We start from the raw sequence: 56,122 nt of genomic DNA on the forward strand, positions 1-56,122 counted from the left end.
GGCTTGCCGGCGACAAATGCGCCCTCATAGACCGACCCATTGGGGAAGGTCGCGACGCCCTGTCCGCGAATCTCGCCCTCGACCCAATCGCCGGTATATTCGTATCCGTTTGGTAGCCTGTAGGTGCCGGTGCCGTGCTGTTTGCCTTCGAGGAACTCACCCTCGTAGACGCCACCGTCATCGTATTGTTTTGTTTGGACTGTTTGGGCATGCACGCCCGTGGCGAAAGCCACCGACAATGCGGCCACCGCAAGGCCCGATGTTAATCCAAACGTCTTCATGTGTTTCTCCATCTATTCCCCAGCCGAGCGCAGCTTAGGTGACGTCCTATATAGAGACAACTGTTAACGCTCACATCACTTCTGCGATCTGGCGCTATTGCCTTTTCCCCACGCATCAATCTGCTACATCCATCGCAGTGCATTGGGACAAAACTATGACAAAAATATTTCGAATTACGATGGCGCAGCTGAACCCCACAGTGGGCGACATCGCAGGAAATGCGGAGCAGGCGCGGGCGGCCTGGGCAGTGGGCAAAGAGGCCGGTGCGGACCTAGTTGCGTTGCCTGAGATGTTCCTTGTCGGCTACCAGACGCAGGACCTAGTCATGAAGCCCGCATTCGTCGCTGATGCGCAGAAGCACCTGATGCAACTGGCGGCTGATTGTGCTGACGGTCCCGCCCTGACGATCGGCTGTCCAGTGATTGAGGAAGAGCGGCTTTACAACGCTTACTACACCTTGCGCGGCGGCGAGGTGATTGCCCGGATGCGCAAACATTTCTTGCCGAATTTCAACGTCTTTGACGAGGTGCGCGTGTTCAAAAGTGCCGATATTGCCGGGCCCTTTTCGACCAATAACGGCCCCCGCATTGGCGCACCCATTTGCGAAGATGCCTGGTATCCTGATGTGTGTGAGGCGATGGTGGAAAGCGGGGCAGAGATCTTGTTGGTGCCCAATGGATCACCCTATTTCCGGAACAAATTCCCGATCCGGATGAACACGATGGTCGCGCGCGTGATCGAAAATAAGGTGCCGATGGTCTATATAAATATGGTCGGTGGGCAGGACGATCAGATGTTTGACGGGGGGTCGTTTGTCTTGAACCCCGGCGCGAAACTCGCCCTGCAGATGCCGGTGTTTGAGACCGGATATGCCCATGTGGACTTTGAACTGACCGATGATGGATGGGTCGCCCTTGACGGGGAGAAAGCGCTGCTGCCCGATGCGACCGCACAGGATTATCGGGTGATGGTCGAGGCCCTACGCGACTACATGCGCAAGACCGGTTTCAAGAAGGTGCTCTTGGGCCTCTCGGGCGGGATCGACAGCGCGATGGTTGCCGCCATCGCCGTGGATGCGCTGGGCGCCGAAAATGTGCGCTGCGTGATGCTGCCGTCGGAGTACACGAGCCAGGCCTCTTTGGACGACGCGGCGGCGGCGGCAAAGGCGCTAGGCGTGAAGTACGACACGATCAGTATTGCGGGGCCGCGAGCGGCGGTGACAGAAGCGCTTGCGCCGCTTTTTGAAGGACTTGCTGAGGACCTGACCGAGGAAAACATTCAGTCGCGTTTGCGCGGATTGCTTCTGATGGCGCAGTCGAACAAGTTCGGCGAAATGTTGCTCACGACCGGGAACAAGTCCGAGGTCGCGGTGGGTTATGCCACAATTTATGGCGACATGTCGGGTGGCTATAACCCGATCAAGGACATGTACAAGACCCGCGTGTTCGAAACGGCGCGCTGGCGCAACGCCAACCATTGCGATTGGATGAAAGGTCCGGCGGGTGAAGTTGTCCCGGTGTCGATCATCGACAAGCCCCCCTCGGCTGAACTGCGCCCGGACCAGAAGGATGAGGATAGCCTGCCACCCTATGACGTATTGGACGGCATTCTGGATATGCTCGTGGATCAGGAGGCGTCGGTGGCTGATTGCGTCGCGGCGGGCTACGACCGTGAGACGGTCAAGCGGGTCGAGCACTTGATTTACATCAGCGAGTACAAGCGGTTTCAGTCGGCGCCGGGGCCGCGGCTTTCCAACCGGGCCTTCTGGCTCGACCGGCGTTATCCCATTGTGAACAGGTGGCGTGACAATGCATGAACCAAGCTTTCCGCTTTTAGGGCAATTGGCAGATGATGCTGAAGGGGCTAGCGGAACCGCAACGGTGCCCGAAGGCAAAGGCGGCCATGTCTTTGTTGATGGCACCTTACATCGCATCAAAGATTTGGATGCGCCGATCAAGGGTGACGGCGCGTTTGCGTTTTCGGTCAATGAGGCTGAACTCGCGCAGCTTTGCGAGTTTGTTGATGTGGCGTTTCTGGGTTTCAAGGGCTTGCGCACAACCACCCTGGCCCCACTGACACAGATGAAACGCCTGTGCAGGTTGCAGCTCTGGTGGGTGCAGAAGCTCGCAGACCTCTCGCCGCTGGCAGAACTGCCGCTTGAGGGACTGATACTGGACGATCTGCGTTACGCGAATGACATCTCGCCTCTGGCAAGAATTGCGGGTCTGAAGGCGCTGATATTGTCGGGCGGGATGAACAGCACCCAAGTAATCGACACGCTGGAGCCGCTGACCGATCTGCCGGAACTTAGAGAATTGCGGTTGGTGGCGCTGAAGCTGGGCGATGATACTTTGCGCCCGCTCGAACGGTGCAAGGCGCTAACGGACTTGTGGCTGCCCAACACGTTTGACGTCTCCGAATACGCCTATCTCGCTGCCAAGCGCCCGGATCTGCGCAGCAACGCGTTGCGACCCTACGAGATTCTGGCGCATCGGATGAGCGGAAAGGACGTGATGGTGACCGGCAAACGCCGTCCGTTTCTGAACAGCAAGACCGACGGCGACAAGATGGCCAAGTATCAGGCGCAGTTCGAGGCGCTGGTTGCCGAATTTCGTGGTGACGCCACAGGTGGCTGACACCGTCATCCGCGAGGATTTCCGGTTTCGGCGCGTCGGTGGCGGGTTGCTTGTCTTCATTGCCTTGCCGCTGACCTTGTTCTGGGCGCGGTTCGGACTGCCGCTGCGCTATGATTTTGCCGATTTTGTCTTCATTCTTGGTGGGCCCGGGATGCTTCTTTTGGGGCTCTGGGCGGCGTTTCCAAGGCGCACACCGCGGGTGCGGTTGATCATCAGCGATAAGGACGTGCGGGTCGTGACGCGCCGTGGTGACCAGGTGATCGCGCTGGATGATCTGGTGAGCGTGCAATGGTCGTATCTCAAGGGCGTGCGCCAACAGCGGTTGAAGTTCCGGACGGCCAAGACGTCGGTCTTCTTTGATGTCGTCCACCTGACACATGAGGCACAGGATATCATCAATCTGATCGCGATACGGCTCGAAAACCGGGGCAAACGGATGCGTGAGGGCCGTGCACGGATCACCGGCGCGCCAGACGGTATCTGGACCGTGTCAGACGGTGATCCTTTCGAAAAGGATGTCTAGCATGCTACACCTCAAGCATGGCACAGAACAAAACCCAACCAACCGAAATTGACCCCGTTGACTTTATCGACGCCGTTGAACATCCGACCCGCCGAGCTGATGCCCAAACACTGGATGCGCTTTTTCGTCGAGTGACCGGCTGGCAGCCCAAGATGTGGGGACCGACAATTATTGGCTATGGCTCTTACGCCTACACCTACGAAAGCGGCAGGTCAGGTGAATTTCTGGCCACTGGTTTCAGCCCACGCAAGGCGAACCTGTCGCTTTACATCATGCCCGGTTATGCCGATTTCCAATCCGTTCTGGACCGGCTTGGCAAATGCAAGACCGGCAAAAGTTGTCTTTACATCAACAAGCTGGCCGATGTGGATCTGGACGTTGTTGAAGAGATCGTCAAAGCCGGGCTCGACGATCTGGGCCAAAGATGGCCGGTCAGCCCGTCCTGAAAAGACGGGCTTCCCAAAGGCGCTGCTTCAAAGCAACTGATAGCTATGCGGGATGTAGCGGAAGCCGTCATCGCGCGTTTCAATATACCCCATGCCGGGGAACGGCATGTGGTAGCCGATGATTGGAATCCGGTCCGTTGCTGCCATGTCCATGACGCGACGGCGTGTGGCGGCCGCGGCGGCCTTGTCCATGTCAAAGCGGACCTCCCAATCAGGATATCCCACTGACCAGACGTAGTGGTTTGCGATATCGCCCATCAGGAAAAGCTGCTCGCCACCGCTTTCCAACATGATGCCCATATGCCCGGGCGTGTGGCCGAATGTCGCCATGGCGGTCACACCGGATCGGATCGTATCGCCGTCGCCAAGGAAACTGAACTTTTCGGCAAGTGGGCGCACCTTGGCTTCGAAGTTGTCGTTCTCAGCTCCCGCCCAGTGGTCAAACTCGACCTGACCGGTCAGGTATGCGGCGTTTGTGAATGTCTCCGCGCCGCTGTCATCGGCAAGTCCGCCAATATGATCGCCATGCATATGGGTAATGACCACATGGGTGATGTCGGCGGCAGCGTAACCTGCAGCGCTGAGCGCCGCACCCGTTCCGGCCGGGTTCAGGCCGGTGTCGAACAGAATGACGTCAGACCCGGTATTCACGACAGTTGGTGTAAAGAAAAACTGAGCCACATCGTCCGGAATGAAATTGGCGGCGCTGACCTCGGAAAAGGTGGCGGCATCGACATTCATGCCGAAAATGGTTTGCGGGTCCTCTACCGCGCGACTTCCGGCGAGCAGGGTCGTGACCTTGAAATCGCCCAAGGTGAAGTCGCGATGGGTGGGCAGTGCGGCGGCGTGTCCTTCGGCCTGCGCGGTGCCCGGCACGGTGGCGGCAAGGGGCAGCGCGGCCCCGGTCATCAATGTTTGGCGACGGGTCAGCTTCATCGGAATGAACCTCTCATTTCTGTTGGATGGTGTGAGGGTAGGGCAGGATGCCGCAGGGGCAATGCACAGCGACGTGATCAATGGCGCACAATGGACAAACCTCGCGCGTCATGACAAAGCGTGCCGCCAATAGGAGACAGGTCCATGACGACAACCAGATTCGCCCCTTCGCCCACCGGCTGGCTGCATATCGGCAACCTGCGCGCTGCCTTGTTCAACTACGCCATCGCCCGGCAACAGGGTGGGACATTTATCCTGCGGATCGATGACACGGATGCGGAGCGGTCAAAGGATGAATACATCCAAGGGATCAAGGACGATCTGACTTGGCTCGGTCTGACATGGGACCGGGTGGAGCATCAGTCGGCGCGGATGGACCGGTATCTGGAGGCCAAGCAGCGGCTGATCGAGATGGGGCGGTTATACGAATGCTTTGAGACGCCGACGGAATTGGAACTGAAGCGCAAGAAGCAACTGAATATGGGCAAGCCGCCGGTTTATGACCGGGCGGCGCTAGATTTGTCTGAGGATGAAAAGGACCGCCTGCGCGCAGAGCGCGGCTCGCATTGGCGGTTCAAGCTGGACCACGAACGGATCAATTGGGTCGATGGGATCATCGGTGAGATTTCGATTGATGCAGCCTCGGTCAGCGATCCGGTTCTTTTCAAGAATGACGGGCAGATCCTCTATACGCTGGCCTCAGTCGTAGATGATACCGAGATGGGGATCACGGATGTGGTGCGTGGTTCTGACCATGTGACCAACACGGCGACGCAAATCCAGATGATCGAGGCGCTGGGCGGGGATGTGCCGCGTTTTGCGCATCATTCGCTGCTGACCGGCCCACAGGGCGAGGCGCTGTCAAAGCGGCTGGGCACGCTGGCGTTACGTGATCTGCGCAAGCGGGGGATTGCGCCGCAAGCGATACTGTCCCTGATGGCGCGGCTTGGGTCCTCGGACCCCGTGGAGCTGCGCGCGACTGTCCAAGAGGTTGTGGCAGGCTTTGATCTGTCCAAATTCGGCTCTGCCCCGACCAAGTTTGATGCCGATGATCTGGGGCCGCTGACCGCACGCCATCTTGCCACGCTGGATGCCGGTGATGTGGCTGATGTGATCACTGCAGCCGGTGTGCCGGACGCCTTGGCGACACCTTTCTGGAATGTGGTGCGCGACAACATCAACACGCTGGACGACGTCGCCGGTTGGTGGGCGCTGTTCCGGGACGGACCGACGCCGCTGATCGCCGATGAGGACCGCGAGTTTGTCGCGCAAGCCTTTGATCTCTTGCCGCCGCTGCCCTACGGGCCAGAGACCTGGGGCGAGTGGACAAACGCGGTGAAGGCCGCGACAGGGCGCAAGGGCAGGGGCCTTTTCATGCCGCTGCGCAAGGCGATCACTGGCCGCGAGCGGGGGCCGGAAATGGCGGATGTCATGCCGCTCTTGCAGACCAAGCCTGTTGTCTGAGCCGCAAAAGCACGTAACCATCCGCCGTCTGCGCGGTTTCTTCGGATTTCTGCGCCCGCTCCGGGTGAGCGTCGATGGGCAGGAGATCGTGCAGATCAAACATGGGCAGGAGATGCAGGCGGCCCTGCCTGCTGGCGCGCAAATGCTGACATTACGCATGGGCTGGACCGAGGCCGATCCTTTCCCCTTGCAAGACGTCCGCAATGGCGACACGCTTGTGATCAGTGTGGAAAGGCGGACGGCGTTAGAGATGCGAAAGCTAAAGACCCTTCCCTTTGCCATCCGGATCGTGCGGCCCTGATGGCGGACGCGCAGGCAAAATTCACCCAAGGCAACCTCTTTGGCCATATCTCGGTGATGTCGTTCACAGCCTCCATCGGGCTGATGGCGGTCTTCCTTGTCGACTTTATCGACATGATCTTCATCTCGATGCTCGGCAAGGCAGAGCTTGCAGCCGCCGTAGGATATGCGGGTGCGATACTGTTTTTCACCACCTCGTTCGGGATCGGCATGGCCATCGCCGCTGGTGCCCTTGTCGCCCGTGCCTTGGGGGCGGGCGAGGCCGAAGAGGCGCGGCGGCGGGCCACTAACTCCCTGATCTATGGCGTGATCTTTGGGGCGATCTTTGCTGCGGTGGTGTGGTTTAACCTCGCCTTCCTTGCAGGATTGATGGGGGCAACGGGTGAGACCCTGGACCTTGCCGTGATGTATCTGCAGATCATCGTCCCTTCGCTGCCCTTCCTGATGGTCGGCATGATCGGCGGTGCGATCCTGCGCGCGCATGGCGATGCGCGCCGTGCGATGATGGCGACGATCTGGGGCGGCCTGGTGAATGCGGTGCTGGACCCGATCCTGATCTTCGGTCTTGATCTTGAGCTTATGGGGGCCGCACTTGCCAGTGTCGCAGCACGGGTCGTGATCGCGGTGGTCGCCTTGCAGCCCTTGATCAAGTATTACGGTGGCTTCGACAAACCGACACCTGCCAGCCTGTCCATCGATCTGCGCCCGATCCTGGCCATCGCCATCCCTGCGATCCTGACACAATTGGCCACGCCCGTGGGGCAGGCCTATGTCACCCGCGCGATGGCGGAATATGGCGAGGACGCGGTGGCCGGTATGGCGATTGTCGCGCGGATCACGCCCGTGGGCTTTGGGATCATCTTTGCGCTGTCGGGCGCTATCGGTCCCATCATTGGTCAGAATGCGGGCGCGGGGCTGAATGACCGCGTGCGGCAGGCCTTTCGCGAGGGTGTGATGTTTGCCGGATTGGTCGTGATTGTCGTTTCACTCATCCTGTTTCTCGCCCGGCCCGGCCTCGCGTGGTTGTTCCAGTTGGACGGTATGGCGCTGACGCTGGTATTCCTCTTTGCCGGGCCGCTCTCGCTCATGTTTTTCTTTAATGGCGTGATCTTTGTCGCCAATGCGTCGTTCAACAATCTGGGCCATCCGTTTTATTCGACCACCGTGAATTGGGGTCGCAACACGCTGGGCACGATCCCTTTTGTCATGGTGGGTGCCGCACTGTTTGGCGCGCCGGGCGTGCTGATCGGACAGTATCTGGGCGGCGCGGTTTTTGCGGTGCTCGCCTATATCCTCGCGCGCCGGATCATGGCCGACGCCAAACCTGAGGAATGCGGGCAAGAGCCGTTTCAGCGCCAGGCGCGCCTATTCAGCATTCTGCATCACCGCCGTTAAGTGGTGATCAACCAGCGCCTGCTCGGCCTCGCTGACCGGCACATGACGCGTGTAGCGCGGGGCGGCCCGGTCGTTGAGGATCGGCTGCCAGTCATGCGTGCTCTCAAAGAAATGGGCGACGCCCTCTTCACCGAAAACCTGCAGATAGCCTTGCACGACAACATCGATATAGCTCAACAGGATGGGCTGTGGCCCGGTTTGCGCTAGGTGAGCCGTTTCCACCTGATAAACCGCAGTCGGTCGGTTGTGACCGGTTTGGTCGGTGACATCGTGGCGCTGATAGGCCGCCTCGCGCGCATCAAGGGCGGCCCAATCAGCGCCGGGAACATGGGCGATGATGCCTTTGATTTCGCTCGCGGCACAGCGTTCAACCGATAGAAACGCCGTTTCGCGCAAGCTCGTGGTGCGCCAGACCCGTCGCCAGCCTGTCAGCGTCGCAGGCGTTGGGTCGGTGTAGTCATGCGTCCGCAGATTAACGAGGCTACCATAGCCGAAAAAGGCAGGCGCAGTCATTCACGGGCCCGCAAGACACGCGCCGGCTTCGCGGCAAGCGGGCGCCACGCAAAGGCGAGCCCAGCAAGTGTTGAGGCCACTACACCACCCCCGATGATCAACAGCGCATTGGTCCATATGAAGCTATAGCCGGTCTCCATGATAAAGGTCGACACCGCCCAGCCGCCAAGGATACCGGCACCAAGCGCTACGATCCCGGCTGCTAGGCCGAGAAGGGCGGCGCGCAAGGCGAAACTGACCAGAATGCTCTGCCGCGATGCGCCCAGTGTTTTTAGAACCGCGCTTTCGTAGGTCCGCATCCGTTCGCCGGCTGCGGCGGCGCCGATCAGCACCAGAAACCCGGTAATGAGCGTGATCAGCGCGCCATACCGCGTGGCGGCGGAAATCCCGCTGACCAGTTCGATGACCTGATCAATGGCATCCCTGATCCGCACGGCTGTGATGTTGGGATAGGCCGTCGCCAGATCGCGGAGTATCTGCGCCTCCGCCTCTTCTTCCGCATATACGGTGGAAATCCAGCTATGGGGCGCGCCCGCCAGTGCGCTTTGGTTCATCGCAAGCACAAAGCCGATGCCCGCATCCTCCCATGTCACGTTCCGGAAGCTGGTCACCTCGCCCGTGATATCGCGGCCCAGGATGTTGACCGTCATCATGTCCCCGATGGAAAGGCCGATTTCCAGCGCCTCTTCCTCGGCAAAGCTGATCTGGGGCGGGCCATCATAACCTTCGGGCCACCATGTCCCGGCGGTCACTTCGGTGCCATCGGGCTGGGCGTCCGAATAGGTGACACCCCGGTCGCCTTGAACCACCCAGTGACCTTCGGCGAAATCCTCTGCCGGGATGCCGTTGATCTGGGTGATGATCCCGCGCAGCATCGGCGCGCTGTCGACGCGGCTGACGGCCGCGTCATCGTCGAGCCGTTCGCGGAAGCCGTCGATCTGGTCGGGCTGGATGTCCACAAAGAAATAGCTGGGGGCGACGGCGGGCAGGTCGTCGCTGAATGATGAACGCAGATTGCCATCGATCTGGCCAACGGCGGCGAGGACCGTCAGGCCAAGGCCGAGTGACAGCACGACCGAGGTCGCCTCTCCCCCGCGCGCACCGATGGAACCAAAGGCGAGGCGCAAGGCCGTGCGCCCGCGCGTCGGCTTGCGCAGGCGGCGCGCAATCCAGCGGATCAGCACGGCGGCAAGGATCAGGATCATGAGTGACCCGGCAATGCCGCCTGCCGTCCAAAGTGTCAGGAAAGCGGTACCCGAAAACCAGATCGCCGCCCCGATGAGCGTAGCGAGGAGGGCACCGATGGAGACCAGATACCGTTTCGCAGGCAGAAACTGCGATGCCGCGAATGCGTCGCGAAACAGGGTGGCTGCGCGGATTTCGTCGGTCTTGGCCAGCGGCCAGAGCGTGAAGATGAGAGCTGCGAGCAGCCCATAAATTGCCGCCTCAACCAATGGTCCCGGATAGATCGCAAAGGCGGCTGGGATCGGGAGGCGGGCCTCAATGATCGGCGCGAACAGGACGGGCAGGGCACCGCCCAGAATGACACCGATTGTGATCCCAAGCAGGGTCAGCGTCCCGGTTTGCAGGAAATAGGTCAGGAAAATCGTCTCGCGCGTCGCGCCTAGCGTTTTCAGCGTCGCAATGACGCTCGTTTTGCCCGCGAGATAAGCCCGCACGGCGGCAGATACGCCAACACCGCCAACCGCAAGGCCGGACAGACCGACAAGGATCAGAAAGGCGCCGATCCGGTCGACGAATTCCTCGACTCCGCCCGCGCCCCGGCGGCTGTCTCGCCAGCGCAGGCCGCTATCGCGGAATTGCGCCTCGGCCTCATCTTCCAGCGCCTGCAGGTTCGCGCCGTCCGGCAGGTCCAGCCGATATTGCGTTGAAAAGAGCGTCCCTTCCGCGATCAGACCGGATTCCGCAAGTGCCTCGGTCAGCACAATCGTGCGCGGGCCAAGGCCAAAGCCACCTGCGGCGTTGTCGGGATAGCGGTCGAGGATGGCGCGCAAGGTGAAGTCCTGTTCGCCCAAACGGAACGTGTCTCCCGGCGTCAGGGCCAGCCTGTCGGCCAGCACCCGTTCCATGACACCGCCATAATCAGCGAGCGCCTGTTCCAACGGTATGGCCGGGTCCAGCTGAACCTGCCCCACAAGCGGATAGGCGTCATCAACCGCGCGGATTTGGGTCAGACCACGCTCGGTTTCGCCATCGCGTTCGACGACCGCCATAGAGCGGAAATCGACGGTTTCCGAGATGTTATCAGCAATCGATTGCAGCCACGCCAGTTCCTCATCGCGGGCGAAACGATAGGTGAACTCCACCTCCGCATCACCGCCCAATAGTGCGGCCCCGTCGCGTTTCAGCCCCGCCTCAATCCCGGCACGGACGGTGCCAACGGCCGCAATCGCCGCCACACCCAGGGCCAGGCACGCGAGAAACACCCGAAATCCGCGCAGGCCGCCCCGCAATTCGCGGGCGGCGAAGCGGGACGCAACCGCCAGGCTCATTCTGCGGCCTCGGCCAGCGGTGCATCAATGCGGCCATCGCGCAGCCGCACCACACGGTCGCAACGCCGCGCCAGTTCATTGGAGTGGGTGACCATGATCAACGTCGCCCCGTGCCGGTCACGCAACCCGAACAAAAGATCAATGATCGCCTGCCCATTCGTTTCGTCCAGATTGCCGGTCGGTTCATCCGCGAGGAGGAGCCGAGGCCGTGGGGCCGAGGCCCGGGCCAGCGCCACGCGCTGTTGCTCGCCACCCGACATCTGGTTGGGGTAGTGATCCATTCGGTCGGCCAGCCCCACGGCCTCCAACTCCGCCTCGGCCCGCGCAAAAGCATCGCGTGCGCCTGCCAGTTCGAGCGGGGTAGCCACATTCTCAAGCGCCGTCATCGTCGGGATCAGGTGGAAAGATTGAAAAACCACCCCCATATTGTCCCTGCGAAAGCGGGCAAGCTGGTCTTCGTTCATCGCGGTCAAGTCCTGACCCAGGGCCGTGATCGTGCCGGACGTGGCCTGTTCCAACCCGCCCATCAGCATAAGGAGTGACGATTTGCCAGACCCGCTTGGCCCCACAAGCCCCAATGTTTCCCCCGCTGTGACTGTCAGTGAGATGTCATGGAGGATGTCCACCCGGCCCGCATTCCCGTCAAGCGACAGGTTTGCATCGGTGATTGTCAGAACGGGGTCGGTCATGCGGCGTGCCTCTAAACAGATCGTTTCAGTTGGATATGGGGCGGTTTCGACACTCCGCAACCTGAGTGCAGCGGTTTTGCTGATGACGGGTGCGGCGCAGGCCGAAACGGTCACGATTGCCGCTTTGGGCGACAGCCTGACGGCCGGTTTTGGCCTGCCGCAGGCGGACGGATTTGTCCCACAGCTTGAGGATTGGTTGCAGGCGCAAGGTGCTGATGTCGAAATCATGAATGCCGGGGTCTCGGGAGATACGACGGCAGGCGGGCTCAGCCGGGTCAACTGGACGCTGACGCCAGATGTGGACGCGATGATCATCAGCCTCGGTGGCAATGATTATCTACGCGGTCTTGATCCGGCGGTGAGCCACGCGAACCTTGATGGTATTCTGGCCGCCGGAGTGGAGGCCGATGTGGCCATGCTGCTCGTCGGCCTGGAAGTCGGCGCCAATTACGGCCCTGCTTACAAGGCGGATTTCGAAGGGATGTATGCGGCACTAGCCGAAAAATACGATGTACCGCTCTATCCCGATTTTGCAGCCGGTTTGCGTGCGGTCGCGGGGACGCAAGACGGAATGGCAGCCCTCATGCAGGCAGACGGCCTGCATCCGAACAGGGAAGGGGTGTCCGCAATCGTGAATGCGATGGGTCCGGCAATCCTCGACCTGATTGCAACGGTGGACTAGGGGGTGCCTGGTCGTTTCTTTCTGACGCGCGAGGTGGCTGGGATGGCTGACCCACCACGCTACAACATCGCGCCGGGGCAAGAGGTGATCACGCTGACCGCCGATGGGGTACAGCATATGCGCTGGGGCATGATACCGGTCGGGCGCGTGAATGCCCGCGGCCGCCCGGTAATGGAGACGATTGTGAATGCGCGGTCCGAGACGGTTTTCGATAAATCGGCGTTTACTGATGTGAAGCGTGCGGTCGTCCCGGTGGAGGGCTGGTATGAGTGGACGGGCGAAAAACGTCGCAAGCAGCCTTGGCGGATTTCACGTAAAGACGGCGAGCTGCTTTATTTTGCTGCGATCTACGACATCTGGCACGGCCCCGGCGGTATCGAGGTGTCTCAGGTGGCGACGATTACCTGCGCGCCATCAGCCGATGTACGCGACATCCATCACCGCATGGGTGTCATCCTGAACCCGGATCAACTCGACCTTTGGTTTTCGGGCGATGAAGAGACGGCAAAATCGCTGATGTGCCCGTATCCTGACGGTACGCTTCACGTCGAAAAAGCTGACGATGTGGACTGGGATGGCGCTTAGCGCTACGCTGACCACCTATCACAAAATGGGAGGATGCCATGTCAGTTGCGAAGGTCAGTGAGATTATCGCCTCATCAACAAAGTCGTTTGATGACGCCGTTGCGCAGGGGATCGAAAAAGCGTCCAAGACGCTCAAGGGGATCACGGGCGCATGGGTGGCGGATCAGAAAGTCACGGTGACAGATGGCAAGATCGATGAATACCGCGTGGTGATGCGCGTTACTTTTGTTCTGCATGATTGAGGTTTGAGACGGAGTTCATTCTCAGAAACAACGTCGTAAAGCAAAAGGGCGCCCATATTGGCGCCCTTTTTGGTTTTTCGTGCCGAGTGATTGTCAGTCGGCCAACGTCAGGTTCACGGCGCTTTCGCGTCCGTCGCGCCCGGCCTCGATGTCGAAATTCACCTTCTGGTCGTCTTTCAGACCGGTCAGACCCGCCCGCTCAACGGCTGAAATATGAACGAATACGTCCTTTGAGCCGCCGTCGGGCGCGATAAAACCGTAGCCTTTGGTCGTGTTGAACCATTTGACAGTGCCTGAAGCCATGTCTTTGTCTTCCTTATGTTTTCCGCTCGCGGGAGTGCAGCGGGTCGGCTCGGTCAAACTTCAATCGAAGGACTGGGCCGTGGAAGGAGACAGTGGTCGATAGAGTCGCGTTGCCTTTTGATCATATCTGAATCGTCAACAAAAAGAAAGGAACTCGCAAGATTATTGCCGCGTCGGCAGTAAATTGAAGATTGTGGAATGTATGGGTTCTAGCAAGGCCATTTATGGCACTGTTTGGCGCGTTCCAGCATTGTCCGAGGTGCCGCACGGCCCTTGCAAGTTTGGCCTTCGGTCGATGGTTCTCAAGACCGCCGATCAGTCCGGTGGCTCCCTGACTGCTGTTTTACTGCCGCGGTCGATGGTAGGCGTATCTGCAAAGACAAGCTGATCAACGAGACGGTCAGCAGCATGAACAACACAGCGCCCCCTTGCCCCATATGTGAGCCAATCATCGTTCGAAAAATTGCGAAGGCCGCAAGCGCCAGGATCGCACCAATACAAACTCGCACAAAAAACATCGCCAACTCCTCGCCCATCGTGGTCTTCAGGAGGCCAAGCGAAGATGGCAAGAATGTGAGGATTTCGGGTGGATATCTTGGATTAGTTAAGCTTTGAACCCACCGTCTACGCAATGCTCAAAGACGTGCGCCATTGTCTTTCAAACGGGAACGTCACGACACGGTCGCACAATTGTTGACGGCCGTCCTGCTTTACAAAACCTGGCATGGCACCGCTAGCCGCTACGCCAGTTCGGTCTGCACATCGATGCGATGATTACTCTCGCGCAGGTTCGTCAGAAGCGATAAAGGCCGCGTACAGCGAAACTGTTTACCGTCGCTTCCATATCGACGAGAGGAATGTCGCCAAAGTCGAACTCAAACTGCCGTGACACCAATTCTGCACCCACGCTGAATTGCTCGTTTATGGAAAAATCTGCACCTGCGCCAATCAAGATGCCAGTTTCTGTCTGATCAAAATTTCGATCGGGCCGACCTTCTTCGTCGACTTCGAGAGCACCAATTGAAGCGCCCAAAATCAGGTAGGGCATGAGTTCGTCAGCATCTAAGCCAACCTTGCCCTTGATATCGATGACCGAGCCATATTCGTACTGGTCGGCAAAGCCTTCTTCGTTGGCAGCGCCGGCCATGAAGGCGAGTTCGCCACCCAGAATAAAGCCATTGAACAAGGCATTGTATCCCGCAAATGCGCCAAGCATGTCACCCTCAAGATCGAAGCCCAGATCGCCGTCCGGATTGGCGTATGTGTTTTCGCCGCTAAATGCTGCGAAAGAACCACCAGCATAAAAGCCTTCCCAAGCTGTTTGGGCTGTTGCGGTGCCGGAGATGGTCGTGAAAAAGATGAGGATTGTTGCTGAAAGTCTCATTAATTGATGCCTTATGCTACTCGTTGATCGACCGTGATGGACAGTTGAAAGAATTATTCTCGACATTGCCTAGGCAAAACTATTCTCTACGGAATTTGTCATACAGACCAATCACTTGCCTTGCTGAAATCGGCAAGGTTTGTGACCTAATTGCACCAATTAATTGAGTTCATATGTCACGGCTCGTGTATCGCTGTAGATCTCATGCGCCGTGTAGCCTGACCGTTGGCGTAGCTATGGACATGTCGCAAATCTTGGTGCCAGAATCTGCCGAACTCACCGGTTTTTGCGGCCTGAAGCCCAAGCCGAATGATCGCTTGTCGCGAGCAATCGGCTGGATGGGAACAGGTCTATTTCGCCAACTTCTGAAATGCTTCTTTCTCAGCCTCGCCTGGGTTTTCCCCTGAGTTTCCATGATTGATCACGAGACAACCAGGTCAGGATCAAGCCAGGTTGATATGTTCCGCTGCAGCTTTGCACCTTCGGTTGGTCAACGGGTTTCGAAGTCTGGCTTAAGCAGTTTCTTCACCGTACAAACTTTTTATGCTTCATCCGCTTGGGCTCTAGCGCGTCTGCGCCTAGCCGCCGTTTTTTGTCTTCCTCATAATCGGTGAACGCGCCCTGGAACCATTCGACATGGGCGTCGCCCTCGAAGGCAAGGATGTGGGTGCAGATGCGATCTAGGAAGAAGCGGTCGTGGCTGATGACCACGGCGCAGCCGGCAAAGCTGACCAGCGCGTCTTCGAGCGCGCGGAGCGTTTCGACGTCGAGGTCGTTGGTCGGTTCGTCGAGAAGGAGGACGTTGCCGCCGGATTTCAGCAGTTTGGCCATGTGGACGCGGTTCCGTTCACCGCCCGAAAGCAGGCCCACCTTCTTCTGCTGATCGCCGCCCTTGAAGTTGAAGGCCGAGCAATAGGCGCGGGAGTTCATGGAGGCATCGCCAAGTTCGATGATCTCGGCCCCGCCGCTGATTTCCTCCCAGACAGTGCTGTCGGCATTCAGCGCGTCGCGGGACTGGTCCACGTAAGCTAGCTTGACCGTGTCGCCGTATTCAACGCTGCCTTCATCGGGGTCGATCTGGCCGGTCAGCATGCCGAACAGGGTGGATTTACCCGCACCGTTGGGCCCGATCACGCCGACGATGCCGCCAGGGGGTAGATCGAAGCTGAGGTCTTCGATCAATTGCTTGTCGCCCATGTGCTTTTTTAGCCCGTTGACCTCAATCACCTTTGACCCCAGCCGCGGGCCGTTGGGGATGATGATCTGGGCGCGCCCGACTTTTTCCTTTTCCGACTGGCTGGCCAGTTCGTTATAGGCGCTGATCCGGGCCTTGGATTTGGCCTGCCGCGCCTTGGCGCCCTGCCGCATCCATTCCAGTTCGCGCGCGAGGGTGCGTTGTTTGGATTTGTCTTCCTTGGCTTCAAGTTCCAGCCGTTTTGCCTTGGCCTCTAGCCAGCTGGAATAGTTGCCTTCGTGCGGGATGCCCGAGCCGCGGTCGAGTTCGAGGATCCAGCCGGTGATCGCGTCAAGGAAGTAGCGGTCATGGGTGACGATCAGGCAGGTGCCCTTGTAGTCGATCAGGTGCTGCTGCAGCCACGCAATGGTTTCGGCGTCCAGATGGTTGGTCGGTTCGTCCAGAAGCAGCATATCAGGTGCCTCCAGCAGCAGCTTGCACAGTGCGACGCGCCGCTTTTCACCGCCCGAGAGCGTTTCGACATTGGCGTCGTCGGGCGGGCAGCGCAAAGCCTCCATGCTCACGTCGATCTGCGCGTCCAGGTCCCACAGGTTCTGGCTGTCGATCTCATCCTGCAGCTGCGCCATCTCGTCGGCGGTTTCCTCGGAGTAGTTCATTGCCAGTTCGTTGTAGCGATCCAGGATGTCCTTTTTTTCCTTGACCCCCAGCATCACGTTTTCACGCACGGTCAGGTTAGGGTCGAGCTCCGGTTCCTGCGGCAGGTAGCCGACGCGCGCGCCTTCGGCCGCCCAAGCCTCGCCCGCGAATTCCTTGTCCTGCCCCGCCATGATCCGCATCAGCGTGGATTTACCGGTGCCGTTCACGCCGACAACGCCGATCTTCACGCCGGGCAGGAAGTTCAGGCGGATGTTTTCAAACACCTTCTTGCCGCCGGGATAGGTTTTGGACACGCCGTCCATGAAATAGACGAATTGATTGCTGGCCATGTGGGACGCTCCGCTAAGACTGAGGTTTGGCCTTAGATAACGGTGGGCTTGGCCGGGGGCAATCGGTTCTGGTGCATGCGCAGGATGAGGGACAGGAGGCCCGAGACCAGCTGCGCAGCCCGGCTTAGCGCAATGCGTTTAACAGCCGACTCATCATGCCTTCGTCTTCGACTTCGATGAGGCCTTCGTTCTCAATCCGGTCGGCCAGCCGATCGGCGGCGTTCACCCCGGCCTGCATACCTGCGCGCTGACCCATCTCGGCGCCAGCCATCATCAGATCGGGGGTGGCTGCCACGAGCGCTTGACCAGAGGCGGTGCGGTAGAACGCCGCAATGTCCGCGAGTTCCTCTGCACTGAAACTTTCAAGATAGATCGATGCGCTTTGATCGCGCATGGAGTCGGTGAATTCGCCGATGAACTCCTCCATAAACAGATCAAAGAACCGGTCGGGGTCAGGCAGCGTAATGCCCTGTGCACGCAAATCATTCTGAATGGCGCTGATAATGAGGCCCCGCTGTGCGGCAATTGATCCCTCGAACATATCCCGGGTCATAGTCTGGCTGACAATGTAGTCGGCGTCCGCTTGTGGATCGGCGAGCGCGCTACCGGTGCAAAGAGTGAGACAGAGTGCGGCAGCGCGAACATGTTTCATCAGGGGCCTATTGGTCGAGTGAAATCACCATGCCATCCTTGCCCAGAAAGAGCGGCCCTGACCAGTACTTTCGAACCGCGGCGGTCCAGTCTGCATCGGTGAAATCCGGATCGCCATCGGGGACAAAGTGGTGCAGTGCCAGCGCCTTTACTCCGGCGTCGCGCGCGATGCGACCGACATCTGTCGCGTCGGTATGGCTGCGCAGGATATGCTCGCGCAAGCGCTCGTCGCCGTTTGTCATCCGGGCGCAAAGCGCGTCGACCCCGTCACGCAACATTGCCTCGTGAACAAGCAGGTCTGCGTCTTTGGCAAAGCCGACCATCTCGGGCATATACGCGGTGTCGCCGGATAGTACGACAGATTTGTCCCCGACCTCGAACCGCAATGCAAAGCTGTCGGCGATGGGAGGATGTACGTTGCGCATCGCGTTGATGCGAACACTACCGAATTCCATGGCGTCGGAGAGAACCCGAAGATCGGCCAAAGTGCTGAATGCACAGCGCCCCTCATCCCGGATGCGCAGGTCAATGTCGAACGCCATCGCTTTCTGAAAACTGTCCCAATAGGCGCTCAGACCATCGGGGCCAAGGATCGGGATGGGCTTGTTCAGTCCGGCTGTCCAAGCCGTGTGGATCAGCGGACCGAGTTCAAGATAATGATCGGAATGCAGATGCGTGATAACGATCAGGTCAATCTCGGTCAGCGATACACCCTGATCACAGATGCCCCGCGTCACACCCAGACCTGCATCAACCAAAATGTTGTATCCGCCGAGGCGCAGCAGCGATGACGTTGGCATGTGAGAGCCCGGTCTGATCGCCGGACCGCCTTTCACACCGATCAACGCCACGCTGTCTGTCACCTCAAGCTCCTTTGCAGCGCCCCGTCAACGAGCGGGGCGCTTGGCTGGCTGCCGGGCAATACCCCCCATTTGGCCCGGCTGCAACTTATGCCGTCAGAGCCCGAGTTTTGAGTCCTCGGAATATAGACCGACAACCGTGTTCATATGACCTGTCATCGTCAGTGCGCCGTTGAACATGATGGCGCGTTGCTCTTCATCGATACTTTCACCTGCCAGAATACCGGTGACGATCGGTTTCAGACCATTCCAGTCATCGATCACCACATCAAGGCCTGCGGTGATTTCGTCGGTTGGTGGTTCCTTGATCCCTGCATCCGGCATGCCATGCCGTAGGGCCATCAACGATACTTCAAACATCTGCATCGCGCCTTGGAGTTCGCCGGTTGCGGTTGCGGTATTGATGTCAGAGCGGATAAGGCAGACATTCTTTGACATCCGCTGCGACAGCATCCTTTGCCGTCCGGCAATATCGATCACCAGCGCATCGGCCTGGAGCACGGCCGTTGGATCGGAGTATTCTGCCGAAATCTCGCTCACCAAAAGTTTCGCCATTTCAAGCAGTGGCGCGCTTTGATTTGCAAGTTGCGCGACCAGTTCCGGCGAACCGTTGCCTTGTGCGATCAGCTGCGCGGTTTCGTTGGTGGGGTCCCACAACGTGCGTAACTTGCTGATCCCAACAAGGGTCCGGCGCCGTTCCTCGACCCCGATGATCCCAAGATCCGGGTCGCCATATTCGAGTGCATCCACGATGCGCTGGAACTCTTCACTGGTTGCGCGCAGCATCGCACCGCTTCTTTCGGGGTCAATCCCGGCGGCATAGTTGCATCCGGCTGCAACAATGCGCTGGCTCAGCATGCGCAGCTTGCCGGAGAAATCGATGCGCTGGCTTGCGCCGATATCTTCGACAAATTGTGCGCGATGGATGACAGCCTGCCCCTCAGAGACTGATTGCGCCTGTAAGGAGGTGCAGCTGATACCAAGAGCGATCAGTGCAGTATGCGCGATACGGCGTGAATGTGTTGAGAATTGTTTATAGGCCATGGCGGTCCCGCTATAAAACTTCAGCAACTCTGCTGAAGGTGACATTGAACTCTTTAACGTTCGGGCAGCGGCCCCCATGAATGCACTACTGAACGGTGCGCAAACGATCTTCGCGCCATTATCGCCTGCGCGCGAACTTTATGACGCTAGGGCAATCGTAGCATTTGGCAATTTTTTTTATCAAGATTTATGTGAAATTACGGTTACTTGCCTGATCTAAAGGACAAGATAAACAATCTGGGATAGAAGCAGATAAGCCGCTTCCTCCTAAGGCAGAAAAGAAAAGCGGCGCGCAAAGGATTTTGCGCGCCGCCAGAAACAAGATTCGTTTTGCCCTTACATCAGGTTCTGGACGTTGATCCCGAAGGTGATCGCACCGATCACCTCACCGGTGCTGGGATCCTTGATCGCCAGAGAGGCCTGTGACTGGTAGAAGCCGGTACTGTCGTCAAACTCGACTTCGCTGATGTGAAGCGCGTCCGGACCGACCTGATATGTCTCTTTCCATTTTGCTTCGTCACCCTGCCAGTAGTCGGATGTCTCGACACTTTGCGCGACGTTCAAGCCCTTGTCGTCCATCACGAAGACCTCGGTCACAAAACCAGCCGTGGCTGTCTGCTGACCGCGCAGCCAGGCCGATACAGGATGTGCAAGAAGCTCTGAGATCAATGGACCGCCGCCTTCACCGGCTTCGGCGCGCCATTGCTGGTCAAGCGCGATGACCTCGTCCTCGCTCAGGCCAACATGGCGGTCGTTCTGGACCTTGATCGCTTCGATCAGCGCTGGATCTTCGATCCACTTGGCCAACTCACCGCGCGCATAGGCTTCAAGCGGCACGCGATAGACGCCGTCCTGACCGGGTGTCGCGATCAGGTAAAGCGTGATGGTGTTGTTCATCGCCACTGACAGCTTTCCTGTCAGCGCTGCGGCCGCGATCACATCGTCTGATGATGGTTGCTGGCCGGAGACTGCGGCGCTGAAGATACCACGCTGGGTTTCCCAAATCTCAAGGGTCTGCTCGAGGCTGTTTCTGACGGCATCATTTGGTGGAGGATTGATGCCCGCATCAGGGAAACCGTCCCGCAAGGCTGTCAAGGTACGCTCAAAAAGATCAATGGTGTCGCCCAACTCGGCTGCTGTCGCGGCACCACCCGTGCCGGTTGCCAGTTCGCACATCGCGCGCGTCATACGATAGGCGAGGGCGCGCTGGCGGACGGCAAAGTTCAGCACGGTCGCGTCGCTTTGCAGCAATTCCTGAGGATCAGAATATTGTCCGGAAACGTCGGCCGCCAGTACAACAGTCTGTTCGAACAAATCGCTGTAGGATTGGCTGATCATCGTCGCATCAGCAGCCGAGCCTGAGCCCTCCAGCATACGGTTGGCAGCAACTTCAATGGGCTGCCACAGTTCGGCGGTCGCCTGGATCGCCGAAATCGTGCGTGGGCGCGTCTCGGCACCGGGCATTCCGAGCGCGTTATCGCCTTTTTCCAGACCGGCCAAGATCGCGTCGAAGTCTTCGCGTGCAGAAGAAAGGTCCGCCTCAGCCGTGGCCGGATCAATCCCGGCCTCCAGCCGACAGCTTGCAGATGCAACCCTTTCGGTCAGGGAGCGCAGGCTGGCCGAGCGGTTCACCCGCGCCTTGCCGCCATCATAAAGCGCGCGGTCGATGAATTGCGCGTTGGCTTGCGTTGGTGCGACACCCACGCTGACAAATGCACCCATTGCCATGATCGTGGCGCAGGCTGTCGTTGCCAGCTTTGTGTGACGGCTACTGGATTTGGTTGTGGATGTGCCGTGTGACATAGCTTGTTTTCCTGTCTCTTTGTCTGTCCCGTGCCTGAAGTGGAGGGATAGAGGGTCTCTCGTTACTGTGCTGGTGGGGCAGTTGCGTCTGGTTCCCGACATGTCCTGGCCCACCAGGATTGAAGTTGTGCCGCGTGCCATGGTGGGTGGCATTTTGGCGGTCGGCCATTTGGCCGGTTGCATTATCCCGTTGGTGATTGGATCCAGACTTCAACCCGGCGGTTAATCCGGCGTTCGTTGTCTGAGGTGTTACAGGCCGTCGGGGCGATTTCACCAAACCCGGTGCTGGCCATTTCGATGCCGTTTAACCGGTCTCCTGCGAAATCACGTAGTTCGTCCATGACGCGCGCCGCGCGGCGATAGGAAAGCTCGCGGTTGCTGTCAAAAGCGCCGACATCGTCAGTGAAACCAACGAACAATAGCTTCGTGCCAGCAGGCTGGCTTTCAAGGTAGTCGGCCAAGCGCCCGAGGTTCAGACGTCCCCGCGGGTCCAGGTTTTGCGATCCGGTACGGAAGCGGAAAGTGGTCGACAGGCGGTCGTAGTCAATCATCTGCGCGAGCATTTCGCGCATAATGCCGCCTTCATAGGCGTCAACGCTGGGGTCCAGCAATTGGCGGGCGCGATCTCCATCCACCGGTTGGGCACGGCGGTCGACACCAAGATCGATAAAGCCCGCCTTGGCGATCACCTCGTCCGCTTGTTCTGATGCGGCATAGCTCACAAAATCGGTGGTCGACTGATCCTGGGTATCGTCACGTGTGTAGAGATAGAGGAAACGCTGCAAAGCGTACTCCTCGGTCCGGGCCGAGAATGCATCCGGCGCCATCCGCAATCCACAATCATTCACCAAGGTCAGCGCCCGTGCGCCGCGTTGAAAAGCATAGCCAACAAACCCAATCGATGCTTCGTCGGCGTTCACTAACGCGGCCATCTCGGTATTGTCACTGGCGATCTGGGTGACGGCGGGTAAGTTCGGCACATCCTCGCCGAAGACACCGTTGTCAAAGACGCTCTTTGTACCTGAATCGGCCTGACGGCTGAAGACTTTGATCGTTGCGTCGTTCCCGCCCAACTCGGCCCAGTTCGTGATCGCGCCGCTATAGATACCACGCAACTGATCCATGCTGATCGACTGTACCGGGTTTGCCGGATGGGTGATCACGACCAGACTGTCGACGGCAATGATATGCTCTTGCGATGTGCTGATCATGTTTCCGGCACCGGCATCGCGTAGCGCCCGTGCTTCAGGTGGAAGAATGCGGCGCGCCGACATCCCGATATGCGCACTTTCGTCCAGCAGCCCTGCGAAAGCGTCGTTGGAACCTGAAGAGGTGATCAGGTACGACCCCATCGGATCGCCAAAGCCTTCATCACTGACCATCTCAGCAAGGAATTCGTTGCCGTTCCCCGTAGCGGTCTGCGTCACCTCCGCACCCAGGTAAGAGGCATAGCCTGCCAGCAGAAGTGGCATGACACCGTCACCGACCGTGTCGGAACCCGCGATCATGACATCGGCGGATGTATCGCCGAACTGTGGACAGGCCGCACCTTCACAACGGACACGCGAGGCCGAAATGCGCAGGTCACCCAGACCGGTGCGAATGATGTAGTTGTTGTCGGTGAAGGCCACGAACTCACCAACAAGGTTCACGGTACCGTCGGCGGATCTCAGTGTGACCTCTGACGATTGCGCGGCGACCGGCCCAGCCAGCGCGACACCCAATGCAACCGCAGATACCAAATTCTTTGTGATTATTGACAAATTAAATGTCATCCATTTCTCCATTTGCCAAAGTGCTGAGAGCACCCTCAAGGCGTTGATCTTTTTCATACACTTGTGACCGGAGACACTACGTTACTGACTGTCGCAAAAACCGCTGCGACAAGCTCACTGTGTCGTCGGATTGTGCGAAAAATTGGGCATAAGTCGTCAACAATTGGGGTGAGTGAATAATTTTGTGCCTAGCTTGACCAAATCTTATGACTGGCAATTCAGCGCGGCGCGCATGCGCGTTCCTGATGCGCGGAAAGGCCGCTTCAGTGCCGTTAGGTCAAACAACTTAAAGTGTAGGGAAATTGGTTAATTGTTCCAACGTGCGGAAACGGAGGGGCGCACCGGCATCGTGGTCATCAAAGCCGTTTCATGAAGAGTGCCCTTGGCTTTATTGTACCAAAACCCGGGGTTCCAGACGGCTTTGGCGACCATATCTTGCAAAGAACTTGGCGAAATCGCCACTTTTGCGCTCTTGTGCGGTCATGTGCCGTTGTCGTCCGCCTTAGAGCCCGTTCGCGCAAAAAAAAGGCCCCACTGCGAAAGTGGGGCCCTTTCTGAGAATGACGTGACGTTTATTGAGGAATCTCGCCGGTCAGACCTTCGACGTAGAAATTCATGCCTGCCAGCGTTCCGTCATCGGCAACCTCACCGTCAGCGAGCCATACAGAGCCGTCCTGCCGGTTAATCGGGCCGGTGAATGGGTGGTACTCGCCCGACCGCATTGCCTCGATCATCGCTTCGGCGCTGGCTTTTACCTCTGCTGGCACAGCATCAGTGATCTCACCGATTTTTACCATGCCAGGGGCAATCCCGTCCCATGTGTCCATGCTTTCCCAAGTGCCGTCGATCACGGCCTGGGTGCGGGCGATATAGTAGGGTGCCCAGTCATCGATGATGGAGGAAACGCGCGGGAAGGGCGCGAACTCTGCCATGTCAGAGGCCTGACCAAAGGTCACAACACCGCCTGCCTGCTGTGCGGCGGCCTGTGGTGCTGTCGAGTCAGTGTGCTGAAGAACCACATCAGCGCCTTGTTCTATCAGAACAGTGGCGGCCTCGGCCTCTTTTGCTGGATCAAACCATGTGTAGACCCAGACGATGCGGAATTCGATATCGGGGTTCACTTCCTTCGCGTGAAGATAGGCCGCGTTGATGCCCCGGATGACTTCGGGGATCGGGAAGGAGGCGATGTAGCCCACGATGTTGCTTTCGGTCATGTGGCCCGCGATGTGCCCCTGCACAGCACGACCTTCATAAAAGCGCGCGGAGTAAGTCGACACGTTCGGCGTGTCCCGGCGGTAGCCCGTCGCATGTTCAAACTTCACGTCAGGAAACTGCGCGGCCACGGCGTTGGTCGCATCCATATAGCCGAACGAAGTCGTGAAGATCAGATCGGCCCCTTGCAGTGCCATCTGGGTCATCACGCGTTCCGCATCGGCGCCTTCGGGGACGCTTTCGACAAAGACCGTCTCAACTGCATCGCCAAAATGCTCTTCCACGGCCAGACGGCCCTGATCATGTTCATAGGTCCAGCCGCCATCGCCAACAGGCCCCACATAAACAAAGCCGACCTTCGTCGGATCGTCCTGCGCATAAGCCCCAGTTGTGATGCCAAGCGCGAGCGTCGCACCGGCCAGTAGTTTTTTCATTGTCATGTGTTTCCCCTTGGTGGTCTTGATCGCCTCAACGTGAGGCATGGAATGGTTGGCCGAGTGACCCCGGCGCACGTCCGGCACGCATAATAACGAGAACCGCGATGGTGGCCAGATAGGGCGCCATCGAAAGGTATTCGACCGAAATCGCGGCCCCGGCTGCCTGCAGGTTAAGCTGCAACACCGTGACACCGCCGAACAAATAAGCGCCGATCAAAAGCCGGCCTGGCCGCCAACTGGCAAAGACCACGATGGCGAGCGCAATCCAGCCTGCACCGGCGGTCATCCCTTCGGTCCATTGCGGAACCCGGACGAGCGACAGATAAGCCCCGCCCAGCCCCGCACAGGCGCCGCCGAACATGATCGCAAGCATACGCACGCGGACCACATGATAACCCAGCGCATGGGCCGCTTCGTGGTTTTCCCCCACGGCGCGCAGGATCAAACCGGCGCGGGAGTATCTGAGGAATGCCCAGACGCCCCCGACGATCAAAAGCCCTATATAGACCATCGGATCATGCTGAAAGATGATCGGCCCGATGATTGGGATGTCGCCCAAAAGCGGGATATCCCAATCCGGGAAATCCGGTGCCTTGATCCCGATATAGCCCTGTCCCATCAGCGCGCTCAGGCCGAGACCGAAAAGTGTCAGCGCCAGCCCCGTGGCCACCTGATTGGACAAAAGGAGCTGGGTGAGGATCCCAAAGACAAGCGACAGGATCGCGCCCCCAATGGCCGCGCCGATGAAGCCCAGCCAAGGTGAGCCGGTGTTCACGGCGACGATAAACCCGCAGACCGCCCCGGTGATCATCATCCCCTCAACCCCTAGGTTCAGGACCCCGGCTCGCTCCACGACAAGCTCACCAATGGCCGCCAGCAGAATTGGCGTCGCAGCGACCATCAGCGATGCGAGGAGGAGAATGGGATTGATGGCAGAAAGGTCCATTCAGATCAGCCCATGTATCCAGATATGAACGGAACACGCAGAGAGGGGGGCGCCCAATAGCATTATTCCGAGATGGCGTAGCGACGGCCGATGCAGGTTATGCAGCCATTGTCGTGCGGCGGGCGACAGGCGCGTGACGAAAAGCCCGGCGCCGATGATTGCGGCGGCGAACAGGATATGCACACCGACAAAGGTGATGACGGCAATGCCGGACAGGCTTGTTTCACCGTTTATCTGACCATGCACCATCCAGAGCATCATCAGCCCCATTAATACGCCCATGACCAAGGGCTTCGTTGTGGTCATCATGCGTGCTTCCTTTTGCAACGTTGCAGGCCTACCTTGCGCATGCGCTTGGCTGGCAGAAAGACCGGGTTGATCGCGGAAGCACTCTTCATGCCAACAGAACCAACGGTGACTGCGGCAGTACAAACGCTGCAAGGCATCCAGCCAGCATGCCGCCAGCCAGCCCGTAGCGCCCAACCTTGGCGGGCCAGGACGTGCCCGGTGCCTTCTTTCGGCGCATGCGGGCGGGTTGCACCCCTGATCCGCCGAAGAGCCAGGTGGAGACCCGGATGTTCAGTTTCTCCAAATAGAGGAGCCCAAACCAGATCGCCGCGCAGATTACCGCCGTGATCACGGCCAACCAGATTGATCCGCCGATCGCAAGTTTGATCAATTCACCCGCAACCACACCAAGCAAAAGCCCGATGACGGGTCTGGTGACCGCATTCACCCAATCTTCGAAACTTGCCTGATCGTTGCTCATGCCGGTTGCCCCTTCCGCAGTCGCACCCGGTAGTTGGTCAGCACATCGACCGCCAAAAGGAAGAACAACAGCATCCCCTGCATCAGTTGGATCGCCGCCAGCGGCAGCCCCAGATTGGATTGCGCAATCTCGCCCCCGATATAGGTCAGCGCCATCAGCCCGCCTGCCAGCAAGATCCCCACCGGATGCAACCGCCCAAGAAAGGCCACGATAATGGCCGTGAACCCGTATCCTACGTTGAAATCGATGCTGATCTGCCCTGCGGGGCCCGCGACTTCGAAAAGCCCTGCAAGACCGGCAAGCGCACCGGACAGCCCCATGCAGAGCAGAACCAGCAGCCCCGGATTGACACCAGCGAACCGTGCCGCACGCGGGCTTTGCCCTGCCAACCGGACCTGAAAGCCGAAGACATGCCGCGACAGGGCGATATAGGCAAAGATCACAGCGATAAACGCCATCAGCACGCCCCAATGCATGCCAGTGCCCTCAAAGACCTCCAGATTGGCCGCAGAAGGATATTGCGACAGGTTGCGGCTGCCCGGAAAGCCCATGCCGTCGGGGTTGCGCAAGGCGCCAAGCGCCATGGAGGCCAAGAGCTGTTCGGCCACATAAACGAGCATCAGCGAGACGAGGATTTCATTGGTCCCGAACCGCACCCGCAGGACACCTGGGATCATCGCCCAGAGAAAGCCGCCAATGGCACCCGCCAGCACCATCAGCGGAAAGATGATGAACGATTCCATCGGGAAAAAGGCCAGCCCCACCGCCGCGCCGCAAATGGCACCGACGATGTATTGCCCTTCGGCCCCGATATTCCAGATGCCCGCCCGGAACCCAAATGAGAGCCCGATGGCGATCAGCACCAGCGGCGCCCCTTTGATCAAAAGCTGCGGGCGATAGAACCACGCGAATTCGGAGAAAAGCGGGTCGAGAAAGATCGTGCGGATCGTTTCGAAGGGGTTGTTGCCTAGTGCGGCAAAAAGCAGTCCGCCGCAGATCATCGTGAGGATGACGGCCAGAACTGGCGTGGCAAAGGTCCACATACGTGAGGGTTGAGGGCGCTTTTCGAGTGTGATCATCGCGGGCTTCCGGTTGAAGATGTCCCGCCCGGCCGATAGGTCGGGCAGCCCCCGACCGCCCCCCCGGGCGGGGGCTTCACCCCCACCCGCGGCCGGGGGCTGCCCTCAGCACACAACGCATTAACCCTCCACATGCGCCACCTCCATGTCATGGGCACCGCCTAGCATCAGGCCGATATCCTCAACCGTCAGCCCCTTCGCCGGGCGCGGCGGTGACAGGCGGCCTTCGTTCAGCGCTGCGAACCGGTCAGAGATTTCCATCAGTTCGTCGAGGTCCTGACTGATCACGATGACCGCAGCCCCTTTGGCGGCCAGATCGAGAAGCGCCTGCCGGATCGCGGCGGCGGCAGAGGCATCGACCCCCCATGTGGGTTGATTGACCACAAAGACATCCGGGTCTTGCAGGATCTCGCGCCCGATGACGAATTTCTGCAGGTTGCCGCCCGAGAGCGACCTTGCCGCGTTGGCGGGGCCGGGCGTGCGGACATCGAAAGCCTTGATCACACCTTCCGCAAAACCCCGCGCCTTGCCCCAATGCAGAAACCCCCGGCTGGTCAGCTTTTCCCGGGTCATCGCCGTCATGATCGCGTTTTCCGTCAGCGACATATCCGGGGCGGCGGCGTGTCCCATCCGCTCTTCAGGTGCCGCCAAGAGCCCGATCTTGCGGCGTGCATTGGGTGGCATCTGCCCAATGCTCTGACCTTGATAGGTGATCATCGCGGGCGCCACGCGCATCTCGCCCGACAAGGCCGCGACCAGTTCATCCTGCCCGTTGCCCGCCACACCGCCGATGCCTAAAACCTCGCCCTTGCGGACCTCAAGCGAGATGTCTTTGAGCGCCGTGCCAAACCGATGTGGTGCCTTGGCGCTGAGGTTTTGCAGGGTCAGCGCGGTTTCGCCTGCGGGTTTGTCCGACTTCTCCGGCACATGCAGCTTGCTACCCACCATCAGTTCGGCCATGTCGCGGGCCGATGTTGTGCGGGGATCGCAGGTCGCCACCACAGCACCCAGCCGCAGGATCGTGGCATTGTCGCAAAGGGTGCGGATTTCTTCGAGCTTGTGCGAGATGTAAAGGATCGCGGTGCCCTCGGCGCTGAGCTGCCGGAGCGTCTCAAACAGGATCGCCACCTCTTGCGGGGTCAGAACAGAGGTGGGCTCGTCCATGATCAAAAGCTTGGGGTCCTGCAGCAAGCAGCGGATAATCTCGACCCGCTGGCGCTCACCTGCGGAGAGCTCACCAACGATCCGGTCGGGGTCAAGCGGTAGTCCATATTGATCCGATACTTTCCGCACGCGCGCCGCGATTTCGCGTTGGGGTGGCGGGTTTTCCATGCCAAGGGCGATGTTTTCCGCCACATTCAGCGCGTCGAAAAGTGAGAAATGCTGGAACACCATCGCCACCCCGGCCGCGCGGGCGGCGCGCGGTTCCGGCGGCTGGAACGGCTGGCCGTTTAGCAGCATCGATCCACTGTCGGGTTTCACCAGCCCATAGATCGTCTTCACAAGGGTCGACTTGCCCGCACCGTTTTCGCCGAGCAATGCGTGGACCTCGCCCGGCAGAATGTCGAAAGACACATCCTTGTTCGCGACGACGCCCGGATAGGCTTTGGTCAGGCCGGACAGGCGCAGTAACGGTTCACTCATGCAGTACGGTCCTTGGTCCGGCCTTTCTGACCGGCAATCATGCTGGTTGCGACGCCAAGTGCAATGGCCGCGGGATGTTTTCCAAGGGCCGGATCGCCGATCGGACACGCGATGCGCGAGATTTGTGCGGGCGTATGCCCCAATGCGGCGAGGCGCGTTTTGAAGCGGGCCCATTTCGTGGCCGAGCCGATCAGGCCGGCGGTATTGAACTGGTGGCTGAGGATCGCGTGGCAGAGCGCGAGGTCGAGCTCGTGGGAGTAGGTCAGGATCAGGTGTTCGGCATCTTTGGGCGCGTGTTTGACGACCTGAGCCGGGTCTTTTGCAACCAAAGTGGTGATGTCGGTCTCCGGGAACCGGTCGGCAGAGGTGTCCACCCAAGTGATCGCAAAATCGGGCAAGGGGGCCATGACATCCACGATGGCCCGGCCCACATGGCCAGCACCGTAGATCCATAGCGGGCGTTTTGGTGTTTCGGAAAGCTGGTCTGTCCTTTCCCACGATAGCGTCACCGACCCGCCGCAGCATTGTCCGAGTGCGGGGCCAAGCGGAATGGTGCGGGTCAGGTGTTCGCGCCCCTCGGTCAGCATTTTGCGGGCTTCGGCCATTGCCTCCCATTCCAGTGTGCCGCCGCCGATGGTGCCTTTGGAGCGGTCAGTAAAGACCAGCATCTGCGTACCCGCCTCGCGCGGGACGGAGCCCGCGGTTTTGGTCACGGTGATGCGGATGCAGTCAGTCATCCGCGCGCCCTGTGCACGGCATTCAGGACCTCTTCAGCAGTCGCAGGGGCCTGCAGGTCGGGGTAGTTGGGCCCGCAGGCGCTGACTGCATCGGAGAGAGCGAGGAACGCCGATATGCCCAGCATAAAGGGTGGCTCACCCACGGCCTTGGAGCGATAGATCGTTTGTGCCGGGTTGGGCGCGTCCCAGAGTGCGACATTGAAGATGTCCGGCCGGTCAGAGCAGGCCGGGATCTTGTAAGTCGACGGCGCATGGGTGCGCAGGCGGCCTGTTTTGTCCCAAACTAACTCCTCGGTTGTCAGCCAGCCCGCGCCTTGCACATAGCCGCCTTCGATCTGGCCGATGTCGATCGCCGGGTTCAGGGATGCGCCCGCATCGTGCAGGATATCGGTGCGCAGGATGCGGTTTTCGCCGGTCAGCGTGTCGATGACCACTTCGGTCACAGCTGCACCTTGGGCAAAATAGAAAAACGGCGTGCCTTCGCCCTTGACCCGGTCCCATTGCAGGCCGGGGGTCTTGTAAAAGCCCGTTGCCGAAAGGCTGACACGGTTCTGATAGGTGGTGGCTGCAGCCTCGGCGAATGTGATCTGCTCCGTGCCGATATGGACGTGGCCATCTTCGAAACGGATGTTCTCGGTCTTTGTTTGATGCAGTTCTGCGAGGCACGTGGCGATCCGGTCGCGGATGATGTCGCAGGCATTGGCCACAGCCATCCCGTTCAGATCGGACCCCGACGATGCGGCGGTGGCGGAGGTGTTGGGCACCTTACCCGTATCAGTGGCAGTGATCTTGACCTGAGAGACGTCGATGCCGAAGCGATGCGCGGCGACCTGCGCCACCTTCTGGAAGAGGCCTTGCCCCATCTCGGTCCCGCCGTGGTTCATATGGACCGAGCCATCCTGATAGACATGCACTAGCGCACCCGCCTGATTAAGATGGGTGAGGGTGAAGGAAATCCCGAATTTCACCGGGCTGAAGGCGATGCCTTTTTTGAGGATCGGTTGCTCGCCGTTCCAGTCGGTGACGGCCTTGCGCCGGTTGGCGTAGTCCGACCGCTTCAGCAGATCTTCGGTCATCTCATGCAGGATGAAATCGGTGACCGGCATTTTGTAGGGGGTGATCTGCGGGGGTGGATCAAGATCCACCTTACGATCCGGCTCTGTCGCGCCAGAAAGCGGATCGGACGCGTCGCTCGCATAGTCCTTCTTTTGGCCAGAAATATCCTCGGGGGGGCGCGCAGCGCGGGGGGCAGACAGCCCCCCTCCGCCCATCGCCGCGTAGTAATTCCGCTGCCGCAAGACTACCGGGTCCAGCCCCAGTGTCGCAGCGATATGATCCATCACCCTCTCGATCCCCAGCACGCCTTGCGGCCCGCCGAAGCCGCGAAAGGCAGTGGCGGATTGGGTGTTGGTCTTGAGCCGGTGCGAGGTGATCCGGGCGGCAGGCAGGTGATAGGCGTTGTCCGCATGCAGCATGGCCCTGTCTGCAACGGGCAGGGACAAGTCTTGAGCCCAGCCGCAGCGGGTGATCTGCGTGAAATCAACGCCGAGCAGGTGGCCCTGATCGTCAAATCCCACCACATAATCGATCCTGAAATCATGCCGCTTGCCGGTGATCATCATGTCATCGTCGCGGTCATAGCGCATCTTGCAGGGGCGGCCCGTCGCGCGGGCGGCGACGGCGCAAGCCACCGCCAGTGCATTGCCCTGGCTTTCCTTGCCCCCGAACCCGCCACCCATACGCCGGATCTCACAACGCACCGCATGCATCGGCATCCCCAAAGCGTCCGCCACCTTATGCTGGATCTCGGTGGGATGCTGGGTGGAGCTATGAACGACCATATCTCCGCCTTCTTGAGGCAGTGCGAGTGCGGCCTGCCCTTCCAGATAAAAGTGCTCCTGCCCGCCCATATTGATCGTGCCTTCGATCCGGTGCGGGGCAGTGGACAATGCCTGATCAACATCGCCTTTTGCCCAGATGCGGGGACCCTCTTCAAAACGGCTGTCGGCCGCCAATGCCTCTTCGATGGTCAGGATTGGGGTTTCTTCGGCGTAGGTGATCTTGGCCAGACGAACTGCCTTGCGGGCCTGCAGATGTGTTTCGGCCACTACAACAAAGACCGGTTGGCCGAGATAATGGATCGTGCCATCCGACAAAAGCGGCTCATCATGGATCGAAGGCGAGACGTCGTTGGCGAAGGGCAGATCATCTGCGGTCAGAACGGCGACGACACCTGGGGCGCTCTTCACCTCCGCGAGGTTCATCGTGGTGATACGTCCCTTGGCAACCTCCGACATGCCGAAGGCGAGGTGTAGCGTATTTGATGGCGTCGGCAGGTCATCGACGTATCGTGCGGCACCGGTCACATGTAGACGGGCCGCATCATGGGGCAGGGGCTTGGCGACGCTCATGAGGTGACCTCAAGCACATTCGTCGCCTGACCGGACAAATCGGCGAAGTAGCGGTGCAGCAGGTTTTGCGCTGTGGTTAGACGGTAATCGGCTGAGGCCCGCATGTCGGAAAGTGGGGTGTAATCCTTGGCAAACCTGTCAGCGGCCTGCCTTATCGTTTCGATCGTCCATGCTTGGCCAATCAAGGCCGCCTCGACCGCTTGCGCCCGATGTGGGATGCCTGCCATGCCGCCAAACGCGATCCGGGCGGTCTGTACGATCCCCTCAGCGATGGTGACATTGAAACAGCCGCAGAGTGCTGAGATATCCTGATCGAACCGCTTGGAGATTTTGTAGCAACGTAGGGCAGGGGCGGAGTTTGGCAGCGTCACGCCCGTCACCAACTCGCCCGGCGCGCGGTCCTGTTTGCCGTAGTCAATAAAGAAATCCTCTATTGGAATATCGCGGGTCACATCGCCCTTGCGTAGGTGCAGAGTTGCTTCCAATGCAATTAACGCCGGAGGATTATCCCCAATCGGCGAGCCATTGGCGATATTGCCGCCAATCGTGGCCGCGTTGCGCACCTGTTCAGAACCGTAGCGGCGGATCAGTTCGGCGTAGGACGGGTGGTACTCTCGTATGACGGTCAAGGCTTCAGTCATTGTGACGGCTGCACCGATATGCAGGTCTTGATCGCCAATATCGATCTGGCGCAGTTCGGCGCAACGGTTGAGAAAGGCAACCTTACGCAGATCCCGCAATTGCTTGGTCACCCAAAGGCCGACATCCGTGGCCCCGGCGATGAGTGTGGCATCGGGGATGGCTGCATACCAGGCGGCCAGTTGATCGAGGCTCTCCGGCGCGTAGGGCTGCGGTGTTACTTTGGGGGTGTCGTGGGCCATCCAGTCCGGCACTGGTACCGTCTCGACCGCCTTAGCGGCCCGGATGATTGGCGCATAGCCTGTGCAGCGGCAAAGATTGCCAGCCAGCACATCGTCATGATCGGTGCGGCCATTCAAGTGACCTGCCGCCATGGAGGCGACAAAGCCCGGCGTGCAAAAGCCGCATTGCGACCCGTGATGCGTGACCATCGCTTCTTGCACCGGGTGCAATTGACCTTCCGGCCCGCTGATCCCCTCAACCGTGCGAACGGCCTTCCCGTGCAGTTGCGGCAGGAAGAGGATGCAGGCGTTCAGGGCCTTCGTGCCTTGGTCGTCGCTGACAATGACCGTGCAGGCTCCGCAATCCCCTTCGTTACAGCCCTCCTTGGTGCCGCATAAGCCACGGTCCTCGCGGAGCCAGTCGAGCAGGGTGCGCGTTGGCGCGCTCTCCAACTCCACAGTTTCCCCATTCAGAAGAAACGTCACATCCATGATGTAAACCTGCCGCCTTACCGATGTGATGTGGGCTTTGGCCAGTGTCGATGCGGCGTAGACAGAGGCCCCCTTTTTCAAGCTGACATGAAAACGAGGGGCAAGCGGTTTTGCAAGGGGTTTTGAGGTTCGCCGATGCCGCGCCCTATCCGGCGCATAGTGTTTGGGCGTCGCAGGGTGGGATGGATACCTACTCCACTGGTCAGCTCACAGCGACGCCGCCAGATCGCCTAACTGATCTGCCGCTGTACCCCAGCCATCATGAAAGCCCATTTCTTCATGTTTGGCGCGGTCTGCATCATTCACGTGGCGGACGGTCACCACATATTGGCAGCCGCCGCCCCGCGCGGTCATCTAGATATCTGCGCTGAAGCCGAACACGCCGGCCTCGGCGTCGATCGTGGCTGGGGAAAAATCGCGCAGGAGGCAGTTTGTCCAACTGAACCGTATGCCTGGATCGGCGATCAGGATACAGCCGTGGCCAGGCATGTCCCCATAGTCCTGTACATGTATAGCGGTGTAGAACCGCCCGCCGGGATGCGGTTCAATGATCGCCTCGATGGTTTCCACCGGTTCCGGAGCGAACCACTGCTTAAAGAGCTCGGTTCCGTCAGGCAGCGATAGACCGCATCGGGGCTTGCATCAAATTCCCAGGTCAGAACGAGGTTATGGGACATGGTATTGTGCTTTCCGGTTGGAGGGCTCTGTCAGGCATCTGCCGTCATAACGGCCACAAGCCGCTGCAGATTGTCCAAGCCGCCATCCCATCCCTGACGGAACTCCTGCAGTGTCTCAGGACCTGAGAAGGATGAGACCGCGACCGTGACGGCCAATGCCGTGCCGCTTTCGGCCGTCGACAAGCTATAGGTGACAAGGCTGGTGCAAATCGCCTCACCACCGATGATGAGCGTTTCGGTAAAGACGGCCCGCTCAGGGGCGGTCAAATCATACCACCGTGTTTCCACCTCGAATTCGGGGGCGTCGGCAGGCCCGCATCTGTGGCGGTCCACACCGCCCACGCGCAGGTCGGCGGTATCAACAATCAGCACTGTGTCGGCATCCGGTCCCCCCCATTTCTCGCGGTGTTTCGGGTCGGTCATGACCTCCCACAAGCGTGCCGGTGGCAACGGCAAATCCCGGTGCAAATCAAATGATGTTGTATCCAGTCCCATGTCAGTCTCCTTTTTCATTCTCTGAAATCTGTCGGGCGAGCGCATCCAGCCGGTCCAATCGGCTTTCCCAGATCTCGCGCTGCCAGGCGAGCCAGCCCTGCGCCTCAATCAGAGGTGCGGCTTCGATATGGCAGGTGCGCACGCGGCCCTTTTTGATGGACCGGACGATGCCGGTATCCTCAAGCACCTTGAGGTGCCGCATGAAGGTGGGCAGCGCCATTTTATGCGGTGCGTGCAATTCACTGACGCTGGCAGGCCCGGATGCGAGCCTTTCAATGACCGCGCGGCGGGTCGGGTCGGCCATGGCGCTAAAGAAGGAATCAAGTTGGTTAGTCATGTGGCTAAGTATTGCGACTTGGGGTGCTGCTTGTCAAGACAGTTAGTCATCTCGCTTACTTTTGTGCGGAGCCAAATCCTTTGCGAGGATTTGTGTCCAGACTTTCTGCGAAAGTCTGACAGCACCAGACCTGCGCCGCCGCTTGTACATGGGCCACCATGCGCTAGGGTCGCTGCATGAGCACTGAGCCCCGATTCATTCACCTTCGCACCCATACCGAATACTCCCTGCTCGAAGGGGCCATTCCGGTGAAGAAACTGCCCGGTTTGGCGGCCAGCATGGACATGCCCGCAGTCGCTGTAACCGACACGAACAACATGTTCTGTGCGCTGGAGTTCTCTGAAGGGGCGGCGAATGCCGGGGTGCAGCCGATCATCGGATGTCAGGTGGATATCACCTATCTTGCGACCGAACCCGGCAAGCGGCCCGAAGACCCCGCACCCATCGTCCTGCTCGCACAGAACGAAACCGGCTACATGAACCTGATGAAGCTGAATTCTTGCGCCTATCTGGATGCGGATGGACAGCTGCCGCAGGTCACGGTTGATGAACTGGCTGCGTATCACGACGGTCTGATCTGCCTGACCGGCGGTCCTGACGGTCCCGTGGGGCGGCTCTTGCGGCAGGGTCAACGCCCAAAGGCCGAGGCGTTGATGGATGAGTTGGCGGCAATCTATCCCGGCAGGCTCTATGTCGAACTGCAGCGTCACCCGGGCGATGGCGCGCCGGAAGCGGAGCGGCTTTCCGAACGCGGCCATATCGAGATGGCCTACGCGAAAGGCCTGCCGCTGGTGGCCACGAATGACGCCTACTTCCCCAAGACCGATCTTTACGAGGCGCATGACGCGCTGATCTGCATTGCCGACGGCGCTTACGTTGACCAACAAGAACCGCGCCGCCGCCTGACCCCGCAGCATTACTTTAAAAGCCCGCAGGAAATGGCGACACTCTTTGCCGATCTGCCAGAGGCCATTGAAAACACAGTTGAAATCGCGAAACGCTGTGCTTTCAAAGCCTATAAACGCGACCCGATCCTGCCGAAATTCGCCGACGACGAGGTCGCCGAACTTCGTCGTCAGGCCGAAGCGGGACTCAAGGATCGTCTGGCCGTCATCCCCCATGCCGCCCCGGTCGGAGACTACGAAAAACGCCTCGATTTCGAGCTTGGGATCATCGAAGGGATGGGCTTTCCGGGCTATTTCCTGATCGTGGCGGACTTCATCAAATGGGCCAAGGATCACGATATTCCCGTCGGGCCAGGGCGTGGGTCCGGTGCGGGATCGCTCGTCGCCTACGCGCTCCTGATCACCGACCTCGACCCGCTGCGCTATTCGCTGCTGTTCGAGCGGTTTCTGAACCCCGAACGCGTTTCCATGCCTGATTTCGACATCGATTTCTGCATGGACCGGCGTGAAGAGGTGATCCGCTACGTGCAAGAGAAATACGGGCGCGACAAGGTGGGCCAGATCATCACCTTCGGTGCGCTGCTTTCCAAGGCCGCCGTGCGCGATGTGGGTCGGGTCTTGCAGATGCCTTACGGGCAGGTCGACCGGCTGTCCAAGATGATCCCTGTCGAAGGTGTCAAACCTGTCAGTATCGAAAAGGCGCTGGCTGATGAGCCGCGCCTGCGCGAGGAGATCAAGGAAACCGAGCAGGATATCCGCGACGGCAACCGCAACCCTGCCGCGCGTCTGATGGAATACGCACAGCAGATTGAGGGGCTGTTGCGTAATGCTTCGACCCATGCCGCTGGTGTGGTAATTGGCGACAGGCCGCTGGATGAGCTGGTGCCGCTCTATCAGGACCCGCGCTCTGACATGCCCGCGACCCAGTTCAACATGAAATGGGTGGAACAGGCGGGACTGGTGAAGTTCGACTTTCTGGGTCTGAAAACCCTGACCGTGATCCAGAATGCCGTGGAACTCATCCAGCGCGCCGGGCGTCCACTGAACATCGCGGCGGATGGGACGAAACTCTACGACGCGCCGGAAGGGTTTGAATACGACATCGGGGCCATCCCGCTGGATGACGAAAAATCCTACGCGCTCTATTCCAGTGCCAAGACGATCGCCGTGTTCCAGGTGGAAAGCTCGGGGATGATGGATGCGCTGAAGCGCATGAAGCCCACTTGTATCGAGGATATCGTGGCGCTTGTGGCGCTTTATCGGCCCGGTCCTATGGAGAACATCCCGAAGTTCTGCGAGGTCAAGAACGGTCTCAGCGAGCGCGACATGCTGCACCCGCTGGTCGATCACATTCTCGACGAGACGCAGGGCATCATCGTCTACCAGGAACAGGTGATGCAGATCGCGCAGGAAATGGCGGGCTACTCGCTTGGCGGCGCCGACATGCTGCGCCGCGCGATGGGCAAAAAGATCAAAGAGGCGATGGACGCCGAACGCCCGAAATTCGAGGCGGGGGCAAAGAAGAACGGGGTGGATGCCAAGAAGGCCCGCGAGGTTTTCGACCTTCTGGAGAAATTCGCCAATTACGGCTTCAACAAGTCTCACGCGGCGGCCTATGCGGTGGTCAGCTACCAGACGGCCTGGCTGAAGGCGAACCATCCTGTCGAGTTCATGGCGGGTGTGATGAACTGCGATATCCACCTGACCGACAAGCTGGGCGTCTATTTCCAGGAGGTCAAAAAGGGCCTCGGCCTCGATTATGTGCCACCTTGCGTGAACCGGTCGATGGCGACCTTTGATGTCCACGATGGCAAGCTGGTTTATGCGCTGGGCGCGCTAAAGAATGTCGGCGTTGAGGCGATGAAGCTGATCGTGGACGGACGTGGCGACCGCGAGTTCGTGAACCTCTTCGATCTGGCCCGCCGCGTTGACCTCAAGCGCGTGGGCAAGCGCCCGCTTGAGATGTTGGCCCGCGCAGGTGCCTTCGATGTGCTTGACCCGAACCGGCGGCGCGTGTTCAACAGCCTCGACGCGCTCACGGCATATTCCGGCGCGATCCACGACCAGAAATCCTCCAACCAGGTCTCGCTTTTCGGTGATGCGGGTGAGGATCTGCCCGAACCTCGGCTGATGGGTGGTGATGACTGGCTGCCCGCTGAACGGCTGGCCGAAGAGTTCAAGGCGATTGGTTTTTATCTCTCCGGTCATCCGCTGGACGATTATATGGGTCCGCTGAAACGCAAGCAGGTGATGACCTTGGACGAGGTGACGGCACGGGCCGAAAAGGGCGCGGCCATTGTCAAGATGGCAGGCACGGTCAGCGGGCGGCAGGAACGCAAATCGGCGCGCGGCAACCGGTTCGCCTTCGTGCAACTCTCTGACCCGACCGGGCAGTACGAGGTCACGATGTTCTCGGACACGCTGGAGACCGCGCGCGACTTCCTCGATACCGGCGCGCAGATCGTGCTGACCTGTGAGGCCACGCTGGAGGCGGATCAGCTGAAACTGCTCGGCCGGTCCGTGTCGCCCATCGACGCGATTGTGGCCGATGCGGGCGGGGCGGGCCTGCGCGTCTTCATCGACGGGCCGGAGGCGATCCCCTCAGTCGCAAGCATCCTGCAGAACGCCGCGAACGACAGCAAAGTCCGTGCGAGCCGTGGCCCGATATATTTCTGCCTGATGGGGGATGATTTGCCCGGCGAGGTGGAGCTCGACCTCGGCGATGACTTCCCGGTGAACCCGCAGATCAAAGGCGCCTTGCGCAGCTTGGGCGGCGTGATCGAGGTCGAGGATGCCTGATCTTTAGGGATCGTAGTCGACATCTGATTGGTCGCCAACGCGGCACTAAGGAGTAATCGGCGATCATGCCGCTCCGCCTAGGTGCATGCTGGCTTGCCCAAGTACGCTCAAGACGTTAAACGATGTTCACGGTCGGAGATACCCCCACCGATGGAGTTTTTATGTCTACAATTGTGGTTCGCCACTAGGGTCCACAACCTCGGACCAACCTGAACCAAAGGCCTTCCGCGCGCGATGCCGGAAGCCTGTCCGTCTGACGTAATCTCACGAGAAATCCATTGAATATCTCAAAACACGAACAGCGTGTTTTGCATGTCTTAGCGCAGGGTGGCGCGATCCACTTTGAGCGGATGACCAACGGCAAAATACGCGATGTCTCCTGTTTCACGCGGGACGGGCAAGTGCTGTCTGACTGCTCGCTGAAACTCTTCGAACGCCTGAAAAAGCGGCGCTTCATCAAATCCGTCAACGGACATCCCTACCGCATCACGAGGCTGGGGATCCGCTCCGTGAACCCACAATACGACAACCGATAAGGTATGTGAAAATGACAAAACCAATCATCAAGACCACAACAGCCGAGGACATTCCCGCGTTGCAAGAGGTGCTGGACAAAACCGGGCTGTTCCCCAGTGACATGTTGCCCGACATGCTGGCACCGGCGCTTGCAGGCGAGACGGAGTCGTTCTGGCTCACCTGCTTCGTCGACGGGAGAGCGATTGGGCTCTGCTACACAATCCCCGAAGAATTCGCACCCGGCACATGGAACATGCTGGCCTTGGCGGTGCATCCTGATCTGCAAGGCAGGCGAGTGGGAACAGCCCTCGTCTCCGCTGTTGAGCAACACCTGATCGCGCAGCAGCAACGTATCCTCATTGTGGATACGTCAGGCACCGAGGCATTCGCGCGCACCCGGCAATTCTATGCGCAGGCAGGCTACGAGGAAGAGGCGCGTATCCGCGACTTCTGGGCGGAGGGTGACGACAAGGTCACCTTCCGAAAGGCGCTCTGACCGCGCGATGCCTTTCGCCGCTTTCGTGGCGGAAGGCATGGCCTCCGGATATCTGTCGTTTCTGCTGCGAAGGCCGCTCTTGCCGAGACAGAAGCACCTACCAATGCGGTGGCCGTTGATCCGCCAAGGGCACGGTGCCGCCCGTGTCTAACTCGCGCTGCGCCTCGCGTTCCATCAGCATCGCGATCCGGCGCGTGGCGAGCGCCAGCTCCGTCTCTTGCCGGGCGACGATGTCTGATAGTTCCTCGACCGTGCGGGTCAGGTGGGCGATTTGTTCTTCCAGTGCGGTGGTGTCGGCCATGCTGCGTTTTAGCTGGCTTCCTTGGCTGGAAAAAGGGCGGGCAGGTCGCCCATCGCCTTGGCCTGATAGATCAGCGCGCCGAAGTCGGCCTCCAACAGCCCGGCCAACTGATCGAAGCTTTCGATCACGAAATAGGTCGGCTGCACGATGTCGATCCGGTAGGGGGTGCGGAACACAGTTTGCAGGTCGAAATCCTGCATGAGCGCGTCGCCTGACATCGCATGCCCGGCTTCGGCGGGGGACGACACGATCCCCGCCCCATAGGCGCGCAGGCCCTCTGGCGTGCGGATCATCCCGAACTCGACCGTGAACCAGAACAGCCGAAACATGTGCCAGCTATAGCCCATGCCGAGCGCCTTGGCCCGGTGCCCGAACCCTTCGATGAAATCGCAATAGGCGTCATTCGTCAGCATCGGGCAATGGCCGAACACCTCGTGAAACAGGTCCGGCTCTTCGATGTAATCCATATGTTCGCGGCGGCGGAGGAAGGTGGCGACGGGGAACTTCCGCTGGCTCAGCAGGTCGTAGAATTGCGACGGCGGGATGATCGCGGGCACACCATGCGCCCCGGCCCCGGTCAGCGCGTGCAGGCGCGCGTCGATCTCCTTCACCTGCGGCGTCTTGCTCGCGCTCAGCCCAAGCTTGGTGACGCCGTCCAGATATTCAGGCGCCACCTTGCCGGGGAGGAAATCCATCTGCCGTGTGAAGAGCTCGCCCCAGACCGCATCATCATCTGCCGTGTAAGGGAAATACCCGGTCTCATCCGGCAGCAGCGAAGCATAGGTCGTATCTTTGGGCATGGCGCAAACTCCTTTTGTTCAGCTTGCACCGGATTGGCGGGAAAATCCTGTCAATCTGATCGGTTGGAGGCTAGAATTGGTTTGATCAAACCAAATATGGACAAAAAGTGAAATTTTCTGATCAGGAACAAACCCTGCTCCGCATCCTGCAGGGCAATGCGGCCCTCTCGCTCGCTGAACTGGCGGAGCAATCCGGCATGGCCACCTCAACCGTCTGGCGCAAGGTGCAGGAGTTCGAGAATATCGGCCTCCTGAAAGGCCGCGTCGCGCTCCTTGACCCCGCCAAGGCCGATGCCCGGCTCTGCGTCTTTGCCACCGTCAGGCTCGCCGACCATGCAGAGGCCTCCATCGCCGGTTTCGCCACCATCATCCGCAGCCATCCCGAAATCATGGAGGCGCATGCCATTTCCGGCACCGCCGACTACATCCTGAAAATCCGCTGCAAGGATGTCGAAGCCTATGAGGCCTTCATGACCCACACGCTCCTCCGCTCGCCTCTTGTCAAATCTGTCGTGTCGTCTTTCAGCCTGAAAGAGCTGAAATACACGACCGCATTGCCCCTGTGACAATGCCGCGCTAAACGGCGCACGACCACAAAGGACGCAGACCATGGCGAAGGACAAAAAACAGCCCCGCCCCAAGGCCGTAACGCCCAAGGGCTTCCGCGACTATTTCGGCGCAGAGGTGACCGCGCGCGCTGAAATGCTGTCAAAGATCGCCGGGGTCTACCATCGCTATGGATTCGACGCGTTGGAGACGTCCGCCGTGGAAACGGTCGAGGCGCTCGGCAAGTTTTTACCGGACGTGGACCGCCCGAATGAAGGCGTTTTCGCATGGGAGGAAGACGGCGACTGGCTTGCCCTGCGCTATGACATGACCGCGCCCCTGGCCCGCGTTGCAGCGCAATATCGCAATGACCTGCCATCGCCTTACCGGCGCTACACGATGGGGCCGGTCTGGCGGAATGAAAAGCCGGGGCCGGGCCGGTTCCGGCAGTTTTATCAATGCGATGCGGATACGGTGGGGACGGCCTCGGTTGCTGCGGATGCCGAGATTTGTGCAATGCTCGCCGACACACTGGAAGAGGTCGGCATTCTACGCGGAGACTACGTGATCCGGGTGAATAACCGGAAGGTACTAAATGGGATCATTCAGGGGCTGCCCATAGCAGAGCATGAGCACCTAATGCCAAAAAACTTTGATGAAATGCTCGATGCAAAGCTGAGCGATCTCCATTTTGCTTCGGCGGATGCTGTACTCAGGAACATCGATAAATATGACAAAGTTGGTCGGGTAGGTGTCATTGAACTATTGACCACTGGGCGGAAGGACCAATCCGGCGCATTTATCGAAGGTGTTGGCTTGTCCAGCGAAAACGCCGAGCGGGTCGTCGCATTTATGGAGGCTCGTGGTTCTACGAACGCAGATACAATTGCGGCACTTCGCACGTTGCTCGGTTCATCGGAAGAAGGCCAAGACGGCGTGAACGAACTTGAGCAAATAGCAAGCCTGCTTGAGGCCCAAGGCTACGGCCCTGACCGCATCGTCATCGACCCCTCCGTTGTGCGTGGTCTCGGCTACTACACGGGTCCAGTTTACGAGGCCGAACTGACCTTTGAGATCAAAGACGAAAAGGGCCGTCCGCGCAATTTCGGCTCGGTTGCCGGTGGCGGGCGCTACGATGACCTCGTCAAGCGCTTCACCGGGCAGGCTGTGCCTGCCACAGGTGTCTCCATCGGCGTGGACCGTCTGCTCGCTGCGCTGCATGCGAAAGGCCGCATCGACAGCACCGCCCAAGGCCCCGTCATCGTCACAGTCATGGACCGCGACCGAATGGCTGACTACCAGACGATGGTTTCTGAACTGCGCAATGCGGGCATCCGGGCTGAGGTCTATCTCGGCAACCCCAAGAACTTCGGCAACCAGCTCAAATACGCGGACAAGCGCCACTCCCCCATCGCGATCATCGCAGGCGGGGATGAGTTCGACAAAGGGGTCGTCCAGATCAAAGACCTGATCCTTGGCGCCGAGATTGCCAAGAACGCGACGCTGGAGGAATGGAAGGACCGGCCCAGCCAATACGAGGTGCCCTATAAGCGTGGTGAACCCGACCAGATGCTCGCCAAAGTGCGCAGCATCCTGAACGGCGACGGCTGATGCCCACCGCCCCGGATACGCTGAGCGAGGCCCGTCGCCTGAGCGATCACTTCGCCGCTCTTGGCGCCCAGGTGGTCAAGGCGGATGTGCTGCAGCCTGCCGACACACTCCTCGACCTTTATGGTGAGGATATCCGCGCGCGCGCCTACCTGACCTCCGACCCGCTGCGCGGCGAGATGGTGCTGCGCCCGGACTTCACCGTGCCCGTTGTGCAGATGCATATGGAAAGCCATGCGGAGCCGGCACGCTACACCTATGCCGGCAAGGTCTTCCGCAAGCAGGAAACGGACGAAACCCGCGCCAATGAATATGTGCAGGTGGGCTATGAGGTGTTTGACGGCCAGAACCCCGCCGCCGCCGATGCCGAAGTATTCGCCGCCATCGCCAATGCGCTGGCCGGCCTGCCCGTGCGGCCTGCGACGGGTGATATCGGCATCCTGACCGCTGCGGTGCGCGGGCTGAAGACGACCGATGCGCGCAAGGCGGCGCTCCTGCGGCATATCTGGCGGCCTGGACGGTTCAAGGCGCTTTTGAAGCGCTATGGCTCTGGCGACATCCCACCGGCGCGTGCGGCTTTGCTGGCGGCGGATGATCCTTTTGCCGATGCTGGCCCCGATATCGGCTTGCGCAGTCGAGCCGAGGTTGCCGCACGCATCGATGCCTTGCGCGCCGATGCCGCCGCGGCCCCGCTCGCGAGTGAGGAAACTGCTCTGATCGACGCGCTTTTGAATCTGCGCGAAACTGTGCCAAACGTGTTGAGTGCCCTCGCCGATATCGCCGTCGATTTGCCAGCCATCGGCCCGGCGGTGGACCGGATGGCCGCACGAATGTATGCTCTGAGCGCGCGCGGCGTGGATGTCGATGCGCTGGAATTCGAAGGCAACTATGGGCGCACATCGCTGGAATACTACGATGGCTTTGTCTTCGGCTTCTACTCCACCCAACGGCCGGACCTGCCGCCCGTAGCCACAGGCGGGCGCTATGATGCGCTGACAGCACAGCTAGGGCAGGGCAGGGCAGTGCCCGCCGTGGGCGGCGTGATCCGACCCGATCTTGTGGTGGGGCTGACATGCTAAAGCTTGGGGTGCCGTCCAAGGGGCGGCTGATGGACAAGACGTTTGACTGGTTCGGGCAACGCGGTGTCACCTTGCGCAAATCCGGGGCGGACCGCGAATATGCGGGTGCGGTGGACGGGATCGACGGGATCGAATTGGTCCTGCTCTCCGCCGGGGAAATTCCGCGGGAACTGGCCACAGGCAATATCCATCTGGGGGTGACAGGCACTGATCTGGTGCGCGAGAAGCTGGCGAATTGGGACAGCAGGGTGGCTGAGCTGGCGCCAATGGGTTTTGGCAATGCGGATCTGATCATCGCCGTGCCGCAGGCTTGGGTCGACGTGGATACGCTCGACGATCTTGACGCCGCCGCCGCTGCATTCCGCAAAACGCATGGCTTCCGATTGCGGGTCGCGACCAAATATCACCGGCTCGTCCGGGAGTTCCTGCGTGAGAATGGCGTCGCCGATTATCAGATCGTCGACAGCCAGGGCGCGACCGAAGGCACGGTGAAGAACGAAACGGCGGAGGCGATTGCCGACATTACCTCAACCGGGGAGACCTTGCGGGCGAACGGTCTGAAGATCCTTGATGACGGGCTAATCCATGCCAGTCAGGCCACGCTCTTGCGGGGCCGGCGGCATGGCTGGACCGACGCGCAACGCCAGAAACTGAAGACGCTGCAGATGGTGCTGGGGATTACCTAACTGGCGGAGGCCGCCATCGCGTCGCGGCAGGCCCCTTCTAGCACGGCAGGTCCATGCCGCGCGGCGTTCAGCGCCGTTTCGGCCTCGGCGCCTTCTGTCGCCTCTCGCGCGATGGCGGCAAGGCTGTAGGTTTGCACCGCCGTGATCCCTTTCAGCACCCGTCGACACAGCGCATGCACGGCAAGGTAGTCGAGATGGCTGCCCAGAAGCCCCGCGCCCTGTTCGGTGCCACCATTGGCATTCGCCTCGCAGGCGGCGGCATCGGTAGACAGGAACGACCGGCAGATCATGGGCCGTGCCTCATAGGCGCGGCAGGCCCGGCTCTCGGGGTCGAGCGCGGGGCAAGCCTGCGGATGCCAGTCGCGCCCGTCGGGTTGACCGGCAAGGGGGCTAAGTGCGGCGTGAAGCTGCGCGGCCTCAAACCCGGTGATCACCCCGCCTTCGCCGCCTGACAGGATGCAGCAAAAGGCACAACCCTCTTTGCAGGCTGCCTTGCGCACGGCATCAGGCGGGGTCTTCAGCATTTCATCGCGGACCGCGTGGCCCAGCCGCCAAGCGGCCTGACCGCTTGCCATTTCGTCCACAACTTGTTTAACGGGCAGGCCGTAGGTTTGCGCGGTTTGCAGGTATGAGGCGAGGATGCGTTTCGCGCGGGTTTCGAGCGTGCCGCTTACCCCTTTGATCCTGCTGCGTTCGACGCGTTGCAAAAGGTCAGCCAGCGTTAGCGCGCCGGATTTCGCCTGCTTTTTTGCCAACCTGCGCGCAGCACGGGGAGAGGTGGGTTTCATGTGGTTTCCTGCATTTATCGGCGCACTATAGGTGGCTCGTCAGGCCCGTCCAGAGGCAGTCTGGCCTTGCTTTGTCGGCCAAAGCTCCAGAATTGCGGCAGCCAATACGAAAAGCCCGCCGATGATCTCCAGGGGCGACAGTGTTTCCTGGGCGATGATGGCAGCGGAGGTGGCACCCACCAGCACTTCTGACATCAACAGGATGCCGGTCCGCGCCGGGTCGAGCCGCATGGTGGCCCATATCAGTGCGATAATGGTCAGCCCCCACCAGAGTGTGCCCGTGCCAAAAGCGATGACGGCGATGCGTCCTGCGTCTGCAAAGGCCGGAGGAGTGGCCATCGCCACGGCGATGACGAGCGAGGCAAATGCAGCCCCACAGGCGAAGACAAAAGCGGCTGCACCGGGTTTGAGAGATGCCCGCGCCCGCATGGCCGTTGAGCTGATGGACCAGAGGATCCCGGAGGTCAGACCCATCCATTCGCCGATGTTGCGCGGGATTGGCCAGTGCCCATCGGCACTGAGCATCAATGCAAGTCCCACCAATCCAACAGCGATAGCGGCAAGCCGCAAGGGCGGGGTTTGCCAGCCGAGGATGTAGCGCCCGATCAACGTGCTCCAGACCGGGGTGAGAAAGAACAGGAGGACGATGATTGCCACGCGCCCATAGACAAAGCCGATGGAATAAAGCGCAAAGGCCGCCCCGCCGAGTGCGATGGCTGCGAGGGTCAGCGGAGATGAGGTACGGAAATCGTACCTATACCGTACCGCGAACGGGAGCAGCACGATCATTGCACTTGCGGTGATCAGGAACGTGCCCCAAGCACCCTCTAATCCAGCATCTGCGAGTGCCCTTACAGGCAACCAGTACAAACCCCACAAAAGGCCGCAGGAAACAGCCAACACTGTCGCGACATGTGTGATCCGCGCGCTTTGCATGAACGCTTAGCTAGCGCAAAGCCGCCGCCGTCACAAAGTGCAAATTTGCCTAGCGGACACCGATGTCGGCAAGCGCTTTGCTAAGTTCCGGTGGCAGTGGTTCTTCTGTCTGGCGCCCCTCTGGCAGGTCTGCCGGCGCATCGGCAGCGGCGAGGTACCGCCAACCCTGAAATGGGCGCTTTGGTGTGGCCTCAACGCGGATCAGGCCCGGCTTGCAAACGATGGCGCAGCGCGTGATCCCGTCCCCCGACAGATATTCATCCAGTCGCAGTATTGGTTGACGACAAAGGATGACGCCCTTGATTACCCAGAAGATTGAGCCGCCGTTTAGAATCTCGCTCCCACGCTTCGGCCACATGCGGGTGACATGGCGTGGCAAGCCATCATCGGTTTGGGCGCGTTTGGTGGCCTGCCAAGCGGCAAGGCCCGCGATATCATCCGTCCCGACCGATAGCTTGACTAGATTTACGTAGCTTGCCAATTCTCACCCCAAGATGTAGTATGTGGTTTCCTGTTTACCGCGCTACAGACGATTCTGAAAGTAGCGTCCTGCGCCCCTGTTTCAATCCACCGCGCCTGCCAGTTCTGATTGACCAACAGGGGTGCGCCTGTCAAAACTGAACGCCTGCAACCGCCGCCACAACCCGATGCGAGGATCGCCCGATGAGTGCATTTGCTGCCCCGATTGCCGAACAGATCTGGGATATGAAATACCGCTTCAAAGAGGCTGACGGAACGCCAATCGATCAGACGGTTGAAGATACATGGCGGCGCATTGCCCGGTCACTGGCGGAAGTCGAGGACGACCCGCAGGCTTGGGAAGACAAGTTCTACGACGCTTTGGTGGATTTCAAATATCTGCCCGCAGGTCGCATCACCGCAGGCGCCGGCACCGCACGGTCGGTGACCCTATTCAATTGCTTCGTGATGGGCACCGTGCCCGACAGCATGAGCGGCATTTTTGACATGCTGAGAGAGGCTGCACTGACCATGCAACAAGGTGGTGGGATTGGCTACGATTTCTCGACCATCCGGCCCAAAGGTGCTGCGGTTGAAGGTGTGGCAGCCGATGCCTCCGGTCCGCTCAGTTTCATGGATGTCTGGGACGCGATGTGCCGCACGATCATGTCCGCAGGCTCTCGTCGCGGGGCAATGATGGCCACGATGCGTTGCGATCACCCGGATGTTGAAGACTTCATTATCGCCAAATCGGACCCCGCGCGCTTGCGCATGTTCAACATGTCGGTGCTGGTGACCGACCCGTTCATGGAGGCGGTGAAGGCCGACAAGCCGTGGGATTTGGTGTTCGGCGACAGGGTCTACAAGACCTTGCAAGCTCGTGATCTGTGGGATGCGATCATGAAGTCGACCTATGATTACGCCGAACCCGGCGTGATCTTCATCGACCGCATCAATCAGATGAACAACCTGAACTATTGCGAAACGATTGCGGCGACCAACCCCTGTGGTGAGCAACCCTTGCCGCCTTACGGCGCCTGTCTGCTGGGCTCAATCAATCTCGCCCGGCTGGTGGCCGACCCGTTTGAAGACGCGGCAGCACTGGACGAAGCGGCCCTGACCGATCTGGTAACGACCGCCGTCCGCATGATGGACAACGTTGTCGACGCTTCGAAATTCCCTCTGGAGGCGCAGCGGCAGGAGGCACAAGCCAAGCGCCGGATTGGGCTGGGCGTGACGGGCCTTGCCGATGCGCTGCTGATGGTCGGGCTGCGCTATGGCTCTAAAGAGGCGGCGCGTCAAACTGACCGCTGGATGCACGCAATCGCCCGCGCCGCGTATCTGGCGTCGGTCGATTTGGCAAAGGAAAAGGGCGCTTTCCCACTGTTTGACGCGGATCAGTTTCTTGCAAGTGGATCAATGCAGCACATGGATGAAGATGTACGAGAAGCCATCCGTAAAAATGGCATACGAAATGCGCTTCTGACGTCCATTGCGCCAACCGGCACGATCAGCCTTTATGCAGGCAATGTGTCCTCTGGCATCGAGCCCGTTTTCGCCTATGCCTATACCCGCAAAGTGCTGCAGAAAGACGGGTCGCGGACCGAGGAAGAAGTGGTCGACTACGCCGTCCAACTGTGGCGCGACCTGAAGGGCGACGCCCCTTTGCCCGACCATTTCGTTAACGCCCAAACCCTCGCGCCGCTCGATCACGTGCGCATGCAGGCGGCGGCGCAGAAATGGATCGACAGCTCGATCTCCAAAACCATCAACTGCCCCGAAGATATCGGCTTTGACGATTTCAAAGAGGTCTACATGGCCGCGTGGGATCAGGGCTGCAAAGGCTGTACGACTTACCGACCGAACGATGTGACGGGGTCGGTTCTGTCGGTGTCCGAAGAGGCATCGCCTTCAGAAGTGCCAGCGCAGGTTCGTGATGGCGAAACGGGTGCCGAGGTGGTCTATATGTCGGAGCCTCTGGACCGGCCGCAGGAACTGGAGGGGGCAACCTACAAGCTGAAATGGCCCGATAGTGAACATGCAATCTACATCACCGTGAACGATCTGGTGATAGCCGGCCACCGTCGCCCTTTTGAGGTGTTTATCAATTCCAAGAATATGGAGCATTTCGCGTGGACGGTTGCGCTGACACGGATGATCTCGGCCGTGTTTCGGCGCGGGGGCGATGTGTCATTTGTGGTAGAGGAACTCAAGGCTGTATTCGATCCGCGCGGCGGTGCCTGGATGCAGGGCAAATACGTGCCCTCAATCCTGGCCGCGATTGGTGGCGTAATTGAGAAGCACATGATCTCGATCGGCTTTCTCGCCGGTGAAGGTATGGGTCTGAAAGCCGACCCGCAAGCAGACGTGGTGGTCATCAATGGCGGGCCACGTGGTAAGGCCTGTTCATCCTGCGGGTCCTACGAAATGCGGATGATCGAAGGCTGCATGACTTGCGGCGCCTGTGGGTACTCCAAATGTAGTTAGCCATTCGATAGTGTAATTGACATGTGAAACGCGTAACCCGACATGACCATTTGGGTCACGAAACGGCCTCTGTTTCAACTCCCGATATTCGCGGCGACTGGATAAAACAATTTCAATTCAACGGATTAGCTTTCTCGAAGCAAGTCTTCGATCTCAGAGACAAGCGCGGTCATCGTGGTCTCGATCCTATTGAAATTGCTGGCACTTGATGACACACCGGAAGAACTCGGGGCTCACTGCATCAAGTTCATGGGTGATGAATGCCCCGACCATTGCGTAGTGCAGCAGATAGCATATGGTGTTGTATCCTATTCGACGAAAGGCGACGGGTACCAAAGAGATATGGCAGCTGGCCGACGACGGTTTGCAGTAATACCGCAAGATCATACGAACTGGGCTCAGGAACTCTGATTGGGTTTTTGCGCCATTTCGGCCTCTACTTTCTCCAGATATCTAGAAAACAGCTTACCATCTTCATCGTCAAAATGAGTTCCAGAGCGGTGGCAGTAAGTGACGCAGTCAATCCGAAATGACCGGAAGTCGTTCCGCTTTTCGCACCAGCAGGTTAGCGTCCAAACACGCCCCCAATATGCATTCTGTAGCGGCCAGACGATCCGCGTAGAAGTCTTGTTGTTGAGGGACCGATACGAAATCTCCAGCTTTTCGCTGTTCCGAATTGCGGTGCGGATACATGGCATATGCTCAAATCCGATCTTCGCTTGTGCGAAGGGATAGACGCCAAAACCCCAACTTTTGGGAGCCGTCCCCTTGGCCGTCGCCACTTTGTCAATTTTCTTGGTAAGCGCGGCTGCAGCCCTCTGCAACTCTGTGTCAGCAGCTTCGGACACAATGGCCATGCCGAGGTGCAACGCTTCCAATTCTGTCAAAGAGAGGTTCATCGGCGGCAGAAACACCGGCTCCCGCAGCATGTACCCAACGCCACGCTCACCATCTATCGGAACCCCGGAGGCAACAAGCGTGTCGAAGTCCCGATAAATCGTGCGCACCGAAACCTCTAGCTTCTCGGCAATGTCGCGAGCGAGGTGTAGGCGACCGTCCTGCACGATCTCAATGATCTCGGAAAGACGGTCGCTTCGGCGCATTATACCCTCTTAGTTCACACTGATTTCAAGGGTTGTATGATGCAAGACAACGCTTCGACCGTCGATTGCTTTCATGCAGGTCTCAAGTGCCGGTTCGGAACCAATCTTTGATGCAGCCGCTTGGGCGGCTTCGAGCGTCTCCCATTCCACATGTTCAACCCACAGCCCATCGTCGCTGCAGGACAAATGCCGCGCAACAAATCCATCCTGTTTTTGAGCAAAGTCAGTAATCGCTTCAGCAGCCTTAGCGAATTCGTCACCGCTCATGCTATCGTTCAGTTTGAATGTGACGGTTTCAATTGTATGTTTCGTCATGTCTTGTGTCCTCAGATCGTTTAACGAGACTAACCTAGCTGATGACAACTGTCATTTTGTGTCAGTTGATCTGTCTTGAGAAATCAAAATCTGCGAGTTGCCGACAACGTTCCCCATACGGGACAATCGCCGCACTGCAGGAAATTGAGAAAAGCGGGCTCACAGTTCCCTTTCGTGTTAGTGGTTTGCCTCGGCATTTTGCATAGGCAGCCTACACGATTGCGCCCGTAGTGTCGTTTGAACAATCGATGGCTGGTCTTAATGAGACGGCCCGAACGTCTCGTAATGGATCCGTTCTGGCGCGATTCCTGCAGCTTCCAGGCCAGTCTTCAGATCGGCCAGGAACGGCGCCGGACCGCAGAGCATGTAATGCGCCTCCGCTCCGACGTTCAACTGCACGAGCCCTTCAGCAGACATCCGACCTTCGATTTGGTAATCCACGCCGATTTGATCGTTCGGGCGGGGTCGGGTGTAGTGCACCTGTGTTTTCAAGTTGAGATGTTTGGCAGCCAAGGCCGCAACTTCCGACTTCAGGGCGTGATGCGCGCCGTCGCGGGTGCCATGCACGTACCAGACCGGGCGGGGCATCCCCGCGCTGATCGCCGCATGCAGCATCGAAACCATGGGCGTCAGCCCGACCCCGGCACTCACAAGGACCAGTGGACTTGTGTCGTCGGGGATCACAAAGTCGCCCGATGGTCGCCGTGCACGGATCAGATCACCGACCTCTACCGTGTCATGCATGTGCCGTGACGCGAGGCCTTGCGGCTCCCGCTTGATGCTGAGCCGGTAGGTCCTTTGCCCCGGCGCGGCCGACAACGAGTAGCTGCGGCCGACTGGGGCAGACTGACCCGGGATGTCCAGTTCCACCGGCAGATGCTGGCCTGCTTGGAAGGGCTCCAACGGCCGGCCATCGGCTGGCGCAAGATGAAATGAGGTGATCTCGGCCGTCTCCTTGATCTTGGCAGTCACAACCAGATTGCGCAGATCACGATCGTCCTTGGACCAGCGCAGCGACAGGGCGGCGGGGCGATCGATGACCGCTTCGATGGTGACATCGATCATGCGCATGGCATTCGGGTCGTGGCTGTCCCGAGCGTCCCAGTCGACGCGCGCACGGCCAGAGATGTGCAGTAGTCCGCCGGTTTCGAAATCTACGAAAACAAGTCCGATCCGCGGGTTCTCCAAGAGATTGCCGATAGTGTTGAAGAAATTGTTGCCCGCGTAGTCCGGGATGCGCAGATGCGTGCCGTCCGTCACCGTCACGAAACCGGGCGCGCCCCCACGGTGGGAGGCATCGAAACCGTTTGACGGATGAGCGTCACGGCCCCTTTGGCCTGTCCCAATGAAAAGCGTGTCGGCGGCGTGGATGCGCGCGATCTGGTTCGCGTTCAGCGCGGAAGACCGCGTCGCTTGGAGTGGCTCTTGTGCTGTGACCCGTCGCCAAGCCCGCTCATGGATGTATTGCGGGCAGTTGCCGAAGTTCTGGCTTACATCGATAGCAAAACCGTTTGAATGCGGTCGGGTCGTGCCACTCAGCCGGTTGCGGCGGCGCGTCGAAAGCTCGATGCCCAAAAGACCGACATCGCTGCCGCCGATCAGGGACTGTGCCAGTGGATCCTGGCGGTCGGGCGTCGCCGCGATCTCCAACGTCCCCGCATCGGGCGATTGGATAAAGCGGTCGGGTCCGTCCAGCAGAGTGACCCAATGCCGCCCGGCTTCATCCGCGCCAGCAAGCACCAAAAACGGCAGTTGCGTGAAGAATGCACGGTGTTGGTCCGGCATCGAGGGCCGGATGAACCCGGCCGCCCAGTCGGCGACACCTGACGCACCCGCGCGGGCCTGCGCCTTAAGCTCTCCGGCATGAAAAGGATTGGTGTGCTGCAACATGGTGACCTCCTGGGGTGGTTTGGCAGCGCGGCCGCAGGTCTCGACCTCTGGCAGCGCTGCTTGTTTTTTTGTCAGGTGTGCGAGTGGCGCCGCCTCAGGCGGCCTCTGCGAGTTCCACGACCGGGAAGTCGATATCCGTCTTGAAGACCTCGTTGATGTAGTTGGTCAGGACGTTCAGCGCGACGTGCGCCACGATCTCCACGACTTCGGCGTCGGAATACCCGGCTGCCTTAACGCTCGAGATGTCATCGGCCGAGACCTGCCCGCGGTTCGTGGCAACCTTCACCGCAAAGGCAACGGCGGCGTGCGCCTTGGCATCCGATGAACTGCCAGCCCGGTTCGCGGCCAGCTCCGCCTCGTCCAGCTTCGCGAAGGTCTTGGCGAGGAAGGTGTGCGCGCTGTTGCAATAATCGCAGCCATTGGTGTTGGCGACGGCCAGGGCAATTCGTTCGCGTGTCGCGGCGCTGATCTTGCCTTTCTGAAGGGCGCCGTTCAGGCCCAGATACCCCTCCAGCGTCGCCGAGCTGTTGCCGATCAGGCGGAACATGTTCGGCGCGGAGCCGAGCATTTTTTCGACGCCTTTCAACAGGGGCTGGCTTGCTTCGGGCGCGTCGGAGATGGTGGCGGGTGTGGTGATGCGGGACATGATGAATTCCTTTCTAGGTTCGGTTTGGGTTGGGGCCGTGTTGGCCATGCCCGAAAGCTAGATTGCGACACCGGGCAAATGAATATATCATATTCGAAAGACATTATTTCGGAAAGTAGTGAGAATAGGTTTCCATGGACCGTCTGCAAAGCCTTGAGGTGTTCATTGCGGTCGCTGAAGCAGAGAGCTTTGCGGGTGGTGCACGTATTGTTGGGCTCAGTGCGCCGTCGGCGACGCGCGGCGTGAATGCGCTGGAGGAACGGTTGGGCGCACGCCTGTTCACCCGAACGACACGGCGCGTGCGGCTCACGGATGTGGGGCAGGCCTATTTGGAGGATGCCCGTCATATCCTGACTCAGTTACAGGCCGCCGATGCCGCCGCCGCCGGGGCTGCGACAACGCCGGTCGGAAAACTGCGGCTCACCTGTTCCAACGAGTTCGGGCGCATCTACGTGGCGCCGATCCTGACCGAGTTTCTCGACACGTTCGCTGACGTTACGGCCGATGTTCTGATGGTCGACCGGGTCGTGAACATGGTGGAAGAGGGTTTCGATGTCGCCGTGCGTATTGGGGAGCTACCGTCGTCGAGCATGTCCGCTGTGCGCGTCGGGACAGTGCGGCGCATCATTTGCGGTGCACCGGAATACTTCGCCCGTCACGGGATTCCAGAGACTCCGTTGGATTTAGGCGCGCATGAGATCGTCTCCGCGACACCCGTCAGCCCGGGCACGGAATGGCATTTCGGTCGCGACATGCAGGACGCCGTGCGCGTCACGCCACGATTGACCGTCAGCAGTGTCGCCGCCGGCATCGAGATTGCCCGACAAGGATGGGGGTTGGTCCGTGTTCTGTCCTATCAAATCGGCCCAGATCTAGAAGACGGAACATTAAACTCCGTCCTGGACCAATACGAACCTGAGCCGCTGCCGATCCACCTGGTGCATGTCGACGGTCGCCGCGTGCCCGCGAAAGTCCGTGCCTTTTTGGACTTCGCGAAGCCGCGGTTAAGGCGCGTGCCCGGGCTATCTTAAAACAGACCTGAAAATGGCCTGCTGCCCTGCAGCGCAAACGGGTCTTCATCGACACCGTCAGCGCCAGAGTTGTTCAATAAATAATGCATAACGGCGGACATATCAAAAGACACGAATGGCGCCGATGGGCGCTTGCTGACCTCTTATGTTCACGCTCCCTCAGGCAACCTGCACCCGCGGTGCCGAGGTTAGTTCGCGCATCGCCTCATGGGTGCTGAGGAAGACGCGGCCGTTGCCAAGACGATTGATGAATGCGACCCGCTCAAGACCATCCATAACTGGCCCTTTCACCTCCGCGAAATGCAGGGTCACACGCGCATCGTGCAACCGGTCAGCCAGTGTTTCCAGCGTCTCGAGTGCGCTGGCGTCGATAAAGTTCACCGCACTCATGATCAGGACGAGGTGGTCGATCTCAGGGTGGTCTGCCACGCGGGCGAGAAGCTGATCTTCGAGATAGGCCGTGTTGGCGAAGTAAAGGCTTTCATCTACCCGTACCATCAGCACTTTGGGATCGGTCTGCACCTCGTGCCGCAAAACGTTGCGGAAATGCTCGGTCTGTCCGACACGACCGACCTCGGCCATATGCGGCCGGCTGGTGCGCCACAGATAAAGCGCGATGGACAGCGCGGCGCCAAAGACAATGCCAAGCTCGACGCCGATTGATAGCACCGCAACGAATGTGGCCACCAGCGACGCTGCATCGGCCTTGTTGTAGACCCACGCCTCCCGCAGCGTTTTCAGATCTATCAGGTTCGCGACGGCGACAACGATAATCGCCGCAAGCGTTGCTTTCGGCAAAAAATACAGGAGTGGGGTCAGTAACAGAACCGTCACAGCAATCAGGGCAGCGGTGATGATCGACGCCATCGGCGTGACGGCCCCTGCAGTGAAGTTGACAAGCGACCGGCTGAAGCCGCCGGTGACGGGGTAACCGCCCGTCATGGATGCGCCGATATTAGCGGCGCCAAGGGCGATGAGTTCCTGGTTGGCGTCGATCTTCTGGCGGCGTTTGCTGGCCAGCGATTTCGCAACCGACACGCTTTCGAGGAAGCCGACCATGGCGATCAAGGCGGCCGCCGGCAGAAGTTGCTGCACCAAGGCGAGATCGAGGCTGGGCATCGTCAACGGCGGTAGTCCGGCGGGGATATCAGCGACGATTGCTACGCCCGCACTCCGATCGAGCCCCAGAAACCAGACCGCCAGCGTAGTCACCAGAACGGCCATCAAGGGACCGGCCTTGCCCACAGCATCCGCTGTTGCCGCACCCACCCCGAAGGATTTGAGCGCCAGAGCCACCCGCGACTTGAAAAGCAGAAGGATGATCAAAGAGGTTACTGCAATCGTAAAGGTCACTTGATTGAGCTCACCAATATGACGGGCCGCATGGGCGAGCGTTTCGGTGATGTGATGACTGCGTGGGATATCGAA

Annotated in this window: 56 protein-coding genes (2 of these 56 only partly in view); 19 read left to right on the forward strand and 37 right to left on the reverse strand. The window is 59.6% G+C overall.

Going from position 1 to position 56,122, the window contains the following annotated elements; all coding sequences use genetic code 11:
• Positions 1-281: the 5' end (the start) of a 2-isopropylmalate synthase gene (locus SLH47_RS00275; RefSeq protein ID WP_320237281.1), read on the reverse strand. It extends 1,132 nt beyond the left edge of the window; only the first 281 of its 1,413 coding nucleotides appear in the window; its start codon is at positions 279-281; its stop codon lies beyond the left edge, outside the window.
• Positions 282-436: 155 nt separating this feature from the next.
• On the opposite strand from SLH47_RS00275, the gene SLH47_RS00280 reads away from it, so the two are divergent.
• From SLH47_RS00280 to SLH47_RS00295, 4 genes are read left to right on the forward strand one after another with little or no spacing between them, the layout of a single operon-like run.
• On the forward strand, positions 437-2,098 hold the full coding sequence (locus SLH47_RS00280) for an NAD+ synthase (protein ID WP_320237282.1): 1,662 nt from the start codon (positions 437-439) through the stop codon (positions 2,096-2,098).
• Positions 2,091-2,918, forward strand: a complete 828-nt coding sequence (locus tag SLH47_RS00285) for a hypothetical protein (protein ID WP_320237283.1) — start codon at positions 2,091-2,093, stop codon at positions 2,916-2,918. The genes SLH47_RS00280 and SLH47_RS00285 overlap by 8 nt, the downstream gene beginning before the upstream one ends.
• Positions 2,911-3,441, forward strand: coding sequence for a hypothetical protein (locus tag SLH47_RS00290; RefSeq protein WP_320237284.1), 531 nt, complete (start codon positions 2,911-2,913; stop codon positions 3,439-3,441). The genes SLH47_RS00285 and SLH47_RS00290 overlap by 8 nt, the downstream gene beginning before the upstream one ends.
• Positions 3,442-3,458: 17 nt before the next feature.
• On the forward strand, positions 3,459-3,887 hold the full coding sequence (locus SLH47_RS00295) for a DUF1801 domain-containing protein (RefSeq protein WP_320237285.1): 429 nt from the start codon (positions 3,459-3,461) through the stop codon (positions 3,885-3,887).
• 27 nt (positions 3,888-3,914) lie between these two features.
• Here the strand turns inward: SLH47_RS00295 and SLH47_RS00300 are convergent, their stop codons facing one another.
• The gene (locus tag SLH47_RS00300; RefSeq protein ID WP_320237286.1) at positions 3,915-4,823 is read right to left on the reverse strand and encodes an MBL fold metallo-hydrolase; all 909 of its coding nucleotides are present in this window, start codon (positions 4,821-4,823) and stop codon (positions 3,915-3,917) included.
• Positions 4,824-4,967: 144 nt separating this feature from the next.
• Here SLH47_RS00300 and gltX point away from each other — a divergent pair, with 144 nt between their 5' ends.
• Genes gltX through SLH47_RS00315 form a run of 3 tightly spaced genes read left to right on the forward strand, consistent with a single transcriptional unit; the run spans position 4,968 to position 7,982 of the window.
• Positions 4,968-6,287, forward strand: coding sequence for a glutamate--tRNA ligase (gene gltX / locus SLH47_RS00305; protein ID WP_320237287.1), 1,320 nt, complete (start codon positions 4,968-4,970; stop codon positions 6,285-6,287).
• Complete coding sequence (locus SLH47_RS00310) at positions 6,280-6,588, forward strand: hypothetical protein (protein WP_320237288.1); 309 nt, start codon at positions 6,280-6,282, stop codon at positions 6,586-6,588. The genes gltX and SLH47_RS00310 overlap by 8 nt, the downstream gene beginning before the upstream one ends.
• Positions 6,588-7,982 (forward strand): MATE family efflux transporter, encoded by a 1,395-nt coding sequence (locus tag SLH47_RS00315; RefSeq protein ID WP_320237289.1) that lies wholly within the window; start codon positions 6,588-6,590, stop codon positions 7,980-7,982. The genes SLH47_RS00310 and SLH47_RS00315 overlap by 1 nt, the downstream gene beginning before the upstream one ends.
• On the opposite strand, the gene SLH47_RS00320 is transcribed toward SLH47_RS00315, so the two are convergent.
• The 3 genes from SLH47_RS00320 to SLH47_RS00330 are packed head-to-tail and all read right to left on the reverse strand — an operon-like array spanning position 7,953 to position 11,697.
• A complete protein-coding gene (locus tag SLH47_RS00320; RefSeq protein ID WP_320237290.1) occupies positions 7,953-8,495 on the reverse strand; it encodes a gamma-glutamylcyclotransferase family protein in 543 nt (180 codons plus the stop codon). The genes SLH47_RS00315 and SLH47_RS00320 overlap by 30 nt on opposite strands.
• Entirely contained in the window at positions 8,492-11,008 is a 2,517-nt protein-coding gene (locus tag SLH47_RS00325; protein WP_320237291.1) for an ABC transporter permease, read from the reverse strand. Before SLH47_RS00325 ends, SLH47_RS00320 begins: the two co-directional genes overlap by 4 nt.
• Positions 11,005-11,697 (reverse strand): ABC transporter ATP-binding protein, encoded by a 693-nt coding sequence (locus SLH47_RS00330; protein WP_320237292.1) that lies wholly within the window; start codon positions 11,695-11,697, stop codon positions 11,005-11,007. The genes SLH47_RS00325 and SLH47_RS00330 overlap by 4 nt, the downstream gene beginning before the upstream one ends.
• Between SLH47_RS00330 and SLH47_RS00335 the strand changes: the two genes are divergently transcribed.
• The 3 genes from SLH47_RS00335 to SLH47_RS00345 are packed head-to-tail and all read left to right on the forward strand — an operon-like array spanning position 11,696 to position 13,206.
• A complete protein-coding gene (locus tag SLH47_RS00335) occupies positions 11,696-12,379 on the forward strand; it encodes an arylesterase (RefSeq protein ID WP_320237293.1) in 684 nt (227 codons plus the stop codon). The two genes, SLH47_RS00330 and SLH47_RS00335, sit on opposite strands and share 2 nt — an antisense overlap.
• A 42-nt stretch (positions 12,380-12,421) precedes the next feature.
• Positions 12,422-12,964, forward strand: a complete 543-nt coding sequence (locus tag SLH47_RS00340; protein WP_320237294.1) for an SOS response-associated peptidase — start codon at positions 12,422-12,424, stop codon at positions 12,962-12,964.
• A gap of 38 nt (positions 12,965-13,002) precedes the next feature.
• Positions 13,003-13,206: a dodecin family protein gene (locus tag SLH47_RS00345; protein WP_320237295.1), complete on the forward strand. Its 204-nt coding sequence runs from the start codon at positions 13,003-13,005 to the stop codon at positions 13,204-13,206.
• A gap of 93 nt (positions 13,207-13,299) precedes the next feature.
• On the opposite strand, the gene SLH47_RS00350 is transcribed toward SLH47_RS00345, so the two are convergent.
• The 22 genes from SLH47_RS00350 to SLH47_RS00455 all read right to left on the reverse strand — a co-directional run bounded on the left by SLH47_RS00350 (position 13,300) and on the right by SLH47_RS00455 (position 35,303).
• Positions 13,300-13,509: a cold-shock protein gene (locus SLH47_RS00350; protein ID WP_320237296.1), complete on the reverse strand. Its 210-nt coding sequence runs from the start codon at positions 13,507-13,509 to the stop codon at positions 13,300-13,302.
• Positions 13,510-13,811: 302 nt separating this feature from the next.
• Positions 13,812-14,045: a hypothetical protein gene (locus SLH47_RS00355; RefSeq protein WP_320237297.1), complete on the reverse strand. Its 234-nt coding sequence runs from the start codon at positions 14,043-14,045 to the stop codon at positions 13,812-13,814.
• A 257-nt stretch (positions 14,046-14,302) separates the two neighbouring features.
• Positions 14,303-14,959, reverse strand: a complete 657-nt coding sequence (locus tag SLH47_RS00360; RefSeq protein ID WP_320237298.1) for an outer membrane protein — start codon at positions 14,957-14,959, stop codon at positions 14,303-14,305.
• Positions 14,960-15,418: 459 nt separating this feature from the next.
• Entirely contained in the window at positions 15,419-17,074 is a 1,656-nt protein-coding gene (ettA, locus tag SLH47_RS00365) for an energy-dependent translational throttle protein EttA (RefSeq protein WP_320237299.1), read from the reverse strand.
• Between the two features lie 124 nt (positions 17,075-17,198).
• Positions 17,199-17,726: a DUF2059 domain-containing protein gene (locus SLH47_RS00370; RefSeq protein ID WP_320237300.1), complete on the reverse strand. Its 528-nt coding sequence runs from the start codon at positions 17,724-17,726 to the stop codon at positions 17,199-17,201.
• Positions 17,727-17,733: 7 nt separating this feature from the next.
• Positions 17,734-18,588 (reverse strand): MBL fold metallo-hydrolase, encoded by an 855-nt coding sequence (locus SLH47_RS00375; protein ID WP_320237301.1) that lies wholly within the window; start codon positions 18,586-18,588, stop codon positions 17,734-17,736.
• Between the two features lie 93 nt (positions 18,589-18,681).
• Positions 18,682-19,674 carry a type IV pili methyl-accepting chemotaxis transducer N-terminal domain-containing protein gene (locus tag SLH47_RS00380; RefSeq protein ID WP_320237302.1) on the reverse strand — a complete coding sequence of 331 codons (993 nt, stop codon included), beginning with the start codon at positions 19,672-19,674 and terminating at the stop codon, positions 18,682-18,684.
• Positions 19,675-19,965: 291 nt separating this feature from the next.
• Positions 19,966-21,432: a type IV pili methyl-accepting chemotaxis transducer N-terminal domain-containing protein gene (locus tag SLH47_RS00385; protein ID WP_320237303.1), complete on the reverse strand. Its 1,467-nt coding sequence runs from the start codon at positions 21,430-21,432 to the stop codon at positions 19,966-19,968.
• Between the two features lie 182 nt (positions 21,433-21,614).
• Complete coding sequence (locus tag SLH47_RS00390) at positions 21,615-23,207, reverse strand: phosphate ABC transporter substrate-binding/OmpA family protein (protein ID WP_320237304.1); 1,593 nt, start codon at positions 23,205-23,207, stop codon at positions 21,615-21,617.
• Positions 23,208-23,779: 572 nt separating this feature from the next.
• Positions 23,780-24,859: a BMP family ABC transporter substrate-binding protein gene (locus SLH47_RS00395; protein ID WP_320237305.1), complete on the reverse strand. Its 1,080-nt coding sequence runs from the start codon at positions 24,857-24,859 to the stop codon at positions 23,780-23,782.
• A gap of 28 nt (positions 24,860-24,887) precedes the next feature.
• Positions 24,888-25,802, reverse strand: a complete 915-nt coding sequence (locus SLH47_RS00400) for an ABC transporter permease (protein ID WP_320237306.1) — start codon at positions 25,800-25,802, stop codon at positions 24,888-24,890.
• On the reverse strand, positions 25,803-26,111 hold the full coding sequence (locus SLH47_RS00405; RefSeq protein WP_320237307.1) for a hypothetical protein: 309 nt from the start codon (positions 26,109-26,111) through the stop codon (positions 25,803-25,805).
• Positions 26,112-26,196: 85 nt separating this feature from the next.
• The gene (locus tag SLH47_RS00410) at positions 26,197-26,571 is read right to left on the reverse strand and encodes a hypothetical protein (protein WP_320237308.1); all 375 of its coding nucleotides are present in this window, start codon (positions 26,569-26,571) and stop codon (positions 26,197-26,199) included.
• A complete protein-coding gene (locus tag SLH47_RS00415; protein WP_320237309.1) occupies positions 26,568-27,650 on the reverse strand; it encodes an ABC transporter permease in 1,083 nt (360 codons plus the stop codon). Before SLH47_RS00415 ends, SLH47_RS00410 begins: the two co-directional genes overlap by 4 nt.
• 120 nt (positions 27,651-27,770) lie before the next feature.
• The gene (locus tag SLH47_RS00420; protein ID WP_320237310.1) at positions 27,771-29,294 is read right to left on the reverse strand and encodes an ABC transporter ATP-binding protein; all 1,524 of its coding nucleotides are present in this window, start codon (positions 29,292-29,294) and stop codon (positions 27,771-27,773) included.
• Complete coding sequence (gene xdhC / locus SLH47_RS00425) at positions 29,291-30,031, reverse strand: xanthine dehydrogenase accessory protein XdhC (RefSeq protein ID WP_320237311.1); 741 nt, start codon at positions 30,029-30,031, stop codon at positions 29,291-29,293. The genes SLH47_RS00420 and xdhC overlap by 4 nt, the downstream gene beginning before the upstream one ends.
• The gene (xdhB, locus tag SLH47_RS00430; protein ID WP_320237312.1) at positions 30,028-32,442 is read right to left on the reverse strand and encodes a xanthine dehydrogenase molybdopterin binding subunit; all 2,415 of its coding nucleotides are present in this window, start codon (positions 32,440-32,442) and stop codon (positions 30,028-30,030) included. The genes xdhC and xdhB overlap by 4 nt, the downstream gene beginning before the upstream one ends.
• On the reverse strand, positions 32,439-33,794 hold the full coding sequence (xdhA, locus tag SLH47_RS00435) for a xanthine dehydrogenase small subunit (protein ID WP_320237967.1): 1,356 nt from the start codon (positions 33,792-33,794) through the stop codon (positions 32,439-32,441). The genes xdhB and xdhA overlap by 4 nt, the downstream gene beginning before the upstream one ends.
• A 207-nt stretch (positions 33,795-34,001) precedes the next feature.
• Entirely contained in the window at positions 34,002-34,148 is a 147-nt protein-coding gene (locus tag SLH47_RS00440) for an SRPBCC domain-containing protein (protein ID WP_320237313.1), read from the reverse strand.
• The gene (locus SLH47_RS00445; RefSeq protein ID WP_320237314.1) at positions 34,149-34,364 is read right to left on the reverse strand and encodes a hypothetical protein; all 216 of its coding nucleotides are present in this window, start codon (positions 34,362-34,364) and stop codon (positions 34,149-34,151) included. It abuts the gene before it with no gap.
• Positions 34,365-34,501: 137 nt separating this feature from the next.
• A complete protein-coding gene (locus SLH47_RS00450; RefSeq protein WP_320237315.1) occupies positions 34,502-34,966 on the reverse strand; it encodes an SRPBCC domain-containing protein in 465 nt (154 codons plus the stop codon).
• A 1-nt stretch (position 34,967) separates the two neighbouring features.
• A complete protein-coding gene (locus SLH47_RS00455; RefSeq protein ID WP_320237316.1) occupies positions 34,968-35,303 on the reverse strand; it encodes a metalloregulator ArsR/SmtB family transcription factor in 336 nt (111 codons plus the stop codon).
• Between the two features lie 176 nt (positions 35,304-35,479).
• On the opposite strand from SLH47_RS00455, the gene dnaE reads away from it, so the two are divergent.
• From dnaE to SLH47_RS00470, 3 genes are all read left to right on the forward strand, one after another.
• A complete protein-coding gene (dnaE, locus tag SLH47_RS00460; RefSeq protein WP_320237317.1) occupies positions 35,480-39,007 on the forward strand; it encodes a DNA polymerase III subunit alpha in 3,528 nt (1,175 codons plus the stop codon).
• A gap of 278 nt (positions 39,008-39,285) precedes the next feature.
• Complete coding sequence (locus tag SLH47_RS00465) at positions 39,286-39,543, forward strand: YjhX family toxin (protein WP_320237318.1); 258 nt, start codon at positions 39,286-39,288, stop codon at positions 39,541-39,543.
• 11 nt (positions 39,544-39,554) lie between these two features.
• Positions 39,555-40,019, forward strand: a complete 465-nt coding sequence (locus SLH47_RS00470) for a GNAT family N-acetyltransferase (protein ID WP_320237319.1) — start codon at positions 39,555-39,557, stop codon at positions 40,017-40,019.
• A gap of 97 nt (positions 40,020-40,116) precedes the next feature.
• On the opposite strand, the gene SLH47_RS00475 is transcribed toward SLH47_RS00470, so the two are convergent.
• Positions 40,117-40,320, reverse strand: coding sequence for a SlyX family protein (locus SLH47_RS00475; protein ID WP_320237320.1), 204 nt, complete (start codon positions 40,318-40,320; stop codon positions 40,117-40,119).
• 8 nt (positions 40,321-40,328) lie between these two features.
• Positions 40,329-41,120 (reverse strand): phenylalanine 4-monooxygenase, encoded by a 792-nt coding sequence (locus SLH47_RS00480; RefSeq protein ID WP_320237321.1) that lies wholly within the window; start codon positions 41,118-41,120, stop codon positions 40,329-40,331.
• 107 nt (positions 41,121-41,227) lie between these two features.
• On the opposite strand from SLH47_RS00480, the gene SLH47_RS00485 reads away from it, so the two are divergent.
• The 4 genes from SLH47_RS00485 to hisG are packed head-to-tail and all read left to right on the forward strand — an operon-like array spanning position 41,228 to position 45,039.
• Positions 41,228-41,686, forward strand: a complete 459-nt coding sequence (locus tag SLH47_RS00485; RefSeq protein WP_320237322.1) for an Lrp/AsnC family transcriptional regulator — start codon at positions 41,228-41,230, stop codon at positions 41,684-41,686.
• 43 nt (positions 41,687-41,729) lie between these two features.
• Positions 41,730-43,277 (forward strand): histidine--tRNA ligase, encoded by a 1,548-nt coding sequence (gene hisS, locus SLH47_RS00490; RefSeq protein ID WP_320237323.1) that lies wholly within the window; start codon positions 41,730-41,732, stop codon positions 43,275-43,277.
• Positions 43,277-44,353 (forward strand): ATP phosphoribosyltransferase regulatory subunit, encoded by a 1,077-nt coding sequence (locus SLH47_RS00495; RefSeq protein ID WP_320237324.1) that lies wholly within the window; start codon positions 43,277-43,279, stop codon positions 44,351-44,353. Before hisS ends, SLH47_RS00495 begins: the two co-directional genes overlap by 1 nt.
• Positions 44,347-45,039: an ATP phosphoribosyltransferase gene (gene hisG, locus SLH47_RS00500; RefSeq protein WP_320237325.1), complete on the forward strand. Its 693-nt coding sequence runs from the start codon at positions 44,347-44,349 to the stop codon at positions 45,037-45,039. Before SLH47_RS00495 ends, hisG begins: the two co-directional genes overlap by 7 nt.
• Here the strand turns inward: hisG and SLH47_RS00505 are convergent.
• The 3 genes from SLH47_RS00505 to SLH47_RS00515 are packed head-to-tail and all read right to left on the reverse strand — an operon-like array spanning position 45,036 to position 47,244.
• Positions 45,036-45,827 (reverse strand): YkgJ family cysteine cluster protein, encoded by a 792-nt coding sequence (locus SLH47_RS00505; protein WP_320237326.1) that lies wholly within the window; start codon positions 45,825-45,827, stop codon positions 45,036-45,038. The two genes, hisG and SLH47_RS00505, sit on opposite strands and share 4 nt — an antisense overlap.
• A 39-nt stretch (positions 45,828-45,866) precedes the next feature.
• Positions 45,867-46,763 (reverse strand): DMT family transporter, encoded by an 897-nt coding sequence (locus SLH47_RS00510; protein WP_320237327.1) that lies wholly within the window; start codon positions 46,761-46,763, stop codon positions 45,867-45,869.
• A gap of 49 nt (positions 46,764-46,812) precedes the next feature.
• Positions 46,813-47,244 carry a DUF1489 domain-containing protein gene (locus SLH47_RS00515; RefSeq protein WP_320237328.1) on the reverse strand — a complete coding sequence of 144 codons (432 nt, stop codon included), beginning with the start codon at positions 47,242-47,244 and terminating at the stop codon, positions 46,813-46,815.
• Positions 47,245-47,426: 182 nt separating this feature from the next.
• On the opposite strand from SLH47_RS00515, the gene SLH47_RS00520 reads away from it, so the two are divergent.
• Entirely contained in the window at positions 47,427-49,709 is a 2,283-nt protein-coding gene (locus SLH47_RS00520; protein WP_320237329.1) for an adenosylcobalamin-dependent ribonucleoside-diphosphate reductase, read from the forward strand.
• Between the two features lie 398 nt (positions 49,710-50,107).
• On the opposite strand, the gene SLH47_RS00525 is transcribed toward SLH47_RS00520, so the two are convergent.
• From SLH47_RS00525 to SLH47_RS00540, 4 genes are all read right to left on the reverse strand, one after another.
• Positions 50,108-50,812 carry a YafY family protein gene (locus SLH47_RS00525; RefSeq protein WP_320237330.1) on the reverse strand — a complete coding sequence of 235 codons (705 nt, stop codon included), beginning with the start codon at positions 50,810-50,812 and terminating at the stop codon, positions 50,108-50,110.
• Positions 50,813-50,821: 9 nt separating this feature from the next.
• On the reverse strand, positions 50,822-51,127 hold the full coding sequence (locus tag SLH47_RS00530; RefSeq protein WP_320237331.1) for a hypothetical protein: 306 nt from the start codon (positions 51,125-51,127) through the stop codon (positions 50,822-50,824).
• Positions 51,128-51,385: 258 nt separating this feature from the next.
• The gene (locus SLH47_RS00535) at positions 51,386-53,017 is read right to left on the reverse strand and encodes a pyridoxamine 5'-phosphate oxidase family protein (protein WP_320237332.1); all 1,632 of its coding nucleotides are present in this window, start codon (positions 53,015-53,017) and stop codon (positions 51,386-51,388) included.
• A 94-nt stretch (positions 53,018-53,111) separates the two neighbouring features.
• On the reverse strand, positions 53,112-53,663 hold the full coding sequence (locus SLH47_RS00540) for a carboxymuconolactone decarboxylase family protein (protein WP_320237333.1): 552 nt from the start codon (positions 53,661-53,663) through the stop codon (positions 53,112-53,114).
• Between the two features lie 134 nt (positions 53,664-53,797).
• Between SLH47_RS00540 and SLH47_RS00545 the strand changes: the two genes are divergently transcribed.
• Positions 53,798-54,694 carry a LysR family transcriptional regulator gene (locus tag SLH47_RS00545; protein ID WP_320237334.1) on the forward strand — a complete coding sequence of 299 codons (897 nt, stop codon included), beginning with the start codon at positions 53,798-53,800 and terminating at the stop codon, positions 54,692-54,694.
• 159 nt (positions 54,695-54,853) lie between these two features.
• Here the strand turns inward: SLH47_RS00545 and SLH47_RS00550 are convergent, their stop codons facing one another.
• Positions 54,854-56,122 carry the 3' portion of a sulfate permease gene (locus SLH47_RS00550; RefSeq protein WP_320237335.1) on the reverse strand. Its footprint extends 477 nt past the window's final position, so only the last 1,269 of its 1,746 coding nucleotides appear in the window; its start codon lies beyond the right edge, outside the window; the stop codon is at positions 54,854-54,856.

Source organism: Cognatiyoonia sp. IB215182 (genome assembly GCF_033963905.1).
In the GTDB taxonomy this organism is placed as follows: Bacteria; Pseudomonadota; Alphaproteobacteria; order Rhodobacterales; family Rhodobacteraceae; genus Yoonia.

Excerpts from the sequence above, each read along its gene's own strand:
- SLH47_RS00280 (WP_320237282.1), top strand. The coding sequence starts at position 437 with ATGACAAAAATATTTCGAATTACGATGGCGCAGCTGAACCCCACAGTG.
- SLH47_RS00285 (WP_320237283.1), top strand. The coding sequence starts at position 2,091 with ATGCATGAACCAAGCTTTCCGCTTTTAGGGCAATTGGCAGATGATGCT.
- SLH47_RS00295 (WP_320237285.1), top strand. The coding sequence starts at position 3,459 with ATGGCACAGAACAAAACCCAACCAACCGAAATTGACCCCGTTGACTTT.
- SLH47_RS00300 (WP_320237286.1), bottom strand. The coding sequence starts at position 4,823 with ATGAAGCTGACCCGTCGCCAAACATTGATGACCGGGGCCGCGCTGCCC.
- gltX (WP_320237287.1), top strand. The coding sequence starts at position 4,968 with ATGACGACAACCAGATTCGCCCCTTCGCCCACCGGCTGGCTGCATATC.
- SLH47_RS00315 (WP_320237289.1), top strand. The coding sequence starts at position 6,588 with ATGGCGGACGCGCAGGCAAAATTCACCCAAGGCAACCTCTTTGGCCAT.
- SLH47_RS00320 (WP_320237290.1), bottom strand. The coding sequence starts at position 8,495 with ATGACTGCGCCTGCCTTTTTCGGCTATGGTAGCCTCGTTAATCTGCGG.
- SLH47_RS00325 (WP_320237291.1), bottom strand. The coding sequence starts at position 11,008 with ATGAGCCTGGCGGTTGCGTCCCGCTTCGCCGCCCGCGAATTGCGGGGC.
- SLH47_RS00335 (WP_320237293.1), top strand. The coding sequence starts at position 11,696 with ATGCGGCGTGCCTCTAAACAGATCGTTTCAGTTGGATATGGGGCGGTT.
- SLH47_RS00330 (WP_320237292.1), bottom strand. The coding sequence starts at position 11,697 with ATGACCGACCCCGTTCTGACAATCACCGATGCAAACCTGTCGCTTGAC.
- SLH47_RS00340 (WP_320237294.1), top strand. The coding sequence starts at position 12,422 with ATGGCTGACCCACCACGCTACAACATCGCGCCGGGGCAAGAGGTGATC.
- SLH47_RS00345 (WP_320237295.1), top strand. The coding sequence starts at position 13,003 with ATGTCAGTTGCGAAGGTCAGTGAGATTATCGCCTCATCAACAAAGTCG.
- SLH47_RS00350 (WP_320237296.1), bottom strand. The coding sequence starts at position 13,509 with ATGGCTTCAGGCACTGTCAAATGGTTCAACACGACCAAAGGCTACGGT.
- SLH47_RS00355 (WP_320237297.1), bottom strand. The coding sequence starts at position 14,045 with ATGGGCGAGGAGTTGGCGATGTTTTTTGTGCGAGTTTGTATTGGTGCG.
- SLH47_RS00360 (WP_320237298.1), bottom strand. The coding sequence starts at position 14,959 with ATGTCGAGAATAATTCTTTCAACTGTCCATCACGGTCGATCAACGAGT.
- ettA (WP_320237299.1), bottom strand. The coding sequence starts at position 17,074 with ATGGCCAGCAATCAATTCGTCTATTTCATGGACGGCGTGTCCAAAACC.
- SLH47_RS00370 (WP_320237300.1), bottom strand. The coding sequence starts at position 17,726 with ATGAAACATGTTCGCGCTGCCGCACTCTGTCTCACTCTTTGCACCGGT.
- SLH47_RS00380 (WP_320237302.1), bottom strand. The coding sequence starts at position 19,674 with ATGTCACCTTCAGCAGAGTTGCTGAAGTTTTATAGCGGGACCGCCATG.
- SLH47_RS00385 (WP_320237303.1), bottom strand. The coding sequence starts at position 21,432 with ATGTCACACGGCACATCCACAACCAAATCCAGTAGCCGTCACACAAAG.
- SLH47_RS00390 (WP_320237304.1), bottom strand. The coding sequence starts at position 23,207 with ATGACATTTAATTTGTCAATAATCACAAAGAATTTGGTATCTGCGGTT.
- SLH47_RS00395 (WP_320237305.1), bottom strand. The coding sequence starts at position 24,859 with ATGACAATGAAAAAACTACTGGCCGGTGCGACGCTCGCGCTTGGCATC.
- SLH47_RS00400 (WP_320237306.1), bottom strand. The coding sequence starts at position 25,802 with ATGGACCTTTCTGCCATCAATCCCATTCTCCTCCTCGCATCGCTGATG.
- SLH47_RS00405 (WP_320237307.1), bottom strand. The coding sequence starts at position 26,111 with ATGATGACCACAACGAAGCCCTTGGTCATGGGCGTATTAATGGGGCTG.
- SLH47_RS00410 (WP_320237308.1), bottom strand. The coding sequence starts at position 26,571 with ATGAGCAACGATCAGGCAAGTTTCGAAGATTGGGTGAATGCGGTCACC.
- SLH47_RS00415 (WP_320237309.1), bottom strand. The coding sequence starts at position 27,650 with ATGATCACACTCGAAAAGCGCCCTCAACCCTCACGTATGTGGACCTTT.
- SLH47_RS00420 (WP_320237310.1), bottom strand. The coding sequence starts at position 29,294 with ATGAGTGAACCGTTACTGCGCCTGTCCGGCCTGACCAAAGCCTATCCG.
- xdhC (WP_320237311.1), bottom strand. The coding sequence starts at position 30,031 with ATGACTGACTGCATCCGCATCACCGTGACCAAAACCGCGGGCTCCGTC.
- xdhB (WP_320237312.1), bottom strand. The coding sequence starts at position 32,442 with ATGAGCGTCGCCAAGCCCCTGCCCCATGATGCGGCCCGTCTACATGTG.
- xdhA (WP_320237967.1), bottom strand. The coding sequence starts at position 33,794 with ATGGATGTGACGTTTCTTCTGAATGGGGAAACTGTGGAGTTGGAGAGC.
- SLH47_RS00440 (WP_320237313.1), bottom strand. The coding sequence starts at position 34,148 with ATGACCGCGCGGGGCGGCGGCTGCCAATATGTGGTGACCGTCCGCCAC.
- SLH47_RS00450 (WP_320237315.1), bottom strand. The coding sequence starts at position 34,966 with ATGGGACTGGATACAACATCATTTGATTTGCACCGGGATTTGCCGTTG.
- SLH47_RS00455 (WP_320237316.1), bottom strand. The coding sequence starts at position 35,303 with ATGACTAACCAACTTGATTCCTTCTTTAGCGCCATGGCCGACCCGACC.
- dnaE (WP_320237317.1), top strand. The coding sequence starts at position 35,480 with ATGAGCACTGAGCCCCGATTCATTCACCTTCGCACCCATACCGAATAC.
- SLH47_RS00470 (WP_320237319.1), top strand. The coding sequence starts at position 39,555 with ATGACAAAACCAATCATCAAGACCACAACAGCCGAGGACATTCCCGCG.
- SLH47_RS00475 (WP_320237320.1), bottom strand. The coding sequence starts at position 40,320 with ATGGCCGACACCACCGCACTGGAAGAACAAATCGCCCACCTGACCCGC.
- SLH47_RS00480 (WP_320237321.1), bottom strand. The coding sequence starts at position 41,120 with ATGCCCAAAGATACGACCTATGCTTCGCTGCTGCCGGATGAGACCGGG.
- hisS (WP_320237323.1), top strand. The coding sequence starts at position 41,730 with ATGGCGAAGGACAAAAAACAGCCCCGCCCCAAGGCCGTAACGCCCAAG.
- SLH47_RS00495 (WP_320237324.1), top strand. The coding sequence starts at position 43,277 with ATGCCCACCGCCCCGGATACGCTGAGCGAGGCCCGTCGCCTGAGCGAT.
- hisG (WP_320237325.1), top strand. The coding sequence starts at position 44,347 with ATGCTAAAGCTTGGGGTGCCGTCCAAGGGGCGGCTGATGGACAAGACG.
- SLH47_RS00505 (WP_320237326.1), bottom strand. The coding sequence starts at position 45,827 with ATGAAACCCACCTCTCCCCGTGCTGCGCGCAGGTTGGCAAAAAAGCAG.
- SLH47_RS00510 (WP_320237327.1), bottom strand. The coding sequence starts at position 46,763 with ATGCAAAGCGCGCGGATCACACATGTCGCGACAGTGTTGGCTGTTTCC.
- SLH47_RS00520 (WP_320237329.1), top strand. The coding sequence starts at position 47,427 with ATGAGTGCATTTGCTGCCCCGATTGCCGAACAGATCTGGGATATGAAA.
- SLH47_RS00525 (WP_320237330.1), bottom strand. The coding sequence starts at position 50,812 with ATGCGCCGAAGCGACCGTCTTTCCGAGATCATTGAGATCGTGCAGGAC.
- SLH47_RS00530 (WP_320237331.1), bottom strand. The coding sequence starts at position 51,127 with ATGACGAAACATACAATTGAAACCGTCACATTCAAACTGAACGATAGC.
- SLH47_RS00535 (WP_320237332.1), bottom strand. The coding sequence starts at position 53,017 with ATGTTGCAGCACACCAATCCTTTTCATGCCGGAGAGCTTAAGGCGCAG.
- SLH47_RS00540 (WP_320237333.1), bottom strand. The coding sequence starts at position 53,663 with ATGTCCCGCATCACCACACCCGCCACCATCTCCGACGCGCCCGAAGCA.
- SLH47_RS00545 (WP_320237334.1), top strand. The coding sequence starts at position 53,798 with ATGGACCGTCTGCAAAGCCTTGAGGTGTTCATTGCGGTCGCTGAAGCA.